Source organism: Butyrivibrio sp. AE2005 (assembly GCF_000686965.1).
Lineage (GTDB): Bacteria > Bacillota > Clostridia > Lachnospirales > Lachnospiraceae > Butyrivibrio > Butyrivibrio hungatei_A.
On the sequence record NZ_JMMD01000007.1, the window covers coordinates 112,498 to 170,168 of the forward strand.

46 protein-coding genes and 1 riboswitch (1 of these 47 running past the window's edge) are annotated in these 57,671 nt (G+C 40.3%); of the genes, 8 read left to right on the plus strand and 38 right to left on the minus strand.

What is annotated here, in order from left to right:
• From DL92_RS0108240 to amrA, 10 genes are all read right to left on the minus strand, one after another.
• On the minus strand, positions 1-241 hold the 5' portion of the coding sequence (locus DL92_RS0108240) for an ABC transporter ATP-binding protein (RefSeq protein WP_026667388.1). Its footprint begins 551 nt before the window's first position; the window shows 241 of its 792 coding nt (coding positions 1-241); its start codon is at positions 239-241; its stop codon lies off the left edge, out of view.
• Positions 242-278: 37 nt separating this feature from the next.
• Positions 279-1,469, minus strand: coding sequence for an ABC transporter permease (locus DL92_RS0108245; protein WP_026667389.1), 1,191 nt, complete (start codon positions 1,467-1,469; stop codon positions 279-281).
• On the minus strand, positions 1,447-1,860 hold the full coding sequence (locus DL92_RS0108250; protein WP_026667390.1) for a DUF4418 family protein: 414 nt from the start codon (positions 1,858-1,860) through the stop codon (positions 1,447-1,449). The genes DL92_RS0108245 and DL92_RS0108250 overlap by 23 nt, the downstream gene beginning before the upstream one ends.
• A 38-nt stretch (positions 1,861-1,898) precedes the next feature.
• Positions 1,899-2,969 (minus strand): ABC transporter substrate-binding protein, encoded by a 1,071-nt coding sequence (locus DL92_RS0108255; protein WP_026655687.1) that lies wholly within the window; start codon positions 2,967-2,969, stop codon positions 1,899-1,901.
• Between the two features lie 19 nt (positions 2,970-2,988).
• The gene (locus DL92_RS0108260) at positions 2,989-3,768 is read right to left on the minus strand and encodes an ABC transporter ATP-binding protein (RefSeq protein ID WP_026655688.1); all 780 of its coding nucleotides are present in this window, start codon (positions 3,766-3,768) and stop codon (positions 2,989-2,991) included.
• Positions 3,762-4,715, minus strand: a complete 954-nt coding sequence (locus tag DL92_RS0108265; RefSeq protein ID WP_026667391.1) for an ABC transporter permease — start codon at positions 4,713-4,715, stop codon at positions 3,762-3,764. Before DL92_RS0108265 ends, DL92_RS0108260 begins: the two co-directional genes overlap by 7 nt.
• Before the next feature lie 172 nt (positions 4,716-4,887).
• A complete protein-coding gene (locus DL92_RS0108270; RefSeq protein ID WP_026667392.1) occupies positions 4,888-6,672 on the minus strand; it encodes a carbohydrate-binding protein in 1,785 nt (594 codons plus the stop codon).
• Positions 6,673-6,798: 126 nt separating this feature from the next.
• A complete protein-coding gene (locus DL92_RS21250; RefSeq protein ID WP_026667393.1) occupies positions 6,799-10,917 on the minus strand; it encodes a carbohydrate-binding protein in 4,119 nt (1,372 codons plus the stop codon).
• A 762-nt stretch (positions 10,918-11,679) separates the two neighbouring features.
• Complete coding sequence (amrS, locus tag DL92_RS0108285) at positions 11,680-12,528, minus strand: AmmeMemoRadiSam system radical SAM enzyme (RefSeq protein ID WP_026667394.1); 849 nt, start codon at positions 12,526-12,528, stop codon at positions 11,680-11,682.
• 32 nt (positions 12,529-12,560) lie between these two features.
• Entirely contained in the window at positions 12,561-13,946 is a 1,386-nt protein-coding gene (gene amrA, locus DL92_RS0108290; protein WP_026667395.1) for an AmmeMemoRadiSam system protein A, read from the minus strand.
• A 334-nt stretch (positions 13,947-14,280) separates the two neighbouring features.
• A riboswitch (THF riboswitch) is annotated at positions 14,281-14,376 on the plus strand.
• A gap of 64 nt (positions 14,377-14,440) precedes the next feature.
• Here amrA and DL92_RS18690 point away from each other — a divergent pair.
• Together DL92_RS18690 and DL92_RS18695 are read left to right on the plus strand one after the other, a co-directional pair.
• Positions 14,441-14,956, plus strand: a complete 516-nt coding sequence (locus DL92_RS18690) for a folate family ECF transporter S component (protein ID WP_034468757.1) — start codon at positions 14,441-14,443, stop codon at positions 14,954-14,956.
• On the plus strand, positions 14,943-16,232 hold the full coding sequence (locus DL92_RS18695; protein WP_051625269.1) for a bifunctional folylpolyglutamate synthase/dihydrofolate synthase: 1,290 nt from the start codon (positions 14,943-14,945) through the stop codon (positions 16,230-16,232). Before DL92_RS18690 ends, DL92_RS18695 begins: the two co-directional genes overlap by 14 nt.
• 68 nt (positions 16,233-16,300) lie before the next feature.
• Here DL92_RS18695 and DL92_RS0108305 read toward each other — a convergent pair whose 3' ends face one another.
• The 6 genes from DL92_RS0108305 to DL92_RS0108335 form a co-directional block, all read right to left on the minus strand.
• Complete coding sequence (locus DL92_RS0108305) at positions 16,301-16,954, minus strand: prolipoprotein diacylglyceryl transferase family protein (RefSeq protein ID WP_026667397.1); 654 nt, start codon at positions 16,952-16,954, stop codon at positions 16,301-16,303.
• An 81-nt stretch (positions 16,955-17,035) separates the two neighbouring features.
• The gene (locus tag DL92_RS18700; protein ID WP_034468760.1) at positions 17,036-18,178 is read right to left on the minus strand and encodes a YibE/F family protein; all 1,143 of its coding nucleotides are present in this window, start codon (positions 18,176-18,178) and stop codon (positions 17,036-17,038) included.
• Between the two features lies 1 nt (position 18,179).
• The gene (locus DL92_RS18705) at positions 18,180-25,016 is read right to left on the minus strand and encodes a CehA/McbA family metallohydrolase (RefSeq protein ID WP_051625270.1); all 6,837 of its coding nucleotides are present in this window, start codon (positions 25,014-25,016) and stop codon (positions 18,180-18,182) included.
• Between the two features lie 160 nt (positions 25,017-25,176).
• Positions 25,177-26,034 (minus strand): L-serine ammonia-lyase, iron-sulfur-dependent, subunit alpha, encoded by an 858-nt coding sequence (sdaAA, locus tag DL92_RS0108325; RefSeq protein ID WP_026667398.1) that lies wholly within the window; start codon positions 26,032-26,034, stop codon positions 25,177-25,179.
• Between the two features lie 10 nt (positions 26,035-26,044).
• Positions 26,045-26,704 carry an L-serine ammonia-lyase, iron-sulfur-dependent subunit beta gene (gene sdaAB, locus DL92_RS0108330; RefSeq protein ID WP_026655700.1) on the minus strand — a complete coding sequence of 220 codons (660 nt, stop codon included), beginning with the start codon at positions 26,702-26,704 and terminating at the stop codon, positions 26,045-26,047.
• 9 nt (positions 26,705-26,713) lie between these two features.
• A complete protein-coding gene (locus DL92_RS0108335) occupies positions 26,714-28,627 on the minus strand; it encodes an NAD(+) synthase (protein ID WP_026667399.1) in 1,914 nt (637 codons plus the stop codon).
• Between the two features lie 541 nt (positions 28,628-29,168).
• Here DL92_RS0108335 and DL92_RS0108340 point away from each other — a divergent pair.
• Both DL92_RS0108340 and DL92_RS0108345 read left to right on the plus strand, forming a co-directional pair.
• Complete coding sequence (locus tag DL92_RS0108340) at positions 29,169-29,537, plus strand: type II toxin-antitoxin system RelE/ParE family toxin (RefSeq protein ID WP_026667400.1); 369 nt, start codon at positions 29,169-29,171, stop codon at positions 29,535-29,537.
• Positions 29,530-29,799: a helix-turn-helix domain-containing protein gene (locus DL92_RS0108345; protein WP_051199250.1), complete on the plus strand. Its 270-nt coding sequence runs from the start codon at positions 29,530-29,532 to the stop codon at positions 29,797-29,799. Before DL92_RS0108340 ends, DL92_RS0108345 begins: the two co-directional genes overlap by 8 nt.
• 79 nt (positions 29,800-29,878) lie before the next feature.
• Here the strand turns inward: DL92_RS0108345 and buk are convergent, their stop codons facing one another.
• The 17 genes from buk to DL92_RS0108430 form a co-directional block, all read right to left on the minus strand.
• Positions 29,879-30,943 carry a butyrate kinase gene (gene buk, locus DL92_RS0108350; RefSeq protein ID WP_026655703.1) on the minus strand — a complete coding sequence of 355 codons (1,065 nt, stop codon included), beginning with the start codon at positions 30,941-30,943 and terminating at the stop codon, positions 29,879-29,881.
• Positions 30,944-31,053: 110 nt separating this feature from the next.
• Entirely contained in the window at positions 31,054-31,962 is a 909-nt protein-coding gene (gene ptb, locus DL92_RS0108355) for a phosphate butyryltransferase (protein ID WP_026655704.1), read from the minus strand.
• A 113-nt stretch (positions 31,963-32,075) separates the two neighbouring features.
• Positions 32,076-32,900: an AAA family ATPase gene (locus DL92_RS0108360; protein ID WP_026514198.1), complete on the minus strand. Its 825-nt coding sequence runs from the start codon at positions 32,898-32,900 to the stop codon at positions 32,076-32,078.
• A 69-nt stretch (positions 32,901-32,969) separates the two neighbouring features.
• On the minus strand, positions 32,970-36,671 hold the full coding sequence (locus tag DL92_RS18710) for a DEAD/DEAH box helicase (RefSeq protein WP_051625271.1): 3,702 nt from the start codon (positions 36,669-36,671) through the stop codon (positions 32,970-32,972).
• Between the two features lie 145 nt (positions 36,672-36,816).
• The gene (locus DL92_RS0108370; RefSeq protein ID WP_026655706.1) at positions 36,817-37,224 is read right to left on the minus strand and encodes an HI0074 family nucleotidyltransferase substrate-binding subunit; all 408 of its coding nucleotides are present in this window, start codon (positions 37,222-37,224) and stop codon (positions 36,817-36,819) included.
• Positions 37,211-37,504, minus strand: a complete 294-nt coding sequence (locus tag DL92_RS0108375) for a nucleotidyltransferase family protein (protein WP_034462060.1) — start codon at positions 37,502-37,504, stop codon at positions 37,211-37,213. The genes DL92_RS0108370 and DL92_RS0108375 overlap by 14 nt, the downstream gene beginning before the upstream one ends.
• 15 nt (positions 37,505-37,519) lie before the next feature.
• On the minus strand, positions 37,520-37,957 hold the full coding sequence (locus DL92_RS0108380) for a DUF4869 domain-containing protein (RefSeq protein WP_026655708.1): 438 nt from the start codon (positions 37,955-37,957) through the stop codon (positions 37,520-37,522).
• Positions 37,958-38,309: 352 nt separating this feature from the next.
• On the minus strand, positions 38,310-39,755 hold the full coding sequence (locus DL92_RS0108385; RefSeq protein ID WP_034462061.1) for a flippase: 1,446 nt from the start codon (positions 39,753-39,755) through the stop codon (positions 38,310-38,312).
• Positions 39,756-39,757: 2 nt separating this feature from the next.
• Entirely contained in the window at positions 39,758-40,939 is a 1,182-nt protein-coding gene (locus DL92_RS0108390; RefSeq protein WP_026655710.1) for a hypothetical protein, read from the minus strand.
• Positions 40,940-40,945: 6 nt separating this feature from the next.
• Entirely contained in the window at positions 40,946-42,079 is a 1,134-nt protein-coding gene (locus tag DL92_RS0108395) for a glycosyltransferase family 4 protein (RefSeq protein ID WP_026655711.1), read from the minus strand.
• Positions 42,080-42,118: 39 nt separating this feature from the next.
• Entirely contained in the window at positions 42,119-43,024 is a 906-nt protein-coding gene (locus DL92_RS20700) for an FkbM family methyltransferase (RefSeq protein WP_081811883.1), read from the minus strand.
• Positions 43,021-44,040, minus strand: a complete 1,020-nt coding sequence (locus DL92_RS0108405) for a glycosyltransferase family 52 (RefSeq protein ID WP_026655713.1) — start codon at positions 44,038-44,040, stop codon at positions 43,021-43,023. Before DL92_RS0108405 ends, DL92_RS20700 begins: the two co-directional genes overlap by 4 nt.
• Positions 44,041-44,052: 12 nt before the next feature.
• Positions 44,053-45,087 carry a glycosyltransferase family 2 protein gene (locus DL92_RS20190; protein WP_026655714.1) on the minus strand — a complete coding sequence of 345 codons (1,035 nt, stop codon included), beginning with the start codon at positions 45,085-45,087 and terminating at the stop codon, positions 44,053-44,055.
• Positions 45,088-45,119: 32 nt separating this feature from the next.
• Positions 45,120-45,974, minus strand: coding sequence for a class I SAM-dependent methyltransferase (locus tag DL92_RS20195; protein WP_197027244.1), 855 nt, complete (start codon positions 45,972-45,974; stop codon positions 45,120-45,122).
• A complete protein-coding gene (locus DL92_RS0108420) occupies positions 45,913-47,076 on the minus strand; it encodes an N-acylneuraminate cytidylyltransferase (protein WP_026655716.1) in 1,164 nt (387 codons plus the stop codon). Before DL92_RS0108420 ends, DL92_RS20195 begins: the two co-directional genes overlap by 62 nt.
• 20 nt (positions 47,077-47,096) lie before the next feature.
• Positions 47,097-47,975, minus strand: coding sequence for an N-acetylneuraminate synthase family protein (locus DL92_RS0108425; RefSeq protein ID WP_026655717.1), 879 nt, complete (start codon positions 47,973-47,975; stop codon positions 47,097-47,099).
• 122 nt (positions 47,976-48,097) lie between these two features.
• Positions 48,098-49,405 carry an ATP-binding protein gene (locus DL92_RS0108430; RefSeq protein ID WP_026655718.1) on the minus strand — a complete coding sequence of 436 codons (1,308 nt, stop codon included), beginning with the start codon at positions 49,403-49,405 and terminating at the stop codon, positions 48,098-48,100.
• Between the two features lie 316 nt (positions 49,406-49,721).
• On the opposite strand from DL92_RS0108430, the gene DL92_RS0108435 reads away from it, so the two are divergent.
• Together DL92_RS0108435 and DL92_RS0108440 are read left to right on the plus strand one after the other, a co-directional pair.
• A complete protein-coding gene (locus DL92_RS0108435) occupies positions 49,722-50,114 on the plus strand; it encodes a PD-(D/E)XK nuclease family transposase (protein ID WP_026667402.1) in 393 nt (130 codons plus the stop codon).
• A 102-nt stretch (positions 50,115-50,216) separates the two neighbouring features.
• The gene (locus tag DL92_RS0108440; protein ID WP_026667403.1) at positions 50,217-50,570 is read left to right on the plus strand and encodes a hypothetical protein; all 354 of its coding nucleotides are present in this window, start codon (positions 50,217-50,219) and stop codon (positions 50,568-50,570) included.
• Positions 50,571-50,680: 110 nt separating this feature from the next.
• Here DL92_RS0108440 and DL92_RS0108445 read toward each other — a convergent pair whose 3' ends face one another.
• From DL92_RS0108445 to DL92_RS0108455, 3 genes are all read right to left on the minus strand, one after another.
• Complete coding sequence (locus tag DL92_RS0108445) at positions 50,681-50,884, minus strand: helix-turn-helix transcriptional regulator (RefSeq protein ID WP_026655720.1); 204 nt, start codon at positions 50,882-50,884, stop codon at positions 50,681-50,683.
• A 4-nt stretch (positions 50,885-50,888) separates the two neighbouring features.
• A complete protein-coding gene (locus DL92_RS0108450; protein WP_026667404.1) occupies positions 50,889-51,311 on the minus strand; it encodes a hypothetical protein in 423 nt (140 codons plus the stop codon).
• A gap of 147 nt (positions 51,312-51,458) precedes the next feature.
• Positions 51,459-51,965, minus strand: a complete 507-nt coding sequence (locus tag DL92_RS0108455; protein ID WP_034462063.1) for an acyl-CoA thioesterase — start codon at positions 51,963-51,965, stop codon at positions 51,459-51,461.
• Between the two features lie 138 nt (positions 51,966-52,103).
• Here DL92_RS0108455 and DL92_RS20200 point away from each other — a divergent pair, with 138 nt between their 5' ends.
• On the plus strand, positions 52,104-53,132 hold the full coding sequence (locus DL92_RS20200; protein WP_026667405.1) for a glycosyltransferase family 2 protein: 1,029 nt from the start codon (positions 52,104-52,106) through the stop codon (positions 53,130-53,132).
• Between the two features lie 132 nt (positions 53,133-53,264).
• On the opposite strand, the gene DL92_RS0108465 is transcribed toward DL92_RS20200, so the two are convergent.
• Complete coding sequence (locus DL92_RS0108465; RefSeq protein ID WP_026667406.1) at positions 53,265-53,966, minus strand: sugar transferase; 702 nt, start codon at positions 53,964-53,966, stop codon at positions 53,265-53,267.
• A gap of 294 nt (positions 53,967-54,260) precedes the next feature.
• A complete protein-coding gene (locus tag DL92_RS0108470) occupies positions 54,261-55,556 on the minus strand; it encodes a GNAT family N-acetyltransferase (RefSeq protein WP_026667407.1) in 1,296 nt (431 codons plus the stop codon).
• A 483-nt stretch (positions 55,557-56,039) separates the two neighbouring features.
• Between DL92_RS0108470 and DL92_RS0108475 the strand changes: the two genes are divergently transcribed.
• Complete coding sequence (locus DL92_RS0108475) at positions 56,040-57,605, plus strand: flotillin family protein (protein WP_026667408.1); 1,566 nt, start codon at positions 56,040-56,042, stop codon at positions 57,603-57,605.
• The last annotated feature ends 66 nt before the right edge of the window (positions 57,606-57,671 follow it).

The following is a 57,671-nucleotide window of genomic DNA, read 5'->3' on the forward strand; positions in this document are numbered from 1 at the left end:
GCTTCGCCAGTTCTTCATCTACGAGCGCCGTAATCTCCTTTTCTCCGTAATACACCTTGCCTTCCGTAGGTTTACTGAGACCTGCCACTATATTAAGGAGCGTGCTCTTCCCGACGCCGCTGTCTCCGCTTATAACCGTGAACTTCCCCTGCGGCAATGTTACGCTGATATTATCGAGAACCGTAAATTCACGCTTATCTCTCTTATACTTTTTAATTATCGCATCCAATCTGATATCCATACTTATTTCTCCGAAACAATATTATTATCAGTGCACCTCACAAATAAACATTCTCAGGGCACAGCTTCTTTATGCTAAACAACGCGCACAGCGGCCCAAGCACCGTGGTAAGCAAAAATGACACAGCCACAACCGCAACTTCTTCACCGATATACGGCGCGGTAAAAGGAATCTTCGTAGCCGCCTCAATAAGCTGCAGCATCACAACAAATGAAAGGAATCCAAACGCTGTACCTATAAGCGCGCCGGGAAATGCCGTCCACCATACTTCGCGCATAAGGAACTCAGCTATCTTCTTCCTGCTGATCCCGATCGTTCTAAGTATCTCAACTTCTTTTTTCCTGTCATTTAATGTGATGTAATGAATTATGAACAGTAAAAAGATACTGATAATTACCATGAGCACGATCACAACCGCGTAGACAATGTATGTGTCCTTAAGGCCCGAAAAAAGCTTTGAAGACACGCTCTCTGCAGTAACTATATCCACATCATCTATCCTTGAAAGTCCCGCAACAACCCTTGAAACCTTATCTTTGTCCGCAACTTTAACGCAAACAGCAGATACGTCTTTGGAATTGACTTCAGCGATAACGCCCTGCCCCGCATTTTGCGCGTTTTCCATAATCTCGCCGATAAGATTTCTGCTCACAAAAACAGTCGCATCCATGGAAGAACCGCTCTCATCAAGCGTTGCCGCAACAGGGTACTCTTTTCCAAACATCTTAAATGTCCCGCTTGTCACATTCACCTTGCTTCCGGCGATAAGCGCACCTTCTTCAAGCGATCTTATGTACTTCTTGTCAATCCACGGTGTCACGACAAAATCCGAATCCATATCGATTCCAATTATCTGAACAGGCTGATCGCAGCAAGATGACTCAAGTGTCATAAGAAATGTCTGCGGCGACGCCGTTTCTACGCCTTCAACCTCTCTGATGCCGTCAATGACAGACCTGTCCATATAGAAAAAACTCTTTTTCGTGGTCAAAAGAATCCCCTCCATATCATCGCCGTGTCCTTTGGGCGTCACGATTATATCCGCTCCCATGCGCTGTGCGGCATTCTGACTTCCGTGAGCCATGCCGAACGCGGTAAGAGAAATAATCACCATTGCAAAGGACAGCACCAGCCCGATAAGAATCAGGCCGATGCTGCGATATAGTTTTGAGGATATGCTTTTGAAAACCAACTTATCTAATTTATCAAATCTTTGAAGGGTTCCCATTCTTTTTTCCCCTTATAATAAAATCAACAACCGCTACTCCGGCAAGTACAATGCCGATGATCACAAGAAAAGGTCTTGTGTAAACGTAGCAGTGCATGCTCTTCATATCGCACACAGGTGCTATAACTCCGGGAAGGAGTGCAATAAAGATTCCGCCCACAATCTGGATTACTGATATAACTTTTTCCACAAGCAGTTTCTTGGCAAAAATCTGTACCGCCGCCAGAATCGCAAGAACTATACTCGCCGCAATGGCGAGAGTTCTAGTCTTATGACACTTTGCTTCCATATCTCCCATATCACCGCAAACATGTGCAAACGTAAATGAACCAACTATCACAAATGCAAGAATAAGCACTCTTAAAATATTTACAATCACTTTTGATTTCATAGCAATCATCTCCCAGTCAATTTTTTTGAGTAAAACACTTAGCTGTTTTCAGTAAATTTCTTGCTTGAAGGGTCATAAGTAAATGACTCAGGAACTCCCTCAAGATCTGGGAAAACAGTCTTTGTAAATTCATCCGCATTGAGCGAAGCGTCAAGATCGCCCGTCTTCTGAAGATCGTCGAATGATGCCTTAAATGTCTCTCTTCCAAGCTTTACAGAAGGCTCATAGTTAAGGCTTGCAAGGATCTCGCCGTATCTTGCGATGTCCTCTTCGCTCTCTGAAGGCATATATCCGTTCTCAACCTGAAGTCTTGCCGCTTCCTCAGGAAGTGCCTGAACGAAAGCTGCTGCCTTCTGGATTGCTCTTGCATACGCAGTCGCACCCTTTGGATTCTTTGCTATAAGCTCCTGTGATACATAAGCCTGGCAGCAATATTCCTTTGAAAAGACCTCGTCCTCACCGATATCAAGTATCTTGATAAAGTCATAGTTCTTCTCTGCGTTGTATGCCACGGGATCGTGAATTCCGATCGCATCTACGGCACCGTTATCAAGCGCTGTCGGAAGGTCTGTCATCGCATATGTCACAAACTGGATATCAGCATCGCTTCCGTTTACCTTAAATCCAAGACTGAACAGCTTTCTCTTAAGCTGAATCGGCGCAGAATCCGACAATGACGCAACGCCTATTGTCTTGCCCTTAAGATCTTCAAGGGAATTTACTCCGGAGCCGTTCTTTGAATAGAACTTTGTACATCCTCTGTGAAGTCCTGTCACAAAAGAGATTGAAAGTCCGTTTGATATAGGCTGCATGAGCGTACCGGTAAGTCCGTAGCCTGCATTGATCTCACCACTTGTTATCTGCTCCGTGATCGTATCTATATTGGAAGTTACAACTTCATACTTCTGCCCGATTGCTTCGAATTCCTCGTCAAAATAGCCGTTTATGATAGCTATATGAACCGGTGCAAGACACAAACTTTCTTTGTTATTAAGAATCTTTACGGTAAGTTCTTCTCCTCCTTCGCTCTTTTCTGATTTAGCACCGCAGCCTACAAGCAGTGCCGCTGTCATGGTCAAAGCCAAAACACTTGCAATTACCTTTTTCATTTCTTTTCTCCTTAAAAAATTACAAATAATACTCCGGCTCTTTGTTCTCTCCGGCATAGTTCAGAATTTCCAGAATCTTCGTTCTGTATTTGATAAAGTCCGTTCCTCCTCTCGCTCTTGGTCTTCCAAGTTCTATATCAAGCACCTGCTCGATCTTCGCAGGTCTTGGCGTCATTATGACAACTTTGTCAGACAGATAAACAGCCTCGTCAACATCGTGTGTCACCATGATCATCGTCATCTTCTGATCCTTCCATATCTTTAAGATCTCATCCTGCATATTCATTCTTGTGAATGCATCCAGCGCACCGAGCGGCTCATCAAGCAAAAGAACTTTCGGATGTCCCACAAGCGCTCTTGCAAGCGACGCTCTCTGGTTCATTCCACCCGACAGCTGGTGCGGATAGGAATTTTCAAAGCCCGTAAGCCCGACCATTTCTATATATTCTTTTACATCTTCTTTTTTCTCTTTATATATCCCTCTCGCCCTCAGGCCAAAAGCGATATTGTTTTCAATAGAAAGCCACGGATAAAGATTTGCCTGCTGAAAAGCAAATCCTCTCTCATGCCCCGGTGCCGTAACAGGCTCTCCGTCAAGAAATACCGTTCCTTCATCTGCAAGTCCAAGTCCCGCAATAGCTCGCAGGAGTGTTGTCTTTCCGCACCCCGACGGGCCTATAAGCGATATAAAAGATCCGGGTTCAATATCAAGGTTTACTCCGTTCAGAGCATTTACAACACTTCCGTCAGGATTTGTAAAACTCTTGGATACATTTTCAATTTTTATCTCTCCTACCATTTAATTACTCCCTTCTGCCATCCAAGCAGTCTGTCCTTGATTCTGAATAAAAGAGTGATTATCAGGTTACACAATACCGCAAGAAGTATCAGTCCCGCGTAAACGTTGGCATACAGCATCATGCTCTTTTGCCAGTTAAGATACCAGCCGATTCCCGATTTACAACCGAACATCTCGGCTGTCACAAGTGTTACAAACGAGCCTGTCGTCGCATAAAAAAAGCCGAGGAACACGTTGGGAAGCGCCGCAGGAATTCCGACTTTGAAGATTTTATATAACTTATTTGCTCCCAAAGTATCCGCAACCTCAAAATAAGTCTGCTGAACATTCTGTATTCCGTTACTTGTCATGACAGTTATCGGAAACCACACCGACAGTGCTATCATGAATACCGCCGCCTGATAAGATGTGCTAAAAAGTGAAAGCACGAGCGGTGACCATGATGTTGCAGGAATAGGTCCGATTATCTTTGTCAAAGGATTGACCCAATAAGCAACATTCTTGTTGAATCCTATAAGTATTCCCGTTGTAAATCCAAGCGCCGCTCCGACCGCAAATCCTATTATCAACAGCTTTCCGGATGATACTATGCATTCAAGCATGAGCGCTCTGTCATTTACGAATACCGCAAACACCCTGTCCAGAGACGGGAAAAAGAGAACCGGAAGAAGCGCAAATTTACTGCATATAAGATTTATGAAGTTAAGAAGCTGTGCTCCTCCTGCGAGTAGCGGCCCGCTTTTTAAAAGATATTCGTCTGTCTTTTTATTAAAGAAGGAAGCTACATATAAACCTATGAATAATGCTCCTACTATATAAAGAAAGTATGTAAAGAACGGTCCTTTTGCATCAGGCTGTTTTGCCGAGTTCGGCACCGCCACCTGGATCAGCAACGTAAATATCACCGATATGATGGGGCTGATCTTCTTTAGTTGTTTTGTAACCAATTACTTTTTCCTCCTCAACTATTAATTGTTGTGCTCCCGTTATAGACAACGAAAGCCGGAGGCTTCATTTTATTGAAACCTCCGGCTTTCCGGTCAGCTCAGTGCTTTATGATGTTCAAATCTTATCATACAAAGCACAAGCTGCATAATTCATGAATGTTATAGTTTGCAATCAGTTATTCTTATCACTAAAAAAATAGTCCAAACCTCCGCTCGCATCGCCGCTTCCGATTATTCCGAACTCGGTGCTCTGTCCGGGGTTTAGAACAGCATTCCAGGAGAGAGGCGTAAATATGTAGTATTCGCCATCTTCATCCACATTTGTGCACCAGCTCTGCGCGACATTTATATATTTCTTTTTAATCTTTAATGTCCATCCCGAAGACTGCTCTTCAGATATATTGGTAATCTTGAAATTTATCTGATAACCGCCGTCCCAGATATCTCTTGAATATTTAAGTTCAAGCTTGCAGTCGCCCTGAATATCCGGCTGTTCGGGCTCTTCGGGAATCTCAGGTTGTTCCGGTTCTTCCGGATTTTCAGTTTCCTCCGGATCCTCAGGTATTTCAGGCTTATCCGGTTCCTCAGGTAATTCAGGTTTGTCCGGGATCTCCGGCAACTCAGGCTGCTCTTTTTCCGGATCGTCATTTTCTTCTCCGCCCGATATAGGCTCATTGCCCGGAACCGGCATCATCTTACTCATGACTGTCCATTTATCGATCATACAACTTCCGACTTTGCAAACAAAATAAAGGTCATGTATTCCCTCTATATTAGGAGCTTTGGTTCTATAATGCAGATATTCACCGTCTGTATTCTCAACCTTTATAACGCCGAGAAGTTCTCCGTCAACGCTTCCTTCTCTTACCTCAACAGCTGCCGGCTTTTCACTCTTTGCAACAATAACAACCGATGTAAGGCCATATCTAAAGTTTACTTTTTGGGCTGAGATATATCCGTTTTCCTTAATCGATACAACCTTGTTCCAGCTATCTTCAACTATCTCGGCATTTTCTCTCGGGAAATCAATCTCTGCTTCGACATAGCCGTACGGACTAATCTTTTCACCGGGTGTCGGAAGCGGCCTGTCGGTGTTTCTGGGTGCCGCGCTCCAGGTATCAATGTTGCATTTTCCTTTTTTCCCAACAAAATAAATCTTCTGCATTCCTTCAATATTCGCCATTTCTCCCTCAAATGGCTTGTAGGAATCATCCGTGTCGCGAAATTCTATCGTGCCGATAAGTTCACCCGCAGGAGAATCTTTTCTAACCTCGATTATTCCGTCATCTTCAGCTCTTGCCTCAATCGTAATGCTCTTTAGTCCCTTTTCGAAGTTGACATCCTTCATAAGGAAAAAATCATTTTCAGAAAAATCGGCTAAAACAATACGTCTTTTATCCTTAACTACCCCTACTCCCGATGTGCCGAAGTTAACTTCCGCCTCATTATCCTTGTACGGATCGATCTGCGGAACATCGCCGTCTTCGTAGATCTTGCCCGGAAGTGCCTTCCATGTCGCAATATCTATCGGATTGTTCGCCTCAAAATATATATCGTGTACTCCCGAAACGTTTACTTTCGGAATCCCGGTACTTTGATTAAACGAATAAGCTCTGATAAGTATCCTTGCGATAGGCTCGCTCTTCGGATCATCTATATATACATAAATTTCTGAACCGCCCCATCTTGTCCTTGCCGTCACTTCTATGCCGGTAAGCCCCTTTGAAAAATCCACATTCTCCGCTTTAAGTATCTTTGATCCGGAGATCGGCGAATATTGAATACCGTCCTCATAGAAACCGCCTCCGTTTTCCATTATCTCCGTCTGTACTAATTCATACGGGTTTAAAAGAGCTTTCTCATTATTGGGTTCTGCTGCCTTTATTGCCATGCCCTGCAAAATCAACATGACTGCTACCGCCAAAAAACTTATTGCTACTCTCACTTTCCTTTTCATATTTTTTACCCCCGATACACTTTAACGACTCTGCTGATATAAAGAAAACCCGGCGACCATCCAAAGACAGCCACCGGATTTCTTACCTTCTTTTAAAGAAGGTCATTAACCGCCCCTTTCTCTCTTTTACTCAAATACATACTCAATCTGGCTCGGCTCTCCACTTCCGATAATTCCGAATGTGGTTGACTGTCCGTTTCCAAGCGTAGAATTCCATGACATAGGAGTAATTACATAGTAATCGCCCTGCTGCTGGATATTTACGCACCAGCTCTGAGTAATGTTGATACCGTTTCTCTTAATCTTGAGCTTCCATGTGTTCACTGTATTACCTGAGCTGTTGGTAACGGTGAAGTTTGTCTGATAACCACCCTGCCATTTGCTTGTATTTTGAGTAAGCTTCATGCCTGTCTCAACTACAGGAGGCTCTACAACTTCCTTATAAGGATTTACCTTCCAGGAATCAAGAGTTACAGCACTTCCACCACTAGGAACCACGAAGTAAATGTCTTTCTTTCCTGTGATATTCTTGGAAGCTGTGATCTTAAACTCACGTGTGCTTCCGCTTACAGTTGCATATCCGATAAGGTCTCCGCTTGCTGAGCCAACTCTTACCTCAAATCTTGTAGAATTGGTTGCTCCGGCATTTACGATAAATTCTGAAATACCGTCAGAGAATACAACATTCTTTGCAACTGCATATCCGCCTGCACCAATGCTTACGCCCTGCTTATTAGGTGTAAGTCTTGCGTTGCTGAGATCTGTAGATGCCTCACCCTCAACAGTGTTGTAAGGATTGATATCTTCATAAACAGGAGGCTCAACTATCGTACCTGATGAAGGCATTGCCTGCCATGCATCAAATGTTGCGGCACCACCCTTTGCCTCAAAGTAAACATAATGCTTACCTGTGATATCTGTTGAAACTTTTACAAATGTTTCTTTTGTAATATCAGTACCAACGCTGATCGAGCCGATAGGTGTCTGCGAATCATCAATATAGATATTAAGCTTAACCTTAGGCTGTGATGCACTTGCAAGTACCTTGAATCCTGATATTCCCTTTGAGAAGTCAATGTTCTGCACAAGGATATATCCGCCATCACTGATGACTATCGACTGCTTGTTAGGTGAAAGCATTGCATTTGTAAGATCCTTGGATACTTCTGCTTCTACCTTGTTGTAAGGATTGATTGTGTCACCTACAGGAGGTTCTACGATTGTTCCGTCAGAAGGTGTTACCTTCCATGAATCAAATGTTATGCTTCCGTCCATAGTTGCTACAAAGTAGATGTCATGCGTTCCGGTAACATTTGATGATGCATTTACTGTTATATCTTTTGCATCTGTACTTACTCTGAAGTTTGCGATAAGATCTCCGTCTGCCTTATCAAGTCTTGCTTCAAGTCTGTTTGCTCCACTTGCTTTTGCATTAACTGTAAATTCCTTAATTCCCTTAGAGAAGTCAACGTTCTTAGCTACTGCATATCCACCCTTCTGGATGCTTACAGCCTGCTTGTTAGGTGTAACCATTGCACTCTTAAGCTCTGCTGATGCTTCTGCTTCTACTGTGCTGTAAGGATTTACTGTATCACCTACAGGAGGTTCTACAATTGTTCCTGACTTAGCCATTGCATTCCAAGCATCGAATGTAACCGATCCGCCTGTTGCCTCGAAGTATACATCGTGTGTTCCTGTAAGGTCTGATGTAAGCTTAATGCCTGTTCCCGAAGCCATATTTGCGCCGACATTTGCTGTTCCAATCGCTGTCTTTGCATCATATCCGGACTTATCAATATAAACATTGAGTTTAACTCCGGGCTTTGATGACTGTGCATAAATCTGGAATCCGTTAAGTCCCTTTGCGAAATTAACGTTCTTAACTACTATATATCCGCCATCATTAACTACTACAGATGTCTTGCTTGGAGCAATCATTGCGCTGCTAAGCTCATCTGCTTTTTCTGCCTCAACCTTGCTGTAAGGATCTACCGTATCGCCTACAGGAGGTTCTACAATTGTTCCGTCAGAAGGTGTTGCCTTCCAGTAATCAAATGTTGCAGTGCCATCCATCATAGCTACGAAATAAACGTCATGCGTTCCGGTAACACTTGCTGAAACATTTGCTGTTAATTCTTTAGCGTCTGTGCTGACCATATAGCTTGCAATACGCTCTCCGGTAGGCTTATCAAGTCTGACTTCAAGTCTGTTTGCTCCGCTTGCTCCTGCCTTAACAAGAATTTCCTTAACTCCCTTAGAGAAGTCTACATTCTTTGCAACTGCAAATCCACCCTTCTGGATGCTTACAGCCTGCTTATTAGGTGTGATCATCGCATTGCTGAACTTTGCTGATGCTTCTGCCTCAACCTTCTCATAAGGATCTACCGCATCGCCTACAGGAGGCTCTACTACAGGAGGCTCTTCTGTTCCGTCTGAAGGTGTTACCTTCCAGGAATCGAAGGTCAGACTGCCATCCATAGTTGCTACAAAGTAGATGTCATGTGTTCCTGTGATATTCTTTGCAGCACTTACTGTTATATCTTTTGCATCTGTGCTGACTCTGAAGTTTGCGATAAGGTCTCCGTCTGCCTTATCAAGTCTTGCTTCAAGTCTGTTTGCTCCACTTGCTTTCGCATTAACTGTAAATTCCTTAATGCCCTTTGAGAAATCTACACTCTTTGCTACTGCATATCCACCCTTCTGGATGCTTACTGCCTGCTTGTTAGGTGTAACCATTGCGCTCTTAAGCTCTGCAGATGCTTCTGCTTCAACCTTCTCATAAGGATTTACTGTATCGCCTACAGGAGGCTCTACAACAGGAGGTTCTTCCGTTCCACCTGATGCTTCCACTGCACGCCATGCATCAAGTGTTATAGCGCCACCATCTGCCTGAATGTATACATCATGAGTTCCCTTGAGCTCTGATGTAACATCCACAGTTGACTCCTTGGCAATATCTGTACCGACATTGATTGAAGCCATGGGTGACTTTGCACCATCAATATAGATGTTGAGTTTAACCTTAGGAGCTGACGCTTTTGCAAGTACAGCAAATCCCGAAAGTCCCTTTGAGAAATCAACATTCTTGGTGATCACATAACCACCGTCTTTAACAACAACCGACTGCTTATTAGGTGATACCATAGCCTCAGCAAGCTCAGTTGCCGCCTCTGCTTCTACCTTACTATAAGGATTTACCGTATCGCCTACAGGTGGCTCAACTACAGGAGGTTCTTCCGTTCCGCCCTGTCCTTCCAGAGCCTGCCATGCATCAATCTGTACAGCTCCGCCATTTGCTTTAAAATATACATCATGTGAACCCTTGAGGTCCGATGATATCTTTACAAATGACTCACTTGACATATCAGTGCCAACGCTGATAGAACCTAACTGAGTATCGGTTCCGTCAACATATACATCAAGTTTAACCTTTGGTGCTGAAGTCTTGGCAAGTACCTTGAATCCCGAAACACCTTTTGACAGGTCAACATTCTTGGCTACAATATATCCGCCATCATTTATAAGTACCGACTGCTTGTTCGGAACAAGCTTTGCATTTTCCAATGTAGCTGCTGTCTCGGCCTCAACCTTCTCATACGGATTTACAGCTGTCGGATTTTCCGGCTGATCGGGGTTCTCCGGTTGCTCCGGAACCTCAGGCTGATCGGGGTTTTCCAGTTGCTCCGGATTTTCAGGCTGCTCCGGATTTTCAGGCTGCTCCGGAACCTCAGGCTGATCGGGATTCTCCGGTTGGTCCGGATTTTCAGGTTCATCAGGTGTTTCACCCGGTTCCGCTGTCCAACTATCTACCAAACTTGTGCCCATCGTCTGCACAAATGCAATGGTATCCGCTCCATCCAAATCTTTTACGGAAGTTGAAAATTCCCTGTATTCTCCGTCGGTACCACTAAGTTTAATGCTACCTACTACATCTCCCTTTTCTCCATCTTTATGAATAACAATAAGACCTGCCGAATCCGCTTTGGCTTTTATAACTATCTTAGAAACTCCCTGCGAGAAGTTCACACTCTTCACAGTGAAGTAATTTCCAGATCCAAGGCTGACAACTGTCGCGCCGGCATCTTCATCTGTGAAAACATCTTTTATATTACGTTCAAAGTCAAGTTCCGCCTCAACCGTACCGTACGGGTTAATACTTGGTGCCGCCGCTACTGTCAAGCCTGGTGATAACAATCCTGTTGCTAAGAATACACTTAATGCTACTGATAACTTTCGTTTAATCATAATAAAACCGTTCACCTCCTAGCCTAATAAAATTGTTTTGATTTTTACGTAAACGTTTTAGCGCCCGAGCACTTCCATTGTAACAGCGCATTATTTTTGTGAACAATGTGTAATATTACTCAAATAACTCAAATTTTAATAGTCATAATGACTTAATTGCTTTGCGTTTTTAAGTTAGTTTTAATATTATAAAAAGAAAATTATTAACTTAAATATTTATAAAAAATCGCTAAAAAATCATTATTTTCCGGCCCGGACATTTTTCCCCCATCTCAAACATGAATGTATGACTTTTTATAAAAGAATCATCAAAAAAGGTCATATTTTTTATCTCTCGAAAAATTACCATATGACTTTTTTGGAAAAAAACCGCATTAAAAGTCATGTATTTTTTCCATATTTTTTTGATAAAAAAACAAGTATATGACCTATATATGTAAAAATCCCTCAAAAGGTCATAAAATCTACGCTTGCGCAGTTTAAAAAGGCAAAAAAATATGACTTTTTCAGGCATTTTTTTCAGATAAGGTCATACATCTTTTTTTCAGCATACTCTACAAATAAAAAATGCATGACTTTTTAGAAGAAAAATCATCAAAAAAGTCATACATTTGCAAATCACACTTATATATCCCGTCCCAAAACAAAAACCTGAATTTTTGTCATATCAGATTGGTATTCTTCGCCCCTTGTCAAGACAACTAAAAAAGGCAAATTAAAAAGCAAGCTAACTCCATATACTGCGTTGGCAAGCCAACAACACTAACAATTCCCCGTATAAACAATCTCAAGTTCTTCCCTCGCAACCTCGGCGAGTCGATAGACTTTTCTCACATCGGTCGCGTCGCGGTCGGTCATCTTGAACCTTGGAAAAAATCTCGAAATATGAAGCGGAATGTTCTTCCCGTTTGCCGCTTCGAGTCCGTGTATCCAAGCCGACATCTCGCGCATTTCTTCCTCGCTGTCATTCTCACCGGGAATTATCAGTGTTGTAAGCTCAACATGGCAATGCTTTACCGCTTCCTCAATAAACTCCATGGCCTGCTTCCTGCTGCCTCCGAGAAGTCTATCATAATATTCATCCGTAAATCCCTTAAGATCGATATTCATCGCATCAATATACGGAGCTATCTCCGCAAGAACAGACAACTCGGCTGTTCCGTTAGATACAAGCACAGTTTTAAGTTCATGCTCTTTTGCAAGCTTCGCTGTATCAAGCACAAACTCATATCCGACAAGCGGCTCATTATAAGTAAAAGCAATCCCGATATTCCCCTGCGTCCTCGTATCAAGCGCTGTCTCCACAAGTTCTTCAGGACTCACCATCTTCGCATCCTCTGCAAATATCCGCGCTTCCTCCGACCAAGAAATATCATTATTCTGGCAAAAAGGGCATCGCAGATTGCACCCGAAACTTCCTACCGACAGGATGTAACTTCCGGGAAAAAAATTGTTCAACGGCTTCTTCTCAATCGGATCAAGCGCAAGCCCCGACACTCTGCCATAGTTATATGCAATTACCTTCCCGTCCCTGACCGTTCTTGCGCCGCAAAATCCGATGTCACCTTCCGATAAGGAACAATGCCTGAAACACACTTGACATGCCGCCATAAAGCCTCCCGCTGCCATTATTCCACATTTCCTCAGAAATGCCTCACCACTTCAAACCTCTGCAATTTATACGGCTCATCCTCGAGTATTCCGCCCTTTTGCCTTGCTATATCGATCTGCTCCTCCACGGAATCTATACCGTCAAGATTTGGAAGCAGCAGCCCTCTCTTAACTCCGTGACTAACAATAACTCCATACTTCTTTACATCAAGCTTATCAGGTGAATCTATATCCTCAGTCTCCCCGAGAACATCAACACTTATATCAAGAAACTTAAGCTCATCCTCGGTTATCGGATCAAAGCGCGGATCGTGCGTACTTGCACTTATCGCATTCTGAATTATTTCTTTTGCAATATTGTCCTGAGTTGCAGCGATCGTCCCTATGCAACCGCGAAGCTGTCCCATCTTGTGAATTGATACAAAAGTACCTGCAGTTCTTGTAAGAAGATCATCTGAAAGACCGTCAGGAACCTGAATCTGCCTGTGTTCCTTTACCCACGACTCGACACTTGCCCTCGCAAGCCTCACATATTCATCATTCGCGTCAGCCTTTTCCTTGCATTCTTTTTCAAGCTTTTTTTCATATTCTTGTAAAAAATGTCTGCTCTCATCCGCTCCGTCCGGATAAAAAGTACAGATTCCGTAGCCCACTCCCGTTACATCCTCATGCGAAAGAGCTGTTGCCTTAACGCGAAGACCGTCAAAAACCCCAGCCATGATAACAAACGACCTGTGCCCACACTCTGCGGCAAGTTTACACAAGCTCTCATCAAATTCAAACAGCCTGCCAAACTCTGCTTTTCCACACACCTCCATTATGTTTTCATCATATTCGGGGCCCTCTTTTGAAAAACCGTAAGGTCCGTATTCCTGCAACTTATGCGAAAGATCGCCGCTTGCAATCAAAACGACTTTTTCTCCCGATTCATCGATAGCTTTCGCAATTATCTGCCCCAGCCTGTAATGATATGTCAAAGGAAGCCCCGAAAGCCCTATACGAATAATCTTTCCGCCACTATATTTTTTGCGGATGAACCACAAAGGAACCATGGTTCCGTGATCCAGGGAAGACTCCCTTTCTCCCATCGTTCCCGCGGGGAAATTTTCTTTTTCTGCAAGGAGCGCAATCGCATCTGCAAGTTCTGTGTCATACTCTTCGGAAAATCTGACTCCGGATGCGCCGAAATCTGCAAAACTTCCCGTTGCTCTGTGCCCCGGCGATATATGAAAGTAATCCGCATACATCACGGAATGCGGACTCGTTATGATGATAGTGTCAGGCTTTAAAGCCGCCACTTCTTCCGCGACCTTCTCATAAGCATTTGTTGTTGCAAGAATCTGTTTTTCTCCGCCTTTTCCGACTTCCGGAATTATAAGCGGTGGATGTGGAACCATAAAAGCTGCCGATACAGTCATTTTAGCCTCCTATCTGAAATTGCGGATTTCTGTAATTTCATTCAAAATGTCATGCATTAAAAAATCTATGATCAATTATAAATGTGCATCACACCTACATTTCGACACATATATCATATTACGATAAATCAGCACTTGTCCACCTTAACGTTTATTAATATTCGTTATTTCCGTTAGTATAAAACATATTCCCACACAATGCACAATCCCCGCATATAACATGTTTTTAGTAAAAAATGCATGTAACAGGCGGCTATTCCTATAAATGTTTATGTATATTTATGCTTGATATTCTTTTTCATTCACCCTATAATACAGACAAAATTAAAAAGAATGCAGAGTAGACTGTAAAGCGTCAAGTGCCGGGTGAACAGGGAGTTGTCATTCGGACGAAGGGTAATCCGCGGTTTTATGGTCGCATCCCGCTGCTACATAGTGAAGTGTATAACACCTCTCGTGTAGACAAAAGGAAGCTGCGAGGAGGTGTATTTTTTATGAAAAAATTACGTGACACAAACACACTTACTCTGGCCGCCATGTTAACGGCTTTGGGTATCGTACTGGGATTTCTCAAAATTCCCATCAACCAGATCATCGAGATCAGATTCGGCTCACTCCCGATCGGCATCGCAGGTATGTCGCTCGGCCCCGGTATTGCCGCTATCGTCGGAGCACTTACCGATATCGGAGGATATCTTGTAAAGCCTACCGGTCCTTTCTTTCCCGGATTTACTATTAGCGGAATCGTAAGCGGCCTGATCTTCGGCTTTATTCTTTACAACAAGAAACCTACGCTTGCAAGAATTGTTGCGGCTGAAGCCGTTCACACACTTATCGTCGGCATCATCATGAATACCTACTGGCTCGACATGATGTATATCAAAAAAGGCTTCTTTGTGACACTTGTAGCAAGACTTCCCAAAGAACTTGTAATGCTCCCCATCAATATTTTAATGCTTTACATTGTTTTGGAAGCATTTGGCAGGATTAAGACTTATGCACGAGTATAATTATTCAGAGGCAATTTCTTTTTTTGAGAAATTGCCTCACTTTGAACCGCCTAAAAATAATAATACCCCCGTAAAAGACATGTTTTCTCTGGACGCTGAGCTTGCTCTTCTCAGAAAACTGGGAAATCCCCAGATCGGGCAGCGCTATGTTCACGTCGCAGGCACAAACGGCAAGGGCTCAACAGTTGCCTATCTCACCTCGATTCTTATCGAATCAGGCTTAAGAGTCGGCACCTTCGCCTCACCCTTTTTATACCACTACAATGAACTCTTTAAGATAAACAATACTGAAATTTCGGATGAGGATTTTGCAAGGCTCTTTTCACAGATAAAGCCTGCATATGACGAGCTTGCCACCGAGAACATATTTCCCAGCGAATATGAGATTCTTACTGTCATGTCTTTTATTTATTTCAGCGAAAAAAACTGTGACATCGTCGTCATGGAAGTCAGCATGGGAGGCCGCGTGGATACGACAAACGTTATTCCCGCGCCGCTCGTTACTCTCATTACTCCGATAAGCTACGACCACATGTCGATCCTTGGTAACACACTGACTGAGATTGCAACCGAGAAAGCCGGAATAATCAAGCACGGCACCTCTGTCATCACTCCATTTCAGGAACGAGAAGTCAGCAAAGTTCTTGAAGATTTTTGCGCAAAAAAAGCTGTTTCTCTGGCATACTTCACTGCGCCCGTCCCGATTGAACGAAGTTTGCAGGGACAGCGTTTTAACGTAGACGGAACAACTTACAGCACAAAGCTTCTGGGAACCTACCAGATAGGCAACGCAGCTCAGGCAATCTACGCCGCAAGGAAACTTGCTCAGAAAGGATTTAGGATTTCCGAAACTGACATATCCCGAGGAATCACAAATACCGAGTGGTTCGGACGTTTCACTGTTGTAAAAGAAACTCCGTATATCATAATAGACGGTAGCCACAACAGACAAGGCGCTGCAGTTCTTCGCTCATCACTTGAAGAATACTTCCCCGGCAAAAAGATCACATTCCTTCTCGGAATCCTCGCCGACAAAGAAGTTGATATCATCCTCGATGAACTGATGCCGATTGCAGATAAGTGCTACGTCACTGCTGTCCCAAATAAAAGGACTATGGATCCTGATGACCTTGCCAAGATGGTGGAAAGCCGCGGCGTTAAAGCAACTGTTTTGGAAAAAGATTATCCACTTGAAGACCTATGTAAAGACGAGACAGAAGTTCTCTGCATTGCAGGATCTCTCTATCTCATAAAAGATATTACATTGAAATTTTGAACAATCAGATACAGCGATTGACAACGCTCCCTTGTGGCATACAGATTATCATTGATACTCTATTCCGATCATTCATCGGAATAGAGTTTTATTGTTTTTGCTTGTCTTCTGTTTAAGAAAATAAAAAGTACAACGATAACTACGCACATTACCTGCGTAGCTGTTATGACATGATAAAGATGCGCGTATCTGAGAAAATCTAAAGCAATCTTAGCTATAGCATATATGCTCGAAGCAACCAGCGGATTAAAATGCTTTTTGAAATATAAAACAATGGAAAATGCAAAAAGAAGCAGAAAAACTGCAGACTCTAACTTTTGAATCGGAAATAGATTCCCCTTGTCGGTATGGACACGCATAAATCCGTTATACGGAAGCCCTTCGCAACATCCCGCGAAAGCACATCCTATTTTTGCCACTCCGTACATCAACGGAAGGGCTACCACAAAGGATTCAAAAAATACTTCTTTATATTTGGGAGTCATCCTTGTAAATATATATGCTCCCAAAAGCATACCCAGCGCGGCACCGCTACTGTTAAGCCTGATATATTGTCCTTTTGTAAGCACAAAATTCGTTAAGAGTGAAGTGCATAAACACATTATCAATTCCAGTACAGCGAACAAAAAGGCAATCTTTTTGGGAACATTTCTTTTCTGTTGCAAATATGCTATCGTGAGCAGTCCAAAAAATAATGCAGAAGCTATCATTGTCTTATACATAAATGTTCCGTCTCCTTACGTTATTATGTCATCATTTTATTGCATATACACAATTCTTTCAAATGCCGATCGTGATATTGGCTATTTGTTATTCTTATGGCCATACAAATACGCACCAATGGCTGCAACACACGGAACGGTTGATATAATGCCAGCAGAGCCTGCGATTGCTCTGATAAGCTCAACAGCCACAAAGTCTGTGTTTATTAACTGGATAAAAGATACTCCATAGGAATATATAAGGATCATCATATTAAGTGCGCCGCCGACATAGGCAAGTACAAGCGTATTGGCCATTGTGCCCATGGCGTCTCTTCCGATCTTCATACCGGATTTAAAGAGTTCGCCGAAAGTAGCTTTTTCGTTTGCAAGTTTGATTTCTTCTATAGCGGATGAAATCGACATCGCTATATCCATAACCGCACCCATCGCAGCGATCAGTATCCCACTGATAAAAAGACCTGACATCTTTAGATTGCTTGTTGATTTCACAAGAAGAAGCGCTTCCGCCTCATCTGTCTGAAATGTTGTAACGCCGCCAAGTTTTGCGGATACAGCTCCGAGTATGGCAGCTATAAGCACTCCCGCAAGCGATCCCAAGGCCGCTGACACAGTCTTTTTACCGGTTCCGCCGATAAGCAGGAAGCATATCGCAGAGGTTACAAATATAACCGCGATTGTCACGGGGATTGCAGAAAAGCCCTTGTATACAAGCGGAAGGAGCACAAACAGAATAACAAGTACCGTGTAGGCAAGTCCTATAAATGCTTTTAATCCCTGCTTTCCTCCCATGAGAACAAGCACGGCAAAAAATACAGCTACAAGTCCGATTGTAAGCGGAATGCGATTGTAATTATAGATGCTTACGGTATATGTATGCTCTGCCGATGTATCAATCCTTACACTAACAGTATCGCCTTCTTTTACATCCACGTTATAAAGGGCGCTGAAATAGTTTGTGACTTTGCAGATGTCACCTTTATAGCGGCCTGTTAGGATTTTAACCTTAAGCTCGCTGCTGCCCTTCTTTTGATTTTCAACACTCTCATCAATAACAGTATTGTCCTCTATTACAGAAAGAACTCTGGCAGTCTCATATTCAACTCCGGAGTTCTCTGTAATAGTGTATTTAGGCCTGTCCGCATTGGCATAGATAACTACGCCAATGCTTAAGGCTATGAATACAAGGACTGATACTGATTTTATTATCAGCTCTTTTTTCATATTATTTTTTTCCAAATAAATGTCTTATTTTTGATAACAATCCCGCAAGTTTTCCACCTGATGCAGCGGCTGCACCTGCTGCGGCCGAAGCTCCTGCTGCAGCTCCCGCAGAAACGCCTGCTGCAATATGGCTTATCACAAAGATAACCAGCGCCACAACGCCAACCGCACCGGCTCCTATTGCCACAAACTTTTTAGGTATGTTGGGCAGCTCGGGTAGCTTAAACTCTTTTTTCTTGCCGTTATCTTCCTGCTTATCCTGCTCTGCACCGTTGTCGGTCTGAGAATCTGCAGTCTGTGAAGAATCCTTGTTATCCTCATTTTCGGTGCTGCTGTTGTCTGCATCTGTAGACTTTGCCTCTGTGCTGTTATCCGAAGAATCCTTCTTGTTTGAATCTGCAGCTTTATTATCGGATTGCTTCTTTTTAGCTCCGAGTACAGAATTGTCTTTCTTCGTATTGTCTGATTTCTTTTTGCCGTTTACGGACTCTGACTTTTTGTTATCTGTCTTTTTGTTATCCGTATTCTTATTGTCTTTTACGGAGTCAGACTTCTTGTTATCGGCTTTCTTATTGTCAGTTCCCTTGTTATCCTTCACCGATCCAGACTTTTTGTTATCAGTCTGCTTATTGTCTTTTCCTTTGTTGTCCTTCACAGTGTCAGACTTTTTGTTATCGGATTTCTTGTTATCCTTTGCGGAATCTTTCTTTTTATTATCGGTTGCCTTGTTGTCTTTTACCGAATCGGTCTTCTTGTCGCCCGTTGCCTTGTTGTCTTTTGCTGAATCGGTCTTCTTATCGCCTGTTCCCTTATTGTCCTTCACAGCGTCTGACTTCTTATCATCAGTCTTTTTATCGCCGGCTTTATCACCCTTCTTTGTGTTATCTGCCTTACCCGCAAGTACAATATCGTCGCAGTTGCGAACTCTGAGTACAGGCACCGATACATCCGATTTTCCTTCAGGATGCTTATAGAGCACACCTGCGGCGGTAACTTTGGCACCTTTCTTTACGAAATCTCCGACAGTATTCTTACCTGTTGAGCCGGATCTTATATATCCGTCGATGAAGATAGCCGCCTCGGCTCCCGATGAATCTTTTAACCAGAACTCGGCAACCGTTCCGTCGGCGTTGTAATCAACTCTTGTCACATCACCTGTTGTCTTAAGGAGCTGACCTCCAAGCTTATCGTAATCCATTGCAGTCTTGGTATCAACTGCCTTAGGTTCCCATACTTTAGGATCTGCTTTGAGCTCTTTTGCAGAAAGAACTTTGAGCTCAAGGTCGCCCTGATACTGTGCAAGGAAACCTACAATACGCATCTTGGTACCAATCTTAAGTCCGGGTGTAGCATAAGGGAATATGTCCATTCCGCCCGTCTCATCCTGAATGTAGATGGTATCAAAGAATGTTGTATCCTGATTTTCTGTTCCCGATGTCACATAGCCTTCAACTGCGAAGACTTCGTTCATCTTGCCCTGTCTGGCTTTTGCGATAGTTGTAGTCTCAAGCTCAACCGTAGCGCCGTCAATAATGTTATTTACGATCGTATGGTTTGCATACGGAAGTGAATCATTGTTGTCCATTTCAGCTTTTACTTCAAAGTCTGAGAGGAATACACCACCCGAAACAATGATCTGACCGCCTGCTTTTGTCTTCTGACGTGCAATAAAGGTTACCTTTCCGTCATTATCAAGCTTTACGCCTTTAACGCCGTTAGGCAAAGCACCGCCATTAGAGTTTCCTGCTCCGTCTTTGCAATCAACTGAATATGTGGTTTCAAATCCGTTTACAAGCCACTCTGCCTCATCAACAAAGTTTGTAGCCTTTGCATTAGAAATATCCACAGAACATCCCGAATACTGGCTGTACTTCTGGCCTTCCTTTATTCCTGCAAGAAGAGCGGATTCTTTGTTGAATACGGTAGGATACATTCTGTAAACCTGTCCGCCGTTATTCTTATCATCACACACTTCATCGGAGCCCATACGAATGGTTGCACCGATTGCTTCAAGGATCTTGTTCTGCTCTGTTGCAGTCTGACAGTCTTTGGTATCGGAATAATCAGCAAGACCGCATACGATCACTGATCCGCCGCCTGCCACATATTCTTTTACCATCTTGATAAAGTCATCACTGTAATGTGAAACCTTGCTAGGTTCTTTATTATTCTTTCCGGGAGCTGACAAAACAAGTAACTTACAGTCTTTTAACATGTCACTTGTGATATTGTCCTTAACCACAGTTGCTCGTATATTTTTCTTAGCACAAAGATTTATGAACGCATTCACATTTCCTGTGTAATAGCCCGAAACGTAATCATTATAGTGAGTACCGTCAATGATCACATTTGAGACCATCTTGGGAACCGCATAATTTACGGCAAACTTATCTTTATAAATCTTCTCAATACCACCAAGCATAGCATGAACGGTAACCTCATATGTCACCTGTCCCGCCTCGTTGTATACATAGCTTGTTTTATATGATGCGGTGCCGTTTGAAGCAACCTCTGATACCTTAGCCTCTGCGCCTGTCACTTTGGAAACAGGTACTTTTTTGCCATCCACATCGCTGAGTTCAATCTCGATATCCTTGATCTCAAGAGGTGTCTTTTCGTTGTTGAAAAGGTCAACGTTGATATCAAGAGACTCTCCCGCTACAGGAAGTACCGTCTCTGTATATGCATTGTTGATTCCGCAAGCCTCGACACTGCCGACCCACACAGGAGCTGTTACCGCAATGTCTTTATCCTGCTCGGAAATCTTGAGGTAGTAGTAAGAATATGCAGAGGGAACTGTAAATGTAACCGTTGCCTCGCTCTTGTCAACGTTCTGTGAAGCGATCACCTGACCGCCGTTTACGACTACTTCTACCTTACCGATCGCAGAGTCCGTAGGATCCTTGATGTCAGCCTTGATCTCAACCGTTTCACCTACAGTATCCTTATCAAGAATACTACCCATAACGTTATTATCAAGTGTGTAGTAGATTGAAAGGTCATTGTCCTCAGTTGCATATATACGATAATTTCTCATTGCATCGTATATTGCTTCTTCGCTGTTGGTATCTGCAAGCATTACAGTACGTGCAGTGTTGGCATCGCCCCAAAGTCCCTTGTGGTTATCCTGATTGTTTGTGGGAGCCACGTGCCAGCCCTTATCAAGAGCTCTTGTGTAATACTCGTATGAAGGGAAATAACCTGAAGATCCTATCGCACCTTCACCGTTACCAACCTCTATCATTGTAATGAGCGCATCGTTTTCTTCCGAGTAATATGCAAAATCCTGGAAATCACCGAAGGTCGTACCCGGGTGATTAAACTGGCTGATAGAATCAGGCGCAGTTCTAAGAGCTGCATAGTAGTTATTAAGCGCCGTTGAATATGTTGAAAAATCTTTCTGTGTACGACTCTGGAATCCCTTTGTGTTAAAGGTATTCATGTGTCCGAGTCCGTTTGACCAGGTCATCTCATAGCCGTAAGCGCAGGTGAAATCGTCTGTTGAATACTTCTTTACAAGATTATGAGCATAAGTCCACTCATCATTTTCGCTTGTATCAACGTTTTCCGTGATCTTTGAATTTCCTTCATTATCAATCGAGTTGGAGTGATCGGTGATAATGATGAAATCGAGGTTATCAACCTTTGATGCATGAGAAAGCGCATCCTCCAATGATCCCGCACCGTCTGAAATGTTGGTATGTGCATGGACCTGACCGAAGTATATATTTTCTCTCTCATTTGTACGCTTTGTATATTTAAGCGTTGAAACCACGCTGTCTGAGTATCCCTCTTTTACAGCCTTTACCTGAATCTGCGCAGGGAGCTCTTTTGCCTCAAACGGCTGTGTATATTCTACCCAGTCATCATGGGCTTCTTCCTGTGCTGCGTCGGGCTCACTGCCTTCTTCCGCATTCTGCTGTTCTACAGATTCAACAACATTTTTCTCGATTTCTTCGTCTGTCATGTATCTGTAGAAAATCTTTGCGTTTTCTGTCTTTGTAGACAATGTGATCTTCTGATTTGCCGCTATTGCTCCGCCGTTTGGAGTAGCCTTAACAGTGGCAACCTGTGCCTGAGTATACTGATAAACGCAGGTTACGCTGTCTTTTAATCCCTCTTTAACCGCACGGGCACGAATTATAGCGGGAAGCTCCGATACTGTGATCTTATTGCCGGCATCATACTTAACTTCTTCCGCACCGTTTATCGAATAATAAATATCCGCACCTTCGGTTCCTGTCAAAAGAGCTATCTTAGCGCCTTTTTCAATTTCGCCGCTTGCAGGATCTGCGATAACATGGCCGCAGATCTTATCTGATACCACGGGATGTCCTGATACTATGACGGTATCAATTCTGTTTGTTCCGTCTTTTCCCGCATCTTTATCACCCTTTGCAGAAAGAGTGGTTGCAGGAACAAGTCTTACGTATATCTTTTCTTTGTTATTTGCACCTTCGGGAATCTTAAAGCTAAATTCCACATAGTTGGTAGGCGCAAGAGAAGTCTTGGCAATACCGTCAGAAATCTGCTTACTGCCACTTACCTCTGAAGGTTTGTTGTCTCTGTATGTTGTATATTTATATGAATATGAACCTTCACTGAAATTCTTGAAGCTTCCATCCTCACCTGTTGCAGAATACTGAAGCTGATAAGCTCCCACTGCCGTATTTGACGAACGCATACGGAAACTGAGCTTCATGTCTGCATATCCAAGAGTGGGGAATTCCATCTGGATGTAATCGGTATTGTTTACTACACCTGTAGCACCCATGTAATAGCTTGTTGAGCCTGTTGTGCTTGACTTTGCAGCTGTGTAAGGCTTAACTTTTTCGCCGCCCACAACAACACTGTACTTGGCGTTCTCATCAAGCATGTCATTGGTAGAATAAAGATCGCCGTTTATAACTTTTTTGTCCGCGATTCCCGCTTCATCGTAGTTGGCATTTCCTGCCCACTGCGCGACTATAAGTTCCGTATTCTTATCGCTCTCTGTCTTTTCAACCTTTTCACCTTCTTCGAGTGCGTAGAAATTTACTTCAAAAGCTGATGTATCAGAGCCGATACCGTAGCTTGTAAATGCATTTTTATAATACTCAAGTGCAACCTTGTAAGATCCGCTCTTGGCCTTGTCATTTACAAGGATGAACTTGCCGTCTGCTGCATCACCGACGTTTTGCAATGTCCATGTGCTGTATTCCTCGGCTGAATCTGCAAGTTTAAGAGCGCAGTTTGTCTTTGTGCCATTTTTCTCAACCGTTGCAGTCAGATATTTTCCATCTTCGGTCTTAAGTGTGCTCTTTCCGTTTTCATCAACGGAAACCTTGAGAACAAGTGCGTTCTTGTCCTTGATATCTATAGTTTTATTTTCTGAAGGAGTCGCATCTTCGCAGTCAAATTTGCCCGTTTTGGCGCCAAGAAGTGTGGTCATCTCTTTGGCTGTCATAAGTTTCTTATCAGCCGGGTAGTATATGACAACAACGTCTCCGTCATAGAACTCTCTTGTAAGGAGCTTTGCCACTGTGTTTTCTGTGGTCGTGCTTCCTTTTTTCACCGTATATGCAAAAGATACTTTCTCACTATCGGCATTGTCCTTAGTTGAATATGCGTAGATAGTGGTATCCTCTGTTATCTTGATGGGTTCCTTGTATTCAGAGAAATTCTCTGTTCCGTTTGTATTAAAATAGATCTTTGCTCCTGTTGTAGCGCATGAGAGCGTAATCTCAGTGCCGCTTTCAACAGCTTCGCCGTTCTTTACGGATGCTGTGGGAGCAAGAAGACCTTCTGCCGCTGCCTTATCCGTGAGCTTATAGAATGCAAGAGTCTGGCCTTTTATATTGTTATGAATCGCATTATTAGCCTTTTTGTATGACCTGAAATCTGTGCTGTTATAAACTCCAAAATATCTTACATCTCCGTTTGAATCAGCAGCGCAAAGATATCCGTCATCAATCTTCCATTTAGCACCGACATCATCCTTTGGCTTGGAATCGTTGATTCTGACACCGTTATTGTTTGCGGTGATATATAAGAATTTGTCACCTGCAGAAATTGTATAATACTCTTCTATTGCAGTCGTATTTTCCTTGATATCAGCATCGGAAGATTCTGTAGTCTTCTTTGGCTCTTCGCCAGTTTTTGCAATTGATGCGGACTCTTTATCTGTACTTGTTTTATCCGCATTTTCAGTCACTGATGAAACATTTTTGCCGTCACCGGAATTGTTGTCGATAGGTACCTGCTCTCCGCTTTTTACTTGCGCATCACCGTTTACCTGTACATCGCTTGACGGCTTGGTGTTGTCACCACCGGGATTTGCATTCTGCTCTTCGGCACCATTTGATTTTGCGGTCCCATTCTCACCGTTTCCGCTATTTGCTGCTTTGCCGGCCTCAGCCGAACCGTTTTTATCAGAATTCGCCCCGGATGTCTCAATCGCAACACCTTCCGCTTTTTCCAGTTCCGGCTCAGCGTCACTCTTTTCAATATCCTTTGACTGTACTTCAACAGTGTTTTTGGTAATCTTCCAGGCATAGTCACTGTCATTACCATCAGTAATGCTCAGAGTATCGCCATCCACATTGGCAGCCGTTGCCAATGGACCTGTTTTTGTAGACTGTGCATTAGGAAGCACGTATGTCACACCACCGGAAGTCATTGTAATTGCTATGGAATCATCAGCCGAAATATCCTCTAATTTGACTTTAGTCCATAAATGATTGGTTGCTTCTGATTTTTCCGCTGCATAAGATGCAATAGAAAGATCGGACGCACCAACAGATAGTGCCATGTAGAAAGACAGCACTAAAGAAAGCGCTTTGCGACCCGCTTTTCTCATCTCTTTTTTCCTCCAACAAAAAATTCCCCCGGTTATTAATTCATCCCCTACTTATAAGCCAATCGCACAACGACAGACTATCATTTATGGCACTGCCCGTCAACGTGTTTATTTCCCGATAATTTCCGTATTTATTTTCATTTTCAGATAGCAAAAAAGCTCATTTTACCAGTATTTTTTTCGCCGACTCAGTTACAGCCAATCCTCCCTTTCCCGTCTCTTTGACATCTGCAGGCATCTCATTTCCGATTCGTCTCATGCTGTCTATGACATCATCAGGCGAAATAGCGCTCTTTATCCCTGCAAGAGCAAGCTGTGCAGACGCAGCCGCATTTACAGCTCCGTGAGAGTTTCTTTTTATACAGGGAACTTCCACAAGTCCTCCCACAGGATCACAGGTAAGCCCCAGCATATTCTTAAGAGAAAACGCGGCTGCATTTGCAATGGCTTCATTATCGCCGCCTTGCAGGTAAACAAGCGCCCCCGATGCCATCGCCGAAGCCGTTCCGATCTCAGCCTGACATCCACCGTAAGCTCCCGAAATACTCGCGTTTTCACCGATAACTTTACCGATTCCCGCCGCAACATAGAGAGCGTGAATCAGTTTGTCTTTTGGCACGTCAAAATAATCTTTATAGCTTAGAAGCACAGCCGGCACAACTCCGCACGATCCCGCTGTCGGAGCGGCAACTATACGTCTCATGCACGCATTGGATTCGCCCATCTTGATCGCGCGCTCCATGACTTTTCCAAGAAAATCTCCGCATATGTTTTTACCCGAAAGATTATATTCTTCCAGCAGCTTTCCATCACCGCCGCTCATTTTGCTCTGCGACCTCAGATTACCGTCGTACTTTGAATCGGCGTCCTCCATTGCTTCAAGCATCTGCTCCATTGTCCGCATGGATTCCTCCATACTTACGCACCTGCTCTCCATGTCTGTTTCAAGGACAATTTCCCAGAATTCTTTATCTTTCTCTTTTGCCTGACTTAATATATCTTCAATAGATTTATACATAACAATCTCCTTACGCACCTTCAAAATACGTCACTTTCAGAACTCCCTCTATCTTGGTGAGCCACTTTAAGCCGTCATCGGGAATTTTCTGATCGCACTCAACGACCATAACAGCCTTCCCGCCTCTAAACGAGCGGTAAAGTTGCATAGTTGCTATATTCACAAGCTTATGCGACAGCATCGAAGTTACTTCAGACACATGCCCCGGCTGATCGAGGTTATGAACGATAAGCGTCGGATATTCACCCGAAAAGTTCGTATCTATGCCGTCTATCTGTGCAATGTTGATCTTACCGCCGCCTATTGACTGTGCAACGATGTCTATAGATGCGCCGTTCACACCGTGAAGCACAAGCTCTACAGAATTGGGATGCGCATCAACAAGCCTCGCTTCGCCAAATGTTATCTTTATATTTTTCTCTTTTGCAATATTAAAGCTCTCAGATATCCGGTAATCATCCGGCCTCATTCCAAGAAGTCCCGCAACAAGCGCCTTATCAGTACCATGGCCTTTTCCGGTGTCTTTGAACGAACCGTATAGCAATATCTCTGCCTCTTTGATTTCCTCGCCAAGAAGCTTCCCCGCAACATACCCTATTCGCACCGCGCCCGCTGTGTGCGAACTTGAAGGTCCGACCATAACGGGACCTATAATATCAAAAATCTCCATAAATGCACCTCATCCTAATGTTTCCAGCTCTTTTAACCACAAAGTCGCGCAAGCATCGCTCGGCATCCTAAGGTCTCCCCTCGGTGACACAGCGACTGAACCGACCTTCGGACCGTCAGGCAGACAGCTCCTCTTAAAGTGCTGGGCAAAAAATCTTTTGTAAAAAACCTTCTCCCATTTCAGGATTTCTTCGGAAGAATAGCTTCCCGCAAAGGCTATGCCTGCAAGGCGGTATATCTTTGCAGGGCTCTGCACAAGCCTTAACATGTGATACAAAAAGAAATCATGAAGCTCGTAAGGTCCCACAAGGTCTTCCGTTTTCTGCGAGATCTTGCCGTCCTCAGGCGGTAAAAGCTCGGGTGATACCGGCGTATCCAAAATATCACGCAACACTTCGCTCAATTTCTCATCACTGCATGTATCAGCATAATAATCCACAAGATGGCGGACCAAAGTCTTTGGAACCGATGCATTTACCGCATACATGGACATGTGATCACCGTTATATGTCGCCCAGCCAAGGGCAAGCTCAGACAGGTCTCCCGTTCCTATGACTATTCCGTTTACCTGATTTGCAATGTCCATAAGAATCTGCGTGCGCTCTCTCGCCTGGCTGTTTTCGTAGGTTACATCGTGGTTTTCGTGATCGTGAGCAATGTCTGCAAAATGTCTTTTGACCGCTTCACCGATATTGATCTCTCTCAGAACAGCTCCCGTCTCCTTTATGAGGCTGAGCGCATTATCATAGGTTCTGTCCGTCGTTCCAAATCCCGGCATGGTGACTGCAACGATTCCCCGCCTATCCAATTTGAGATAATCAAATGCTTTTACGATCACAAGAAGCGCCAGCGTAGAATCAAGCCCTCCCGAGATGCCGATAACAACATTTTTGCATCCGATATGCTCAAGCCTCTTTTTAAGTCCCATCGCCTGAATCGTCAAAATTTCCTCGCAGCGCTCGTTTCTCTCTGTTTTGGCCGAAGGTACAAATGGCTTTGGAGCGATGTATCTTGTGAGACTTGTCTTTTCACTTGTTATATTAAAAGAGATCTTCATGTAATCATCCGTTTGTTTTGCGCTGTACGTCGTCATGCGCCTTCTGTCCGCTTCGATAATTTTCATGTCAAACTCTGAAATTATCATCCCTTCGGAAAAGAGCTCCGACTCAGCAATGATGCTTCCGTTCTCAGACATGATGTTGTGTCCCGAAAACACCACATCCTGCGTCGATTCGCCAGGGCCTGCCGAAGCATAGACATACGCGCAGACAAGACTTGCGGCCCGGCTGCTGACAAGATTTCTTCTGTATCTGCACTTGCCAATTATTTCATTCGATGCCGACAGATTTACGATCATCGTCGCGCCGGCAAGACAGTGCTCTGTGCTTGGCGGATTCGGAACCCACAGATCCTCACAGATTTCCGCAGCAATTCTTAGTCCCGGCATTTCATCGCATGCAAAAATAAGCCTGCTGCCCGCAGGAACTTCGCTATCGCCGATACTTATCACTGTACTCAGCTCTTTTCCCGAATAAAAATGCCTTGCCTCATAGAATTCGTTGTAATTCGGAAGGTGGATCTTGGGCACAATTCCAAGAATCTTCCCCCTGTTTATTGCCGCCGCGACATTATAGAGCTTTCCTTCTATCGCGAGCGGAAGTCCGACGAAGACCATCGCATCAATATCTTCTGTGTACCTTGTTATATCTATGAGCGCAGCTTTTGCCCCTTCCAACAATTCGTCCTGTAAAAAGAGATCCTGGCAGCTGTAGCCCGTTATGCACAGCTCCGGAAACACAATTATCTTTGCACTTTCTTTTTCAGCTTCTTTGATCCATTTCTTAATCTCTCCAATGTTATATTGAACATCGGCCACTCGTAATTTGGGCGTGATCGCCGCCACTTTAATAAATCCGTCTTTCATGTATTCACCTGTATTTCATTAGTTCCGGCTCCATAGCGGAGCAATTTTTATCTGATAGGATTTCGTATCATCAAATGAAAAAGCATTTCGCTCGCGAAATGCTAGCGCGCGAGCGGATTGCGTAAGCAATATATTCCTTACCGCGAGCTGCGCATCCTTGCGGAGCGTTTTTATTGAATAGGGAATTTCAAAGAAATTTCCTATTCAATAAAAAAAATGCAGGCAACAGTGTTTTGTCTGACACCATTGTCTGCATTTAATTATAATTATAATTAACTTCTTCTATGCGTCAATGAAAATCATGAATTCTTCCCTTCAAAAAATCTTAAGAAAATTCGACGGTAAATCTTAAGATTTGTCTGCTAACATAGAAAAAGTCGGCAGTCTTTCTATGACAATTCTAAGACGACGTCTTGGTGAATCGCCAAAATCTACACTTTTCCAAGAAAGGAGTGCTAAGTTGAAAAAACGAAAAAACCATTTATAGCAAATTTGTTATTGACTCTTATATCAAATTTGTTATAGCATTAAAGGAGACAATATGTTTGAAATCATTTTTTATGAAGACGAACACGGATATAGTGATGTAAAAGAATTCATCAATTATCTGCACAAAAATTCGGCAACAAGTAAAGATGCCCGTATTAATTTCAATAAATTAGTTGCATATCTTGATATCCTTGAAGAAATGGGAACACGAGTTGGAGCTCCTATTACCAAACATCTTGATGGCGATATCTGGGAATTGCGGCCTTTATCGAACCGAATATTATATGCATACTACAAAGACAACACGTTTCTACTTCTCCACCACTTCAAAAAGCAATCTCAAAAAACTCCTCCCCGAGAAATTGAGAAAGCAAAAAAAGAGCTGAAAGATTATATGCGGAGGTACAATGCAAATGAGTAACTGGAAAGAATTTAGACAAGAACTTAATATCACTCCCGAAGAAGAAAAAATAATTGAACTTGAAAAAGACCTGCTTCGAACAATGGTCACTATACGCGAAGAGCAAGGCTTATCTCAATCAGAGCTTGCAGACAAATGTAACGTAAAACAACCTGTCATCGCTCGAATGGAAAAAGCTGTACACTCCCCTCAAGTCGACAGTCTACTTAAAGTATTGGTCCCATTGGGATACAAGCTCGCAATTGTCCCAATAAAAAAATAATTTCCTATTTATAGCACGAACCCCCGATGCCAATAAGCATCGGGGGCTCTTATTATAATTGCCAAAGCAAATGTTTTGATCAATATTTCTTTGCTTCCTCTTCGCCGTTCATAACACGGATAGCGCCCTGTGCAAGTGCAAGAAGCTCATCCTCTCCGGGATATACGGTTACAGGTGCAATCCAATCAACACGTTCTTTGATCTTGTCTGTGATAACCTGACCATATGCGATACCGCCTGTAAGGATGATCTGATCAACCTTACCCTTAAGAACTGTAGCGCAAGCGCCGATGTTCTTGCAGATCTGATAGATGAATGCGTCACGGATAAGATTAGCCTTCTCATCGCCCTCTTCGCACATCTTGTTTACTTCTCTCATATCGTTGGTTCCAAGATATGCGTTAAGTCCGCCGCCACCAACGATTTTCTTTTTCATCTCATCATATGTGAACTTGCCTGAGAAACAAAGATCAACGAGTGCCTTAGCAGGGATGCCGTTAGCTCTCTCAGGTGAGAATGCACCGTCACCGTTAAGTGCTGCGAATACGTCAACCATCTTGCCGTTCTTGTGAACTCCTGTTGATGTACCGCCACCCATGTGAACTACGATAACGCTGATCTCATCATATTTTTTACCGATCTCTTTTGCATATCTTCTTGCAACAGCCTTCTGGTTAAGAGGATGATCGATTGAAACACGCTCAACTTCAGGAATACCTGAGATACGTGCAACAGGCTCCATCTCGTCAACAACAACGGGGTCAACTATATATGAAGGAACACCGATCTCATCACCGATCTCTCTTGCAAGAATACCGCCGAGGTTAGATGCGTGCTGTCCCTGAACACCAACCTTGAGGTCTGCAAGAAGCGCATCTGTACACTCGTATGTGCCGCCCGGAATAGGTCTTAAGAGTCCTCCTCTTCCTACGATTACGTTGAAAGATTTGATGTCGATGTTTTCTTTTTTAAGGAAATCAAGAATGATGTTCTTACGAAAATCCTTCTGATCGATGATTGTAGCATACTGATTGATTTCTTCAGTGCTGTGTCTTAATGTTTCCTCTTTTACAAGTGTCTCATCCTCGAAGATGCCGACTTTTGTAGAAGTTGAACCGGGATTTATAATTAAACTCTTTATCATGTTTTTTTCCTTTCACATATTTTTTTATAAGGAACTTCCGCTCTCGGGCTTTGCCCTCGCCGGAAGACGTTCGAACTAGATTCGAAAAAAACTCATCAAGTTCTCTCAGCTTATTTATTGGCAACAACTGCTGCAAGTGCGATTGAGTTAACCTTTACTTCAACACTGTCAGATCTTGATGTAAGGATTACAGGAGCCTTTGTTCCTGTAAGGATGTTACCGTTCTTAACCTTTGCAAGACGAACAATTGTCTTGTATGTAAGGTTTCCTGCGTGGATATCAGGGAAAAGAAGGATATCGGCATCACCGACGATCTTTCTGTCAAGAGCGCCTGCCTTGTGCTGAGCAGCCTCGGGATCGATAGCAAGATCCATTGAAAGAGGTCCGTCAACGATGCAGTTCTTGATCTCGCCTGCTTCGTTCATCTTTGTAAGCTCTGCTGCCTCAACTGTAACGGGCATTTTAGGGTTAACTACTTCTACTGCTGCAAGAGGAGCAACCTTAGGGCAATCAACACCGCAAGCTCTTGCTACATCTACTGTATATTCAATGATGACTTTTTTATCCTCAAGTGTGGGATATGGCATAAATGCAACGTCTGTAAGGAAAAGAAGACGATCGATTCCGGGAATCTCAAACACGCAAACGTGTGAAAGAGGACGACCTGTGCGAAGACCAACTTCTTTATCAAGAACGCTCTTAAGGAAATCTCTTGACTCCAAAGCGCCTTTCATGTAAATGTCAGCCTTTCCGTCGTGTACGAGAGAAACTGCTGTACGAGCTGCCTCGATGGTATCCTTTACATCGATGATCTCGTAGTCTGCAAGGTTCATTCCAACCTCTGCTGCCTTCTTCTCGATCTCATCCTTGTCACCAACGAGGATAGAATCAACGATTCCTCTCTCCTTAGCAACCTTAACAGCCTCAAGTACGTGTGTGTCCTGCGCTACGGCAACAGACATCTTCTTTTTCTCGGCTGTCTTAAGCTTTGCCAAAATGTCATCAAAATTCTTACTCATTTTAAAAACCTCCAAAAAAATTTATCTTAGATTAAAATATCCAAAAGCCATATGATAAAATTTTAACACTCAGTATTCATAAATGCAAGAATACCATTTACAGTAGCTACCTATTATTCAAAAAAATCTTTTCTTTTCTGAAAAAAATCATAGAAGTACCTAACGTTCTCGAGATCGTACCACTTGCTGACTCTGTAATCACATGTATCAAGATTATATATCTTGGCATTAAGAGTACCCAAAAGAAACGGTGAATGCGTAGCGATGATAAACTGGCATCCAAGAAACCTTGCCATCTTGTTGATTTCTTCCGCCATCGTCACCTGGTTGGCGGGCGAAAGAGATACTTCAGGCTCATCAAGAAGAAACAACGCATCCGGGGTAATAAGATCATTTAATATCTGCAGCGCCGTCTCACCGTTTGAATATTTTTCCTGAGCAAATATTTTTTCAACCAAACGCTTTTTCCCTTCAGCTGAAGAAAGATACCGCTCTGCCTCCTTACGATTTTTTCCCTGCTTCATATTGTAATAGAGCATATCGCTTGACAGTACATCCCTTTGCTGAATCTTCTTGATCTCATAGAGAATATCTTCACTCTTTATATACATACTATTTCTTGGAATTTCATGAAAAGATAAGCCTGAATTCTCATCTACGCCAAGATCGTAAGCACACTCATTGTTATATTTCAATGTATAATCGATACGCCCCAAACCATTTGCAGTCACATGCTCCCTTCCTTTTAACTCGAGCTTGTTCGCAATGATATTGAGTATCGTCGACTTTCCCGAACCGTTATTTCCATACAGCACCGTAATATCCGAAAAGACAAACGGTTCCGGGTCCTTGCCTCTAAACACGCTGTACGGATAAATATGCGGACAGCTTTCTTCAAGCCGCTCACCGCTTAGTTTAAAACTCAAAAGATATTTCATTGTCCGTTAAACCTTTTTAATCTTGTCGACTTCGCCGCCGGTTCGCTCATAGCTATACTCACGGAGTATTCATCCTAATAGCTCCATAAAATCAGACTCTGTCATTTTTGAAATAATATTAGTCTCACCCGATAGTATTTCCTCTGCCAGGTCACTCTTACTGTTCTGGAGCTCAACTATTTTTTCCTCAATAGTTCCTTTTGCAATAAGTTTGTAAACTGTAACAGTTTTCTTTTGCCCAATTCTATGTGCTCTGTCCGTTGCCTGATTCTGCGCAGCAAGATTCCACCATGGATCGTAGTGAATTACCATATCTGCTCCGACAAGATTAAGTCCTGTTCCCCCTGCCTTCAAAGATATCAAAAATGCACTGTTCTCTCCGTCATTAAAGCGGTTAACAAGTTCTATCCTGTCTTCCTTCTTCGTAGCCCCTGTTATCTCAAAATAATCGATACCGGCCTTTCCAAGATCTTTCTTGAGAAGATCCAGCATAGTTGTAAACTGCGAAAAGATAAGGATTCTGTGCCCTGCTTCAATCGCTCTTTCCACAAGTTCCAGACAAGCCTGCCTCTTTGCCGATTCTCCCTCATAGTTTTCAACATACAACGAAGGATCACAACATATCTGCCTTAACCTTGTCATCTCGGCAAGAATCTTCATTTTGGCCTCATTGAATGATTTATCACGTTTTGCCGATTCTATCATAGTCTTTAGGTGCTGCACCTGCGCATTATAAAGAGTCTGCTGCGCACTCTCCATGACAACGGTCTGCCGCTTCTCAAGTTTATCCGGAAGCTCTTTTAATACATTTTCCTTAAGGCGCCTTAAAAGAAACGGTGCCACCATTTTCTTAAGCCTGTCCGAAGCGTCTTTATCTTCATACTTTACGATAGGTGTCTCAAATTGACGTTTAAACTGTTCATACTTATACAAAAATCCTGGCATCAGGAAGTCAAAAATGCTCCACAGCTCGCTGAGACGATTTTCAATAGGTGTACCCGTAAGCGCAAGGCGTCTTTTACTATTTATCACCTTAACCGCTTTTGCTGCTGCCGTAGTATGATTCTTTATATACTGAGCCTCATCAATTACCTCATAATAGAACTCTTTTTCCTCATACTGCGCCACATCTCTTTTCATCAGGTCATATGACGTTATAAGCACATCATATTTATCCGCATCGGAAATAGTACGCGTTCTCTCAGCAGCCCCGCCCGCTACCGTCACAACATTCATATCAGGTGCAAACTTGGCAAATTCATCCGCCCAGTTATAAACCAATGATGCGGGACAAACAACAAGTGAAGGAAGTTTTTCACCAATACTCTTATCCGTGTAATGTTTATACAAAAAACTTATGGTCTGCAAAGTTTTGCCAAGTCCCATATCATCGCACAAAATTCCGCCAAAACCATATTTTTCCAAAGTGCTTATCCACTTAAATCCTGTCTTCTGATAATTACGCATTATCTTGGAAAGATTTTTGGGCGCTTTAAAATCCGCATCCTTTATAGTCTTAAAGCCTTTTACAAGATTCTTAAATCTGCTGTCTCTATCTTCATAGATTTCCTCATTTTCCTCCAGAAGTTTATCAAGATAGAGCGTACGATATACAGGGACATGCATGTTTCCTTTAAGAAAATCTTTCTCTGAGATCTGCAAGGTTTTAAGCATATCATCAAGAGTTGCAAGCGCTTCGTCATTAAGATTTATGTAGCTGTTATCACGAAGTCTGTGATACCTCTTTTTGGCTCTGTAACTTGCAAGTATTTCCAGAAGTTCATCCTTTGATATCTCATCGGAAGAAACTTCGAGGTCAAGCATGCCCTTCGAAAGCGAAACTCCGACAGACAGATTTGCCTTTTTGAACACATTAACGTGTTGAAAAGAATCCGTAACTTTAATTTCTCCGAGTTTTGCAAGTTCTTCGACACCCAAAGTCACAAAATCATATATCCTGTCTTCATCCCTGTCACAATGAAACATGCCTCGATCCGTATCAATCTCCGGCAAAAATTGCATAACACTCCCAAGAACTTCGTTCTCCTTTGAAAAAATACGCTCTTGGCCAAGTATACCTGATGTATTGGTATTTAATCCCTTGCAATCTATAACATTGTATTCATTATCGCCATACTCAGCGATTGCCTTGCAGGTAACATTTCCATTTTCCGCATCAAGATAAAAGCAGAATTCAACATCCGAGGAAAGATATTTTGATATAACTTCTTTGTCAGTTTCCTTAACTGTCACGAAATCCGCCAATTCAGGAAGAATTGAATGGTAAAAATCCGAAAGGTAGTTGCGGCCGATATCCATATGCACGCTTCCCATGTATCTATCCTCAATGAGCGGAATCATCTTCTTATAAACATCCTGAGGTATCCTGCACAAATTGTCACCATCAATATAATATCCGTAAGCTTCACCGTGAAAAAGCTGTGGAAGAATTATTTCTGCCTTCACTCCGGAAAATTTCTTTTTCTTTCCTTTACCGATCAAAAAAGGTGTAATCGTCATGCTAAGTTTAGGCTTCTTTTCCTTGAAATGGATAACGGACTTTTTCTTTTCAAAATCTTCATAATCTATTCCACGATTTTTAAAGCTGTTAAAAAAATCATCCAGTCCACGCCCGCTAAGTGGAATGCTTTGTCTTATATGATCCTCGCTGCGTCCGTATCTTCTGTCAAAATAGCCTTCACTGTAAGAAAATCTGATTCCTTCCTCAATGCGACTTATTGACTCACCTATATAGTCCAAATATTCACAGGAAGTTTCATCAAAATAATCTCTGTTAAGCGGAAGAACAGTCGTTTTTCCAAATGTTTGTGACGCACCGTTTTTCACGTTCCTATGAAATTCAGACAGATTCTTTATTACAAAAAGTCTGCTTGCTCCAACTTTAAAAGACAGTTCCAAAGTGCCGTAATCATTTTTAAGCCTGGGCTGCAGAGTAAGTCGTTCATTAAAAGTCTCAACAGATTTTGCCGCAATCTTTCTTGCTCTGGAATTATGTATACTCTTAAACAAGTTGATGGTATTTTCATCGGTGAAGTCGATCAAACGCTGATTTCGCAGTTCTTTATAAGCGGCATAAAACAAAGCCCTTGCGTGCTTACAGGGTTTGTTATACCAATAGTAATCCGAATGTTTACACGACTTACAGCCGCAAAAAAATCCTGAAATATTATTTTCCGTAATAACGAACCCTACAGATTTATCGTACTTATCCGTATCGCTTTCCCTGGCCATTCCATATACATGAATAGTCCTTTCATCAAGCATATTCGCTCTGCCTGCCGTCATGTGACTAAACTTTACGAAATCTTTTTCAAGGAGCTGGAGTGCAATCTTTTTATCACGTTCTTTTTCAAAAAGTTTTTTCTCAATCCCATCAAGATCTATGTAAGAATAGTCATCCTCCCCATCTGCCCCAACCCACTTATCACGTAGGCTAAGATTGATCCTCTCAAGTTCTGCATTCTCCGCCTCAAGAGCAATTTGACGACTGAGCATATCTTTATATTCCAAAAGTGCTGCCACCTGATGCTTGCATTTTTCTCCACTATAGGCATATTGGCAATTACAGTGCGTATCTTTAACCCTGTCATTTTCTGTAATAATTTCTACCCTGTATAAATAATGCCCGGCGACTATTGCTTCATAGCCGCCGGTAATCTTATGCATTTCTCTTACATGACCGTTCTTATAATACTGCACGCCCCTTCTGTAAATTGTATCCGTAAACCAATTTCTCCAGTTATTATCCATTGTAGTCATTCTCCGTTGTTTTTGTTTATAGCTTTAACATTTTCATTCCTAAAATGAAAATATAATTATGACTAATTCCGATTCTAATTCGAAATTAGTCATAATGTAACTTTTTAAATGGTTCTTTTAAATTTTGCTGCACAATTCAGAATCCTTCGCCAACTTCACTGATTTTTGTTTTCAATACCTCTGCAAGCTTCCTAAATACAGGAATAAAGCTATCCCTAATCATAACTATAAGCTCATCTATCGCCTTATCATCATATATATGAATATTCTCATTTCTTTTACTCAACATCAAAAGCCAAACTTCAGAATCTTTAATAAATCCATTGGCATACCCCAACTTCAAAATTTCTCTGGGCGATCCGATTTCTGCACCACTGACACCATGAAGTCGCATTACTGCCTGTAATGCCTTCCACGAAAGCTCAAAAGTCAGATTAAACTGGCCAATCACTCCCATTCTATATATTTCATCATTATACGCATTACTAAAATTCGCTTTTTCCAGCACACTTAAACAATCGACGAAATTATCATACTTTTTCATATATTACCACTCCATCTTTTCTAAGTTCTTCCTTGAGTTCTTCTGTTATTCTATCATCATATTTCACTATATCAAAAGAAAGCAGTGAGTACGCCATTTCCTGAATATCTGATAAAAAGCCGTCAAAATCACCACCCTCAACAGCAAGATCAACATCACTTCGATCATAATGTGTCCCTCTCGCTCTTGAGCCAAACAGTATTATTTTTTCAACATTGTTTTTTATGGCAAAAGACCTTATATCCTTCATAAGTCTGCCCGGGATATTTATATTCTGCATAGTTTTCCCTCTATATCAAACATATTTCATAGCTATATGCAAATAATCATGAGTATTGTCAATTTTTTTATCCTCATTGATAATTCCGACCCCAAAATCTTTGCAATCATCAAAAGGCATATAATATCTTAAATTCACAGAAATATCTTCTTGTCTTCCAATCTCCAAAAGCCACTTGGCACAGTCTTCACCACAGCTGGTAGCATTAAACATAAGATCAGGTCTTTTATAAATACAAATAAGTGTCTGCAGGCTGCCCGATAATCTTTCCGGCGGAATCGGGCCAAGTACATCGCTCTCAATCAACTGCCCACCCTTATAATGCGATCTATCAATATCTTCCATCATCTCAGCAACAAGCGGATCTCCAAACCACTCTTCCCGAAAGTTGAATCTGAACCACGATGGCCCATGCATCGCTCCTTCTGTTTCTCCAAAATATATATTCAACATATTATTCGTCCTCAATAAAAATCTAATCTCCATAAGCCACATGCGCAGTTATTTGATTTATATCAAATAACGTCTACAGCTCTTTAATTACATAGTACGCTTTTTATTATATAATTAGCCTTATTCCTGTATCACAAGTTTTCATAATAAAAGAAAGAGTACAATGTAGAAATATTATTGTTTTCTTTTATCAATGCTTCTAAATCTTTTATAAAGTTGGTAGCACAATAATCTCCATTATAATTATAGTAAGTATTTTTGGGAAAAAAGTAATATCTATCTTAATTTCCTAAGCCAAACAAGTACTCTAAGCGTTAAAAGCATTATACTTCTCACAAGTTTTCTCCTTAAGTCAATCTTCTATTTTATATAAATTAGCATTGATAAACTTTTGTACTCCTCTAAAAATAACCAAACTCACAAAATAGCACACACATCCAATCATTATCTTAATAATCAAAACCAATATACTATTCGCAATTCCAAGCGTGTAATTCCAAAGCACTATTACCATTACTAAACCTGAAAGCAAGAATGGAATACTATCTAAGACACTCCTAGCAATATTTGCTTCTTTATAAACACATATTGCCTGAAAAACACAAACAACTATTTCGGCAACCAGCGTTCCTATTGCAGCCCCAATAGACTCATATCTCGGGATTAAAATTATATTTAGACAAACATTCGCAAAGGCTCCCGCAAATAAAGAAATCACAAATAATCTATCTTTTTTTCTAGGCAAAAGATATTGTGTTCTAATAACATTTGCAAAAGCTAAAAAAATACAACTCGGAAGAATTACATAAAAAAGATATACACACTTATCAAAACCACTACCATAATATATCGGGACAAACTCTTTTGCCACAGCCATAATCCCCATACAAGTGGATGTGGATATAAACATAGCAAATAAAATCGATTTATTAAACAACCGGTTAACACTATCCTTGTCAGCTCTTTTTGAAATCATGTTGGATACTCTTGGCAACATAACTGTCCCCAACGCATCTATTAGCGCCATAGGAACTCTAATTATATTTTCACAACTATGATAATACCCTAGCTCGATTTCATTTGTCATCGAGCCCAACATTATCTTATCCATAGCTTTATATATACTTGCAGCGACAGTTGGCAGAAACAAAATCATATTCGGTTTTATGTGTTTCAAAATATTCTTAAACTGTGGCATAACAAAGCGAATTTTTCTTACAACTACACTTAATGCAATAAGCTGATTCATAATAAATCCTAAACTGAAAATAAGCGCATATTTCCACACATCATTTTTACTTTTAACAAAAATAAAAATACAAATAGCTGTAATAATCTTAGTCAAAACATCTTTAGTGGAAGTAACCTTAAATTCTTCCAATCCATTTAATACCCATGTGAAGTCAATTCCCCCGGCAACAACTATCAATGAAAAAACCAACGCTAATCCTTCTTTAGGAGCCGCCAAAAAGCTGTACATGAAATATATTATTGATCCAAAAATTCCCATAAAAAATTGAAATGCATAAATTTCACAAAAAGTCTTTGATAATAATTCACTATCATCTTTTACATATGCAATAGTTCTATTACCATATGAATATAGTCCTAATCTTATAAACAAATAAAAATAGTAAGCTACTGTATGTGCATATGAATATTCACCTAATCCATCTGCTTTAAGTATCCTTGATAGATATGGCAATGTAACAAGTGGTACTAAAAAATTAGTTATTTGATATATAGAATTAAAAATAAGATTTAATCTAATGCTATTATCTTTTTTACCACTATTCATAATTACACCGTAATCCTAATGCGTACTTTTCTAACACTATCCTTTTTATTACCGGATATTCTATGATATATTGGATAAGACAATGTTAGCAAAAATAAGTTTTGAGCCATTGCATAAAAATTATTTTCCATTATTCCATATATTGCATAAAGACCCAAAATTGCTATCAACAAAAATTGCTGTGTCCTTTTTAAATAAACCATTGTACATATGTATAATGCAGAAAAAATAAAGAACACAATAACTCCATATCGTAGAATAAGAGAAACATATGCATTATCTAACCAGAAATGATATATTACTCCGGTTATATTTTTCTTTACTGTAAGCTTTATATCCTGTCCAAACAAATTTATTCCATAAAATCCTATAGTTCTATGACACTGTGAAAACCTATGAGACATGTAATCATCTACATGTTTTAGTATATTATGCTTTTTTACGTCTATTATTGATAAAAAAACGCTCACAGAATTTGAAACAATCGCTAAAACTATAAAAAAATTAGACCATGCGTTCATATTAAGTCGCATTCGAGTTGCCAACTCATATGCACAAATTATAATTGATAATAATATCATGCAATAAACTGAAGTCTGCGAATTCGTAACTACATTCAATACTATAGCAGCAATAAAAGTAACTATAGCATCTAATATATTCAATCTATCTTTTCTATGAAAACAACGGCATATAAAAATCAAAAAAACCTTTATTCCAAGCTGATTAGGATGCGTAAATCCAAGTGAATGTCTTAAAACTGTTCCTCTATAAAAAGAGTTTTCATTTACATAACCATTGAAAAACAACACCAAAACAACTATAACCATGATAAGTTGTACATAATATGCAATCCCAGTCAATTTTTTTAAATCTATATTCTTACTGGCAATAACAAAAATCCACGTAGATAGTAGCGTATTATAATTTGCTAGTGATGTAGCATAGATTATCGGAAGCGAAACAATCGCTATAATTACTAATTCCTTAATCTGGTAATCCTGAAAAAAAATAATTTGTATCATAAGCAATATCAATATAATAATAGCCATTGAACTATTTGCATCACTTTTTTTCCATATAAAAAACTGTTCAATATTGGAATTAAATAAAACCTCAGTTCCAAACCAAAGAACAAACACAAAACTTATATATTTTTTACCAAATTCAATCCTTTTTTCCATATCTAATCAACTTAGTTTATTATATTCATTTACAATATTCTTCATATCTATATATGCATTATACTTATCTAACGCTTCTTTTTGACCACTCATTACTACATCAAACAGTTTCTCTCTTTCTTCTACAACTTTTTCCATCAACAATGATAATTCATATGAATTATCATATTTATACAAAAAACCTGTTTCTCCATCTCTTACCAATTCCGGTGTGGCCCCTGAATCAGTTCCTAGCAACAAACATCCTCCCAACATTGCTTCTATTGTTGTTCTCCCAAACCCCTCTGCTTTTGAACTCATAATAAACACATCCGAGTTTTTAAATAACTCAAGTACATCTTCTCTGGCATCCATAAAAGATATATACTTCTTATGATTTGCTGCCATTGCCTTTAGCATCTTCTTCTTTTTACCATCACCAACAACCAGCAAATGAAAATCTTTTGTTCTCCGTGAGAGTTCTATAGCTGCTTCAATAACATATTCCTGCCCCTTATTGGAATTCATATTACCTATACTAAGAAATTTAACAATTCTATCAGAAAAAAGTTTGTTTCTCTCATTATAATAATCACGCACATCTATTCCGTCATAGATAACAGTCATTTTTTTTGAATCAAGCAAATTACAGAAATGATTATAAACATATTTTGATACACATATTATCTTATTTGCTTTATTAATCAGGTTATAACTGCCTTTGCAAAATAAGCGTTTATTATGATCCAAATCCACACATTCCCTTATATGCCAAATAAAAGGAATATTATTTGCAACAGCCACTTTTGCGCCTATATAAGTTCCACTCGTATTAATATGTATCAAAGATATATCATTCTTCCTCACATATTCATTTAACCTCATAATTGCAAAAAAATTCAGTGTTATTTTTATTATTCGTCTGCATAATACTAATAAACTGATATGATCAGTGATCCTCTCAACCCAATTAAATGATCTAATTATTTTATACTCAATACCTGCCTTTTTTAGTATTTCTTCCCCATTACCCTTTTTAGGCAATACTACTATGGGATAATACTCTCCTTCTGTCATAAGTAATTCACATAATTTTGACATGCACCTGAACGCACCGCTTGTGCATGAGCTATCAGACGAAACAAAAAGAACTTTTTTCATTACCAATCCCCAATATCATCATTTTTTATATAATATAATTTAAATAACTGCATATAAAACCGTTTCAATTGCGCCTCTGGAATGATGTCTTACATATAACTTATATTCAGGCACTAATGAATGAATATATTGCGGAATAGTTACCATATCCTCATTACTATGATATATACAAATAGCTAACTTAGGTCTATTACGTTGTATTATATTTTTAGCTCCTTGCAATGCACTCAACTCAGCTCCTTCTATATCCATTTTTATAAAAGTCGCATTTTGGCATTGCGAAATACTATCTAATGATGTTGTTTCAATATAGTTATCTTTTCCAATATTCTTATTCGTAATTCGTGATCTTGAGCCTCCTTCCTCAAAATAAACCTTTTTCTCACAATCTGATATTCCCTTATCAATTAAGACCAAATTATTATTATTCTTGAAAAACTTTTGAATTAATCTCACATTTCTCCTTGAAGGTTCAAAAGCAATTATTGAATAATCCGTTATTCTCTTCTTTCGCGCCAGATCAACAACTTGTTGAATAGTATCCCCGATAAAAGCGCCACAATCAACAAAGACTTCATTATTGGATAAAGATACTATTCCTTCCACAAAATACTGATCTGTTTCTGAAAAAAGATGATTAGGAATTCTTGTCCTGTAAGCACGATAATTCATGCAAGCATCAAATATATCTTTAGACCGTTCATCCGAAAAAAGCTCTTTTGTATCTTTAATTCTTTGACTATTTTTTTCAAGAAACACTCTATTCTTAGCCATTTCTTGCATAATATCCGTTTTACTTTTCCTAACTTCCGCAAACATAATGAACATTCTTTGAAGGATCCCCATTTTTTCTAACATAACAAGTATTCTAAAAGTCAAATAATGTTTCTGCATATACAAATATATTTTTCTCAAAAATATTTTTATTGTCTTTTTTATGCTCATATATGCTTCTGCGTTTTCCTTTCTCTTCTCTCAATCAAAAAATCCGGATTAGTATTTTCTTTAATTTCTGCTTCTACACTATATACTGCACTTGTTGATATTCCGACAGCATATCTAAATTTAATTCCTATTAACCTTAATAATTCACTTGGGTATCTTTGTGAATCGATGCGCTCACATATATCCGAATAATCTGTTCTATCCCTCGGATGAATCTTTAACACTGCAGGTGCAAATGAACTATATTTATCTATAAGCCCCCTGTAAATCTCTTTTTTCTCATTCTCCGATATATAACCGTCTTCTGAAAGCGGTTGGGTAAAGACTATCCCTATATTGGTATTTCTATATATTTTACATAGCTTCATATCCTCATCAAACACACTGATTATCTTATCTTTATTTTCTTTGGATAAAATTGAATAATCAATTGTAAGTTTTTTAATGTGGGATTTCAAATATGCGTTGTATCCATCCGGATTCTGCACATATATTCCTTTTATTTTTTTATCATTCCAGAAATTTGTACTATTGCCATATAGTTGCTTTAAAAACACAACTCCTCTGCTTTCTTTTGGTGACACATACTGAGTTGCACCTTCTTCAATAAAGATACTCTCCGATACTTTCTCATAAAATAAACATGCCGGATAACAAACAAATTGTTGATTCCAGCAAAAGTTAACCATTAGAATATTATTGTATCCCCCCAGCAACATAGCAACATCTCGAAATAACCTCTTATTTAAATAATCCGAATAGCCTATCAGCCTTCGAAATTTTGACTTTTTATCTATTGACCAACATCTAATACCAAGCTTTTCGATTCTATCAGCTAATATTTTGTGATTATATGCGTCAGCATGAGTAACTGTCGCCATCACTATAACAAAATCTCCTAAATCTCTTTTACTTGAATAAATAAGCATCAATGAATTAAATACATGAATCATCGAATGGCAAAAGAACGCTATCTTTTTTTCAGTATGTTTTATAATTTCAGAAATATAAAACACTATGTATCTCCTTTACATTCTAACTTCTCTGCCAAATATTTTTATAAGACCCTTATATGAACCAATAAAAAAACCAACCATTCCAACTCTATATGACAAGGCACATAATCTCAATGCCAATGCCTTTAAATTTATATTTTTTCCAAATAATCCCAAATATCTATTCGTTCTCCACCCTGGAATAGTATCATCCATATAACGAATAGTCTTTTTTATAAGTTCTTTTTTACCAGAGGAATTTCCAATACTAGTTCTAAACACTCCCCCACATGCAATTCTTATAAAAATTTGCGTTTCAAGTTCCTGTCTATAATACAAACCATCAATTGGATTATTACTTATTAATTCTCTAAAACCGGACATCATTGAGTCACATACACCGGCATCCATAATTCCAGTAAGAGAATCACTACGTACTCTATAATGATAGCCAACTTTATTGGTATATACCAACTTATTAACATACCTTAAAATTTCAAAAAAGTAGCAAGTATCCTCAGATCTTTTCATTTCTCTGAATATAGCCTTTTGCGCAATTTCAGTTCTGAATAACTTGTTATATAATGCTGGATTAATATAAGCTAACTCACAGATATTCTCACCATCAGCAACATTAACAGTTTTTCCATCTACAGCTTCAACACATATCTGCCTATTTGTCTTGTCATCAAAACGTTCAATTCCACAGATGGTCACATCTGCATCGCTCAACTCTGCACTTTTAACCAATTGTTCAAAAAAATCAGGTTCAATCCAATCATCTGAATCCAAAAAAGTAGTATATTTTGACGGATAATCCTTCGCAATTTCTAACGCTTTGTTCCTAGATTTACTTTGCTTGATGTTTTCTTCATTCTCAACCAGAACAATTTTCATATTGTTATTTTTCATATACTCTTTGATAATTGAAACCGAATTATCAGTTGAGCAATCATCAACAACCAAAACAAGAAAATCTTTATACGTTTGATTCAATATAGAATCAAACAGCATTGGAAGATACTGTTCTGCATTATATACCGGAACAATCACATTAATAGCACTCAATTATTATCCTCTTTCTTACTAACCACATCTTTTTATTTTATAGCTTCTACATACAAGCTCATCTCAGGAAATGTTTTGTCAAAATACATTTTATTTTTCATATATTCCGATATACTTCCGGCATACTTCGAGCGAATTATCTTAGTAAAATTCGAATCGATAAGCGTATCTTTAACTTTGGAAAATGTCCAATAATTTATATGATAACCGGCTTTTTTAGGATCATATGTCAATCCTTCAGTTATATACTCAAAAAAATTGTCCATATCCTTATTTAAAAAGGCTTCATTATAATCCTGACCGTTCCCGCTTATATAATCTAAAAATCTTTCCGTTGCAATTTCTCTGACAAGAAAATCTACTTGTCTCATATTTGCATAGTCCACATTTATCTGTTTTAATAATATTTTTCGCCAGATCCAGTATGAATTGTCTGTCTGACTGGCATTCCATAAAAATTCTGCATCAGGACAACATACTCTAAGTATTCCACCTTTTTTTAATACTCGGTGGCATTCAAGAAAAAAACTCTGTATATATTCATTCTCAATATGTTCAATTACGTGACTGCAATATATTGCATCAACCGTTTCATCAGCAAATGGTAATTTATCATTTCTAATATCATATTCAATGTATTGGCCACCTTTATGCATAGAAGCGTACCATGGCGACGAATAATCTAAACATATCCACCCACGGCATTTCCAATCCCCCGCTCCAACATTAATAAGCCGCTTTCCTCGTATATCACAATCTTTTTTAGCAGCTCTCGAAAAAACAATTTCTATTCCCAGTATTCTTCCAAAACACTTAAAGATTTTATCAACAATTTTCTTCAATAATTTCCCTAACTGCACCATTTCCTCCACATCTTTTCGCAACATAGTCAGCAACATCCTTAACTTCAGAAGACGCATCTGCCGGACAAGCAGCTACTCCAACAATTTTCATTACTTCCACATCATTTATATCATCGCCAACATACAGAACCTCATCAAGCATTATTCCATATTCTTCACATATTCTTCTAAGTACAGCTGCTTTATCTTTGACACCCTCTTCAATGAAATTCATATTAAGCTTTTTTGCTCTACGTTTATTTAATTCTCTTATTTCTCCCGTAATAATTCCAACAATTATCCCTCTTTCTCTCAGTCGTGATAAAGCCATACCATCTCTGGTATTAAACTTTTTTAATTCATCTCCTTTTTCGGAATAGTACATTCCCCCATCAGTAAGACAGCCATCACAATCGGAAACGACCATCTTTATTTTCTTTCTATTACTAATGCTTTCCTTTTGTATTTTTTTCTGAAGAAGCTTTTCGATTACTATAAAATCATTCGGCTCATCTATTTCAATTGCTGTATTTTCCGGCATCTCATATGCCCTAATACGCCCAGAAATCCTATTTCTGGATTTTAAAAGCAGTTCTTTTGATGTAATATAATAAGCACCATTCTCCATAAGATATCCTTCAAATTCCTGACGTCTTGGCCTATTAAAGATGTCATAATTGACAGGTTCCGCAACATTGTATGAGTCAACTTTCCACAAGAAACGCTTTTGTCTTACAACCGAAATAACACTATCCGTTCCCTCAGTATTGAATAATAAAAAACCGCCTTCCAAATCAGCAACATCCAATAATGGAGATGTTGCTTGAATGAGTACTATATTGTCAAACTCATATTTCTCCGCAAATTCCAGCATAACAGATTCTGTTGTTGCAGTATCACTGGCGTTTTGCTTAGATCTATCAATAACTCTCAGTTTAGAGAACACTTCCTTTTCGCTATTACAAAATGTCTCTACAGCATCTCTTATTTCAAAACTATCTGTTGCTATATATACATTATCAATATATTTACATTCACATGCCACTTTAGCAGTCCAATATACAAGTGGTTTTCCACATAGTTCTTTTATATTTTTTAACGGAATTGATTTACTTCCACCTCTTACAGGAATGAGTGCAACATTCATAATAAAATTCTCCCAACAACTTACTCAACTCGCAGTTTCTTCCTTACAGCAAGTTCGTCTTCTTCAAGCTTCTTCTCTCCATCCCCCATCATCTTAATAATATCAATGCATCTATGATAGAGCATAAACATAGCATTAATCTCTAAACTGGCCTTTTGATCTGTTCCCCACATATTATGTGAAAGAGTTACATGTCTTTCAATTATATTCGCACCAAGAGTAACTGCTGCTACTGTAGGTTCAAGATTCTGTTCATGTCCACTGTAGCCAACAACGCAATTGTATCGTTCTTTTAATGTCGTTATATATCTAAGATTCAAATTATCAATCGGAGCAGGATAAACAGAATTTGTATGCATTAACGCATACTCTCCATTACTATAGTCTTCAAGAACCGATACTGCCTTATCTAACTCTTCTTGAGTGCACATACCTGTTGACATCAAAATAGGTTTTCCTGATTTACAAGCCGCTTTTATAAGCTCGATATTCCCATTTGCGGCGGACGCCAATTTGATAAAAGGGACATCATAATTTAAAAGGAATTCAAGACTGGGCATATCCCAAGGAGAAGCTGTCCATGAAATGGGTTTTTCCTTACAATAATCATCAATATAATCATACTCACTCTTTTCAAATTCAATACGTTTTTTATACTCCAGATATGTCATCTCTCCCCAAGGCGTAGATCTCATAACATTTTTTTGGCTATCAGGAACCGCAATATCCGGTGTTCTTTTTTGAAACTTTACGCAATCCCAACCTATGGCATAAGATGCATCAATAAGCCTTTTTGCAACATTTATATCTCCGTTATGGTTTATACCTATTTCAGCAATAAAATAAGGTTCTTCCCCATCTCCAACAATTTTAGAACCTAGTTTTATTTGATTACTCATGTTTTCTCCTTTATATGTTACCAATAATTAAATTCATGTCCTAATTATAATCTATATATAGTATTTTGTCATAGAAAAAGACGCAGATTTTGTGGCAATCTGCGCCTAAATTCTATCTATATTTACTTTATAAACCTAAGCAAGAAATCCGTTATACCAATAATCGTAAAACCGCGCTCGTCGCGAGTCTCCTTTATCGGTTTGTTTACCACAATAACTTTCTGAATCTGATCGTTGATCAAGATATACGGTCGTATCTCCCTTTCCTTTGTAGCATCATTAGAAATATCCGCCGTCACCTGAATATAATATGCCCGATTGCCTTTATGCGCATAGAAATCTACTTCATTATTCTTTCTGACAGATTTCCCCGCTTTATTCTTTTCAACTGTATCGAAAGTACCGACATTTACGGAATATCCGTTGTAGCGTAGCTCATTGTATACGATATTTTCCAACATCTGACCTTCATCGGGAAATGCAAAATTTAATCTGGCATTTCTAAGCCCCGTGTCTATAAAATAGTACTTTCTCAGTGCTCCGATTTCTTTTCTTCCCTTAATGTCAAACCTACGAGCCTCTCTAAGGAGAAATGCATCTATAAAGTAACCTATGTAGTTCTCGATTGTAGCCTTGTTTATTTTTGATTTCCGAACACTCAAAAATGTATTGGCTATCTTTTCGGAATTAAGCAGTTCACCTGTCAAAGAACTTATGATGTTGCAAAGTTCTTCCAGTTCCTCGCCTTTCTTTAATTTGTTTCTTTCAAGAATATCGCTAAAATATGTTGTTTCAAATAATCCCTTGAGATACTCTTTTTTTTCATCATCTTTTTTCAAAACAGCAAGCGGCATACCGCCATATTGCATATATGTATAGAGTGCTTCCGATTCATAACCTCCGACATAGCCAAAAAACTCATCAAATGATAGCGGCGCAAGACATATATTTGTTGCCTTATCTCTAAATTCGGTTACTATATCCGACGAAAGCATCTTTGAGTTTGATCCCGTCACATACAAATCTATATTTTTTTCACGAGACAGTCCCAAAACAACATCAACAAATGTCACAGTGTCATCGTCGTTTTTCTTTGCCGGAACGTGTTTACCATCTGTAAAATTCGGATTTTTAAGTGCATATACTTTTTGAATCTCATCAATAAAGACATAATACATATTATTGCCTGTACACAGTTTTCGAATATACTCTCCAAGCTTTAACGGATCCCTATATTCAATATTCCTGTCATCATCCAATTCCAAAATATGAATATGCGACGGATCAACTCCCTCATCAATAAGATATGCCCTGTATATCTCCTTTAGCAAATACGACTTTCCACATCTCCTGATTCCTGTAATAACCTTGGGAAATCCATTTTCTTTTGCCTCAATCAATTGTCTTAGATACTTATCTCTTTTTATCATCTTAATCTCCAAATATGTAGAATTCTACATTTTTTCTTACTAGATTTTACCATTTTGGTGTTTTTTAATCAACAAAAGTGTAGAATTCTACATTTTTTCTTATTAAAAAGCGCAGATTTTGTACCTTCCTTTGTACTTACCCTGCGTCCTTGATATTTCTTTTCTCATACTACAAAAAATCTTAAGATTTTTCGACGGTATTTCTTAAGATTTATCTGATATCATAAGAGAAGTCGGCAGTCTTTCAACGACAATTCCAAGCCGATGACATGGCAAATCTGCCAAATCTATTTTTTCTATGAAAGGAAATTTCTAAATGTCTAAATCAAAAGACAACTCTCAAAAACTCACCTACGAAACCGCGACAGGCGAAATCGAATTTACGCTTATGAGCGACATGATGTTCCATTACGTCATGCAGCAATCCGAAAAAGCATTAACAGGTCTGGTATGTGCCCTAAAAGGACTGTCTCCCGATGATGTACAAGATATCCTTGTCGAGAATCCAATCGACCTTAACAGTGCGGGAAAAGAAACAATCATGGACATCAAGCTCACTCTCAACAACAATGAGATCCTCAATGTCGAACTCCAAGTATATCCCGATAAATATTGGATCTCACGCTCAATAATCTACCTATGCCGTGCATACGACAACATCGGTAGCGGCGACAATTATTCCCTTGTAAAGCCTACTACTTTATTCTGAATCACCGATCAGGAGCTCATCCCCCATGCAGAAGCAGAGTTCTATGCAAAATACCGCCTTACCAACCTCAAAAATCACCATCTGTATACTGATAAATTCGGCATGAATATGCTACAATTAAACCACACAGACCTTGCAACACAAGAAGATGTCCGTAATAATCTTGTGTACTGGGCGGATCTTTTTAAAGCAACCACTTGGGAAGAATTTAAAAATCTTGCCAAGAATCATCCTGATATCGAGGAGGTGGGAAATTTGATCTTCGAACTTAATTATGACAATCAGGCCAAAGAGCTTCTTGAAGGCCAGCGCCGTTACAGAGAGCAGATGAATTCTCAGTATACCGCCGGCTATACTGATGCGGAAGAAAAATACGAAAATGAGATCGTAAAATTACAAGCAGAACTTAAAACATTACAAGAAGAGCTTGAAAAATACAAAAGCACAAATAAATAAAATTCCGGGCTGAATTGTTCTTTACAATTCAGTCCTTTTCATTAAAAAAAAGCGCAGATTTAGTACCTACTCCTGTACCAAATCCGCGCCCTTAATATTTCTTTTCCCCATCAATCTTCCGTAAACTCGAACAACTCCTCAACGGTAACGCCAAAGACCTTGGCAATGTCCATCGCAAGCTTAAGCGACGGGTTATATTTGCCGTTTTCAAGGTGGACGATTGTTTCGCGTCTTGCGCCGACCATCTCGGCGAGCTCACTTTGCTTGTAACCTGCTTTTTCGCGATATTCTTTTACCTTAGTGATAAGTGCCATGGGCTTATTCTCCTTTTTTATCGATGGCAGAATACAGGATAACTCTCACGATTGAAACAACTACAAGTGAGATTACGAGGATCCAGCCGATAACATCTGTTCCAAAAGCTTCGGTATGTCCTACTATTGCAGCCGTAAAAGCAAGTGCGACCATGATAACAGCCATAATCTTATAGCAAATAGCATTGCATTTGTTTAAGTTTCTCTCTGCAAGCTCGTCAAAGCATTCCTTCTTATACTTTCTTTCTCTTGAATAAAGCATGTAATAAAAAACTGCAAGAAAAGCGCCGACAGAACTTTGAATCATAGAGTACGACTCCTTATAATCTGTTCTTGCCCACATCCAGAAATATACCGCAATGGCAATATTTCTAACCACCTTTGAAACCAAAATATCTCTCAATGTTACTTTCCTGTTCTTGTTCATTTCATGCCTCCATAATACAAAAGTGATATATTTATAACTCGATTTGATGTTATAAATATATCACTCGCATTTTTTTAAGTCAATACAAAAGTGAAAAATATTTCACATTAGTTTTCCAGCCACTATGCCGCGCACAAATCCAATCTATCAGAATCCTTCCATTCTGCGCTTCTTCCTCAGGATGATCCTCTTTTCCGCGCCTTCCCACTCAGCTCGTTCATTCTCCGTTTTGATATTTAATCCGTAAGGAACCAGAACCGGCGTGTCGTCATCGTCTATGCACACCTCTGTCAGATACGCTCTGTTAAGGACGTGCCGCATACCGTTTCGCCTGTCCTCAACGTAAGTATCAACCCGTATTTCCATCGAAGTCCTGCCAACATATGTTATCTTTCCGATTATAACGAGTATATCATCGAGCTTCGCGCCCTGCTTGAACTGCATGTTGTCGACAGCCGCTGTGATAACGGGATTACCGGAATGCCGCAATGCAACTGTTCGCGCAACTTCATCTATCCACGACATAAGTTTGCCGCCAAAAAGCCTTTTTTCGCTGTTAATATCACTGTATTCAACTACTTTGGTCCACTCTGTGACCGAATCTTCTACATTCTTCTTATCTATCTGATGATCTACATGAAAAACTTTACCCATACGCCCTTTCCTCCTAGTTTTTTTGTTACTATTAATTTTACCTCAAAAGCCCCGTCGTTTCTATCACATTTTGACACGCACACTCAGTCGCTGATAAGATAGTTTGTAGAATTTAATTCAATTCAGAAGGGAAAAGAAATGTCACAGCCCAAGATCAGTGTAATCATCCCGGTTTATAACACCGCCAAATATATGGACGAATGCCTTGAAAGCGTACTCACACAGACTTTCAAGGAGTTTGAGGTAATCCTCGTTGACGACGGTTCCACAGACGGCGTAAGTCCTGCAAAGTGCGACGAATATGCCGCAAAAGACGATCGCGTCATCGCAGTCCACAAGGCTAACGGCGGCCTCATATCCGCCTGGACGGAAGGAGTAAAAAGAGCCTGCGCAGACTATCTTTGCTTCCTCGACAGCGACGACTGGATTGACACCGATATGTTCGAGAAGCTCTATGCCCTCACCGATCCGTCTTTTTCCGACAGTGAGATAATCTCAGGAAACTATATCGTTGAAAAAAATAACGAAAGAAGGAAAGAAACTCAGGGACTTGCCCCCGGCGTATACACCGGAGACTCCCTTGATAAGATAAAAGAGAATCTTCTTGGAAACGAAGTCCGTCCCGTTACCATGTCAAGATGCATGAAGCTCACATCCAGAAAGCTTCTTCTTGATAACATCAAGTATTGCAACACCTCGATTGTAATGGCCGAAGACGTAAATATAATGCTTCCCACCATCTGCGATGCCAAAAGACTTGTTATAGCAAAAGACAGCTATTTTTACCACTATAGACTTATCAGCGATTCAATGGCACACGGCCACAGTCAAAAGCTCTTGTCAAACCTTGAGCTCAACGACAAGACTTTCAAAGAAATCCTTAGAGATAAAAAAATATCTACCGCGGAAATACAGGTAGACCGTGAATTTGTCATAATGCTCTTTGTTGCCATGAAGATTGAGCTTCGCCACAGAGCTCCGAATGTAACGGAAAGAGTACGCTCTATTTTCCTACGGGATGATATCCGCAAAAAAATAATGTCCACACATGTAGACATTTCTTCAAAAGCTAACAAGCTCTTATATTTTTGCATGAAGCACCCTGTTTTCCCTGTAGTATGGGCTACGCGCTTCATTCTTTTAACCTATGACAAAAGAACCAACTAAAACTCTTGGGATATGTACTAAATGCGACATAACCTCGCAAGTGCTCACTTACGAAAAGAAAAGCTGCCTTTATAGTATCAGATACCATAAATGACAGCTTTGATTTTTATTATTCTCTTTTGCCCGATAATCTCAATAAGCTCCGTCCTGTCCAAATACCGCGGGGAATGTTCTGATGATAAGCTCTATATCCTTCTTTATACTCATGTCCTGAATATATTTAAGATCAAGCTCTACCCATTGATCCCACTTAATCTTGGCTCTGCCGCACACCTGCCAATAACAGGTAAGACCGGGCTTAACGATGAGCCTCTGCTTCTCATAAGCGTTGCACTCTTCCATCTGTTCGTAAAGAATCGGCCTTGGGCCTACAACACTCATATCGCCCTTAATTATGTTAAACAGCTGAGGCAACTCATCGATCGAATATCTTCTTATGAATTTTCCAACGTGAGTTACTCTCGGATCGTCTTTGATCTTAAAAGCATGTCCCGTCTGCTCGTTCTGTTCCTGCATCTTCTCAAACAGATCTTCCGCATTCTTGTACATACTTCTAAATTTATAAATCGTAAAGCTCTTCATATCTTTACCCGCTCTTTGCTGGGTAAAGAAAATCGGACCTCCGTCTTCAACGAAAATAGCAATTGCAGTTAAAAGGAAAACCGGAGACAGTAAAATAAGCGCCACGCATGCAGCTACCACATCAAAAGCTCTTTTGACCCACTTATAGATATTTGCTTTGTGATCGTAAATCTCCCAATAGTTTAGTTCAATAATCTTTCTGCCTTTGAAATTTACGACTCTGTCAGCCGTAACTACATTCGTTCTCGCCATATCGTCCCCTCTCGTGACTATGTTTATAAGGAACAATTACCATCAGTATATGTACCCAATTGATGTATCGGCATTTAGGCATAATTATTTTATAGAAAATTAGTATATTTTTTAAATAATTTTAGCGCAAAGATTGTTGTTACCTTTATCATCAACAACTTTATTATAAACTAAATAATGCACATTGTCACAAGAAAGCGCAGAAATATCTGCTATTTTATAAAAGTTTAATCATATTATTACAGTATTTCGCTGATATTTGAATTGATATACCAGCGAAACCCTGCGCATTTATCAGATTTTTTTGCAGATATAAAGAAGATGCGTAGAACTTCCAAGAAGTTCCCTTTTCTCCGAAAATGCAAGATACCACTTTTTAAGCGACTCAAAGTCTTCATCCGAGATCTGGAATTCAGGATTCATCTCCATAGAAAGAATAAATCCGTCAACTCCGGTTGTCGTGATATATTCTGTTTCCTTTCCGGTAAAAAGATCTTCAAACTCCGTAACGTCATAGCCCGTAAACATCTGCTCTTTGAAATGCCTTACTTTATAATCCTCCGTGAAGTTTTCTTTTTCCCCGTTCTTCCAGTTTCCGTCCAGATGGTTTGCATACGCGAACGCAAAAACCGAAATGAAGGCAAACATTATTGTTCCGCCGGGCTTTGTTACCCTGATTGCCTCATCTATAGCTTTGTCGACATCTTCCCTGTCGTACAGATGATACATAGGTCCGAGAATCATCGTCACATCAAAGCTATCATCTTCAAGATCTGTAAGTTTAGTCGCATCGCCAAGCATAGGATGAATGTTTGTGATTCCCTCGCTGTTTTTCTTTAATATCTCAATGTTCTTTTCAACAAGATCTACAGCTGTAACGTCAAAGCCTTCTTTTGCAAGTGCTATTGAATATCTTCCCGTTGCCGCGCCGACTTCAAGAATCTTCGACTTTTTATCTAAATCCGCAAATCTGTGAATATAGTGCATTGTTGTTGCATACTCAAGCTGTCCGTGCCTTGATTCATCAAGCCTGCCATCCTCATCTGTCTGGTTGTAATAGTCACTTACAATTTTTTCCCTACTGTCAGACTCGCTTATCGCATTTATCCTTGTGTAGTATTCCTTATCATCTTCATGATGTATATATGCACCATTGTTCAGCTGGGCCTTTAAACTTCCGATGTTATCCTTGTTTACGGAAAGATAAGCTTCGTGAATCCCGAATTCTCTCGCCTTTTCAAGTGCAAGTTTAAGTCCTGCCGTAGCATATCCTTTTCTTCTATATTTCTTGGATATGCCGTAGCCGATGTGGCCCGGACCGTTTCTTAGGAAGTCGTTCAGATAATGCCTTAAGTTAAAGACGCCGACATACTCCCCGTCAACCGAAAGCACAAAAGCTGTATCAGCCACAAAACCTTCAGGAAGCTCTTTGCCTAGCGACCAGTTTCTTTTCATCTCGATCCATTCAAGAAATCTGTCATAATCATAGCCGTAAACGCTGTTGACAAAGCCGTTCTCATCTTCATCGAAAGTCATATACAGCTCATACGCCTTCCTGTAATCCGAATCCTGCACTCTTATTAGTTCCATAACAATTCTCCTCTCAATTTTTGGTATAGTAAAAGCCCCACCAAACTCTTATTGTTTGATGAGGCTCTTATTATCTCTGCATTTTCTTTTTTATTTCAGATATGACTTATCCGAAAAACCTCATCAAATATAACACTAATAGTCCCCTGATTTTTGGTCACGGGATTTGGGTTGGTATTAGTATTATTGTTGATGAGTATAAATTCTCTCATATCCATATCTTCTTTCTGAAAATTATTAGTACTGATTATAATTGTCGAATTTTTCTGTGTCAACAACAAATCTTCAATCCCGTAAAATTTCTAATTCGCTTTTTTTACAAAATAGACGGTAATATTCCCTCAAAGTCAGCATTTATCTAGGATTCACCATAGATTATATTTAATGCATAACAAATCAATCACGTACATTCGCTAAACAAAATCGTTTAAAACAAAGGATGTACCCGCGACTGAGCATTCTCAGTCAGAATGGAGGAGAACTATGACAGCTATTATTGGCGCTTCTGTTACAGCTTTGGTTGTAATACTTATTTTTGCAATGGGTTATGTGAAGGCTCCTCCGGATCAGGCATTTATCATTTCCGGTCTTCGCAAAGAACCCAGAATCCTTATAGGAAGAGCCGGGGTTAAGATTCCTTTTTTTGAAAGAGTCGATAAACTCTACCTCGGACAGATGACCGTAGATATAAAAACTGAACAATCCGTTCCTACAAACGACTTTATCAACGTTGACGTGGACGCTGTTGCAAAGGTTCGTATCGCAACAGACAGGATCATCAACATCGGTACTGAGGACTCACCTGTAAAGGTAAAAGGAATCCTTCTTGCTTCAAAGAACTTCCTTAACAAGGCTCCCGCGCAGATCGCACAGGAACTTAAAGATTCCCTTCAGGGTAATATGCGTGAGATCATCGGTACTCTCGACCTTCGCACAATCAACACCGACAGAGATTCATTCTCAGATCAGGTTATGCTCAAGGCTTCAAAGGACATGGATAAGCTCGGTATCGAGATCATATCCTGCAACATCCAGAATGTAACCGATGAGAACGGCCTTATCAGAGACCTCGGTGCCGACAATACCGCACGCATCAAGAAGGACGCTGCTATCGCAAAGGCACAGGCCGACAGAGACGTGGCAATCGCTCAGGCTGAAGCAGACAGAGCATCCAACGATGCGAAAGTTGCCGCTCAGACCGAGATTGCGCAGAAGAACAACGAACTTGACATTAAAAAAGCCGCTCTTAAGAAGCAGGCCGATACAGCACAGGCTGAAGCCGATGCCGCATATGAGATTCAGAATCAGGAACAGCAAAAGACAATCCAGGCAGCAACAGTTAATGCTGAGATTGCCAAGGTTGAACGCGAAGCTGAACTTAAGCAGAAAGAAGTTCTTGTAAAACAGCAGGAACTTGCCGCTGAGATTGAGAAAAAAGCCGATGCCGACAAGTATCGTGCAGAGAAAGACGCTGAAGCTAAGCTCATCCAGAGACAGCGCGAAGCTGAAGCCCGTAAATACGAACAGGAAAAAGAAGCTGAGGCTCAGAAAGCAAAAGCTGAAGCAATGAAGTATGCTGCCGAGCAGGAAGCTGCAGGTATCAAAGCCAAGTACGACGCAGAAGCCGCAGGTATCGCCGCAAAAGGTAGGGCCGAAGCCGAAAGCATCAAAGCTCAAGGTCTTGCCGAAGCCGAAGCAATGGAGAAAAAAGCTGAAGCATACAAGAAGTACAACGGAGCTGCTATGGCTGAAATGATGATCAAGATCATGCCTCAGATGGCCGCTGAAATTGCTAAGCCTCTTTCACAGATCGACAAGATCAACATCTACGGAACAGGCGACGGATCAAACGGCGCAAGCCAGATTTCCGGCAACATGCCCGTCGTGATGAAGCAGGTATTTGATACAATGTCAGAAGCAACAGGCGTTGATTTCTCAGAGATCATGAAAGCCGGCACATATGATGCCAAAGTCAACAAGAACGTAAACATCACAGGACTTAACGATGTCGAAATTAAGGCAACACCTAAGAACGACAACGATAAGTAATATATAACCGATAGGAATTTTCCTATCAGAAAAAATGGGCAGGTTATGTCATATACATAATCTGCC

Excerpts from the sequence above, each read along its gene's own strand:
- DL92_RS0108420 (WP_026655716.1), bottom strand. The coding sequence starts at position 47,076 with ATGAATGTTGCACTCATTCCTGTAAGAGGTGGAAGTAAATCAATTCCG.
- DL92_RS18710 (WP_051625271.1), bottom strand. The coding sequence starts at position 36,671 with ATGGATAATAACTGGAGAAATTGGTTTACGGATACAATTTACAGAAGG.
- DL92_RS0108370 (WP_026655706.1), bottom strand. The coding sequence starts at position 37,224 with ATGAAAAAGTATGATAATTTCGTCGATTGTTTAAGTGTGCTGGAAAAA.
- DL92_RS0108450 (WP_026667404.1), bottom strand. The coding sequence starts at position 51,311 with ATGAACAAGAACAGGAAAGTAACATTGAGAGATATTTTGGTTTCAAAG.
- DL92_RS0108445 (WP_026655720.1), bottom strand. The coding sequence starts at position 50,884 with ATGGCACTTATCACTAAGGTAAAAGAATATCGCGAAAAAGCAGGTTAC.
- DL92_RS20195 (WP_197027244.1), bottom strand. The coding sequence starts at position 45,974 with ATGTTGCGAAAAGATGTGGAGGAAATGGTGCAGTTAGGGAAATTATTG.
- amrS (WP_026667394.1), bottom strand. The coding sequence starts at position 12,528 with ATGGCGGCATGTCAAGTGTGTTTCAGGCATTGTTCCTTATCGGAAGGT.
- DL92_RS0108465 (WP_026667406.1), bottom strand. The coding sequence starts at position 53,966 with ATGGCGAGAACGAATGTAGTTACGGCTGACAGAGTCGTAAATTTCAAA.
- DL92_RS0108475 (WP_026667408.1), top strand. The coding sequence starts at position 56,040 with ATGACAGCTATTATTGGCGCTTCTGTTACAGCTTTGGTTGTAATACTT.
- DL92_RS0108345 (WP_051199250.1), top strand. The coding sequence starts at position 29,530 with ATGAGTAACTGGAAAGAATTTAGACAAGAACTTAATATCACTCCCGAA.
- ptb (WP_026655704.1), bottom strand. The coding sequence starts at position 31,962 with ATGAGTAAGAATTTTGATGACATTTTGGCAAAGCTTAAGACAGCCGAG.
- DL92_RS0108375 (WP_034462060.1), bottom strand. The coding sequence starts at position 37,504 with ATGCAGAATATAAATATCCCGGGCAGACTTATGAAGGATATAAGGTCT.
- sdaAB (WP_026655700.1), bottom strand. The coding sequence starts at position 26,704 with ATGGAGATTTTTGATATTATAGGTCCCGTTATGGTCGGACCTTCAAGT.
- DL92_RS0108385 (WP_034462061.1), bottom strand. The coding sequence starts at position 39,755 with ATGAATAGTGGTAAAAAAGATAATAGCATTAGATTAAATCTTATTTTT.
- amrA (WP_026667395.1), bottom strand. The coding sequence starts at position 13,946 with ATGACTGTATCGGCAGCTTTTATGGTTCCACATCCACCGCTTATAATT.
- DL92_RS0108455 (WP_034462063.1), bottom strand. The coding sequence starts at position 51,965 with ATGGGTAAAGTTTTTCATGTAGATCATCAGATAGATAAGAAGAATGTA.
- DL92_RS0108380 (WP_026655708.1), bottom strand. The coding sequence starts at position 37,957 with ATGTTGAATATATATTTTGGAGAAACAGAAGGAGCGATGCATGGGCCA.
- DL92_RS0108440 (WP_026667403.1), top strand. The coding sequence starts at position 50,217 with ATGAATATGCTACAATTAAACCACACAGACCTTGCAACACAAGAAGAT.
- DL92_RS0108395 (WP_026655711.1), bottom strand. The coding sequence starts at position 42,079 with ATGAAAAAAGTTCTTTTTGTTTCGTCTGATAGCTCATGCACAAGCGGT.
- DL92_RS0108425 (WP_026655717.1), bottom strand. The coding sequence starts at position 47,975 with ATGAGTAATCAAATAAAACTAGGTTCTAAAATTGTTGGAGATGGGGAA.
- DL92_RS0108435 (WP_026667402.1), top strand. The coding sequence starts at position 49,722 with ATGTCTAAATCAAAAGACAACTCTCAAAAACTCACCTACGAAACCGCG.
- DL92_RS0108260 (WP_026655688.1), bottom strand. The coding sequence starts at position 3,768 with ATGGTAGGAGAGATAAAAATTGAAAATGTATCCAAGAGTTTTACAAAT.
- sdaAA (WP_026667398.1), bottom strand. The coding sequence starts at position 26,034 with ATGTATAAATCTATTGAAGATATATTAAGTCAGGCAAAAGAGAAAGAT.
- DL92_RS0108250 (WP_026667390.1), bottom strand. The coding sequence starts at position 1,860 with ATGAAATCAAAAGTGATTGTAAATATTTTAAGAGTGCTTATTCTTGCA.
- DL92_RS20700 (WP_081811883.1), bottom strand. The coding sequence starts at position 43,024 with ATGAGCATAAAAAAGACAATAAAAATATTTTTGAGAAAAATATATTTG.
- DL92_RS0108340 (WP_026667400.1), top strand. The coding sequence starts at position 29,169 with ATGTTTGAAATCATTTTTTATGAAGACGAACACGGATATAGTGATGTA.
- DL92_RS0108255 (WP_026655687.1), bottom strand. The coding sequence starts at position 2,969 with ATGAAAAAGGTAATTGCAAGTGTTTTGGCTTTGACCATGACAGCGGCA.
- DL92_RS0108270 (WP_026667392.1), bottom strand. The coding sequence starts at position 6,672 with ATGAAAAGGAAAGTGAGAGTAGCAATAAGTTTTTTGGCGGTAGCAGTC.
- DL92_RS18705 (WP_051625270.1), bottom strand. The coding sequence starts at position 25,016 with ATGAGAAAAGCGGGTCGCAAAGCGCTTTCTTTAGTGCTGTCTTTCTAC.
- DL92_RS0108430 (WP_026655718.1), bottom strand. The coding sequence starts at position 49,405 with ATGATAAAAAGAGATAAGTATCTAAGACAATTGATTGAGGCAAAAGAA.
- buk (WP_026655703.1), bottom strand. The coding sequence starts at position 30,943 with ATGATAAAGAGTTTAATTATAAATCCCGGTTCAACTTCTACAAAAGTC.
- DL92_RS0108360 (WP_026514198.1), bottom strand. The coding sequence starts at position 32,900 with ATGAAATATCTTTTGAGTTTTAAACTAAGCGGTGAGCGGCTTGAAGAA.
- DL92_RS18690 (WP_034468757.1), top strand. The coding sequence starts at position 14,441 with ATGAAAAAATTACGTGACACAAACACACTTACTCTGGCCGCCATGTTA.
- DL92_RS0108305 (WP_026667397.1), bottom strand. The coding sequence starts at position 16,954 with ATGTATAAGACAATGATAGCTTCTGCATTATTTTTTGGACTGCTCACG.
- DL92_RS18695 (WP_051625269.1), top strand. The coding sequence starts at position 14,943 with ATGCACGAGTATAATTATTCAGAGGCAATTTCTTTTTTTGAGAAATTG.
- DL92_RS18700 (WP_034468760.1), bottom strand. The coding sequence starts at position 18,178 with ATGAAAAAAGAGCTGATAATAAAATCAGTATCAGTCCTTGTATTCATA.
- DL92_RS0108470 (WP_026667407.1), bottom strand. The coding sequence starts at position 55,556 with ATGGAACTAATAAGAGTGCAGGATTCGGATTACAGGAAGGCGTATGAG.
- DL92_RS20200 (WP_026667405.1), top strand. The coding sequence starts at position 52,104 with ATGTCACAGCCCAAGATCAGTGTAATCATCCCGGTTTATAACACCGCC.
- DL92_RS0108335 (WP_026667399.1), bottom strand. The coding sequence starts at position 28,627 with ATGAAAGACGGATTTATTAAAGTGGCGGCGATCACGCCCAAATTACGA.
- DL92_RS0108245 (WP_026667389.1), bottom strand. The coding sequence starts at position 1,469 with ATGGGAACCCTTCAAAGATTTGATAAATTAGATAAGTTGGTTTTCAAA.
- DL92_RS0108390 (WP_026655710.1), bottom strand. The coding sequence starts at position 40,939 with ATGGAAAAAAGGATTGAATTTGGTAAAAAATATATAAGTTTTGTGTTT.
- DL92_RS21250 (WP_026667393.1), bottom strand. The coding sequence starts at position 10,917 with ATGATTAAACGAAAGTTATCAGTAGCATTAAGTGTATTCTTAGCAACA.